The 44,308-nt window shown below is 34.3% G+C and carries 51 protein-coding genes and 1 pseudogene; 15 read left to right on the top strand and 37 right to left on the bottom strand.

The window, feature by feature from the left end; all coding sequences use genetic code 11:
* Positions 1-153 precede the first annotated feature (153 nt).
* From Q8L85_09155 to Q8L85_09115, 9 genes are all read right to left on the bottom strand, one after another.
* The gene (locus Q8L85_09155; protein MDP1724853.1) at positions 154-285 is read right to left on the bottom strand and encodes a hypothetical protein; all 132 of its coding nucleotides are present in this window, start codon (positions 283-285) and stop codon (positions 154-156) included.
* Between the two features lie 69 nt (positions 286-354).
* On the bottom strand, positions 355-888 hold the full coding sequence (locus tag Q8L85_09150) for a class I SAM-dependent methyltransferase (GenBank protein ID MDP1724852.1): 534 nt from the start codon (positions 886-888) through the stop codon (positions 355-357).
* A gap of 103 nt (positions 889-991) precedes the next feature.
* Positions 992-1,615 (bottom strand): methyltransferase domain-containing protein, encoded by a 624-nt coding sequence (locus tag Q8L85_09145; protein MDP1724851.1) that lies wholly within the window; start codon positions 1,613-1,615, stop codon positions 992-994.
* Positions 1,608-2,369, bottom strand: a complete 762-nt coding sequence (locus tag Q8L85_09140; GenBank protein MDP1724850.1) for a glycosyltransferase family protein — start codon at positions 2,367-2,369, stop codon at positions 1,608-1,610. Before Q8L85_09140 ends, Q8L85_09145 begins: the two co-directional genes overlap by 8 nt.
* A complete protein-coding gene (gene pseI, locus Q8L85_09135; GenBank protein MDP1724849.1) occupies positions 2,356-3,480 on the bottom strand; it encodes a pseudaminic acid synthase in 1,125 nt (374 codons plus the stop codon). The genes Q8L85_09140 and pseI overlap by 14 nt, the downstream gene beginning before the upstream one ends.
* Positions 3,444-4,226 (bottom strand): WbqC family protein, encoded by a 783-nt coding sequence (locus Q8L85_09130; protein MDP1724848.1) that lies wholly within the window; start codon positions 4,224-4,226, stop codon positions 3,444-3,446. Before Q8L85_09130 ends, pseI begins: the two co-directional genes overlap by 37 nt.
* The gene (locus Q8L85_09125; protein ID MDP1724847.1) at positions 4,189-5,130 is read right to left on the bottom strand and encodes a glycosyltransferase; all 942 of its coding nucleotides are present in this window, start codon (positions 5,128-5,130) and stop codon (positions 4,189-4,191) included. The genes Q8L85_09130 and Q8L85_09125 overlap by 38 nt, the downstream gene beginning before the upstream one ends.
* Positions 5,131-5,408: 278 nt before the next feature.
* Positions 5,409-6,683: an adenylate/guanylate cyclase domain-containing protein gene (locus Q8L85_09120; protein MDP1724846.1), complete on the bottom strand. Its 1,275-nt coding sequence runs from the start codon at positions 6,681-6,683 to the stop codon at positions 5,409-5,411.
* A gap of 48 nt (positions 6,684-6,731) precedes the next feature.
* Positions 6,732-7,793, bottom strand: coding sequence for a Glu/Leu/Phe/Val dehydrogenase dimerization domain-containing protein (locus tag Q8L85_09115; GenBank protein ID MDP1724845.1), 1,062 nt, complete (start codon positions 7,791-7,793; stop codon positions 6,732-6,734).
* A gap of 164 nt (positions 7,794-7,957) precedes the next feature.
* On the opposite strand from Q8L85_09115, the gene Q8L85_09110 reads away from it, so the two are divergent.
* The gene (locus Q8L85_09110) at positions 7,958-9,322 is read left to right on the top strand and encodes a S41 family peptidase (protein MDP1724844.1); all 1,365 of its coding nucleotides are present in this window, start codon (positions 7,958-7,960) and stop codon (positions 9,320-9,322) included.
* Here the strand turns inward: Q8L85_09110 and Q8L85_09105 are convergent.
* The gene (locus Q8L85_09105; GenBank protein MDP1724843.1) at positions 9,315-10,364 is read right to left on the bottom strand and encodes a hypothetical protein; all 1,050 of its coding nucleotides are present in this window, start codon (positions 10,362-10,364) and stop codon (positions 9,315-9,317) included. The two genes, Q8L85_09110 and Q8L85_09105, sit on opposite strands and share 8 nt — an antisense overlap.
* Before the next feature lie 177 nt (positions 10,365-10,541).
* Here Q8L85_09105 and greA point away from each other — a divergent pair, with 177 nt between their 5' ends.
* The 5 genes and pseudogenes from greA (at position 10,542) to Q8L85_09080 (ending at position 14,082) form a co-directional block, all read left to right on the top strand.
* Complete coding sequence (greA, locus tag Q8L85_09100; GenBank protein MDP1724842.1) at positions 10,542-11,015, top strand: transcription elongation factor GreA; 474 nt, start codon at positions 10,542-10,544, stop codon at positions 11,013-11,015.
* A gap of 6 nt (positions 11,016-11,021) precedes the next feature.
* Entirely contained in the window at positions 11,022-11,702 is a 681-nt protein-coding gene (gene ispD / locus Q8L85_09095; protein ID MDP1724841.1) for a 2-C-methyl-D-erythritol 4-phosphate cytidylyltransferase, read from the top strand.
* A 134-nt stretch (positions 11,703-11,836) separates the two neighbouring features.
* Positions 11,837-12,310 (top strand): annotated as a pseudogene (gene ispF / locus Q8L85_09090) (2-C-methyl-D-erythritol 2,4-cyclodiphosphate synthase).
* Positions 12,303-12,809, top strand: coding sequence for a phosphatidylglycerophosphatase A (locus Q8L85_09085; protein ID MDP1724840.1), 507 nt, complete (start codon positions 12,303-12,305; stop codon positions 12,807-12,809). Before ispF ends, Q8L85_09085 begins: the two are co-directional and overlap by 8 nt.
* Positions 12,810-12,843: 34 nt before the next feature.
* Entirely contained in the window at positions 12,844-14,082 is a 1,239-nt protein-coding gene (locus tag Q8L85_09080) for a hypothetical protein (GenBank protein MDP1724839.1), read from the top strand.
* 6 nt (positions 14,083-14,088) lie between these two features.
* Here the strand turns inward: Q8L85_09080 and Q8L85_09075 are convergent, their stop codons facing one another.
* Positions 14,089-14,460: a hypothetical protein gene (locus Q8L85_09075; GenBank protein MDP1724838.1), complete on the bottom strand. Its 372-nt coding sequence runs from the start codon at positions 14,458-14,460 to the stop codon at positions 14,089-14,091.
* Positions 14,461-14,639: 179 nt separating this feature from the next.
* On the opposite strand from Q8L85_09075, the gene Q8L85_09070 reads away from it, so the two are divergent.
* A complete protein-coding gene (locus Q8L85_09070; GenBank protein MDP1724837.1) occupies positions 14,640-14,942 on the top strand; it encodes a hypothetical protein in 303 nt (100 codons plus the stop codon).
* A gap of 224 nt (positions 14,943-15,166) precedes the next feature.
* Here the strand turns inward: Q8L85_09070 and Q8L85_09065 are convergent, their stop codons facing one another.
* The 17 genes from Q8L85_09065 to Q8L85_08985 all read right to left on the bottom strand — a co-directional run bounded on the left by Q8L85_09065 (position 15,167) and on the right by Q8L85_08985 (position 26,776).
* On the bottom strand, positions 15,167-15,625 hold the full coding sequence (locus tag Q8L85_09065; protein ID MDP1724836.1) for a 3TM-type holin: 459 nt from the start codon (positions 15,623-15,625) through the stop codon (positions 15,167-15,169).
* Entirely contained in the window at positions 15,626-16,045 is a 420-nt protein-coding gene (locus tag Q8L85_09060; GenBank protein ID MDP1724835.1) for a D-Ala-D-Ala carboxypeptidase family metallohydrolase, read from the bottom strand.
* Positions 16,042-16,326, bottom strand: a complete 285-nt coding sequence (locus Q8L85_09055; protein ID MDP1724834.1) for a hypothetical protein — start codon at positions 16,324-16,326, stop codon at positions 16,042-16,044. Before Q8L85_09055 ends, Q8L85_09060 begins: the two co-directional genes overlap by 4 nt.
* Before the next feature lie 24 nt (positions 16,327-16,350).
* Positions 16,351-18,711, bottom strand: a complete 2,361-nt coding sequence (locus Q8L85_09050; protein ID MDP1724833.1) for a phage tail protein — start codon at positions 18,709-18,711, stop codon at positions 16,351-16,353.
* A gap of 323 nt (positions 18,712-19,034) precedes the next feature.
* Positions 19,035-19,955 (bottom strand): DMT family transporter, encoded by a 921-nt coding sequence (locus tag Q8L85_09045; GenBank protein ID MDP1724832.1) that lies wholly within the window; start codon positions 19,953-19,955, stop codon positions 19,035-19,037.
* Between the two features lie 16 nt (positions 19,956-19,971).
* Complete coding sequence (locus Q8L85_09040) at positions 19,972-20,871, bottom strand: DMT family transporter (GenBank protein MDP1724831.1); 900 nt, start codon at positions 20,869-20,871, stop codon at positions 19,972-19,974.
* Positions 20,872-21,528: 657 nt separating this feature from the next.
* Positions 21,529-21,750: a hypothetical protein gene (locus Q8L85_09035; GenBank protein ID MDP1724830.1), complete on the bottom strand. Its 222-nt coding sequence runs from the start codon at positions 21,748-21,750 to the stop codon at positions 21,529-21,531.
* Positions 21,747-22,601, bottom strand: a complete 855-nt coding sequence (locus tag Q8L85_09030; GenBank protein ID MDP1724829.1) for a DUF2163 domain-containing protein — start codon at positions 22,599-22,601, stop codon at positions 21,747-21,749. The genes Q8L85_09035 and Q8L85_09030 overlap by 4 nt, the downstream gene beginning before the upstream one ends.
* Positions 22,598-23,200 carry a DUF2460 domain-containing protein gene (locus Q8L85_09025; GenBank protein ID MDP1724828.1) on the bottom strand — a complete coding sequence of 201 codons (603 nt, stop codon included), beginning with the start codon at positions 23,198-23,200 and terminating at the stop codon, positions 22,598-22,600. The genes Q8L85_09030 and Q8L85_09025 overlap by 4 nt, the downstream gene beginning before the upstream one ends.
* A gap of 5 nt (positions 23,201-23,205) precedes the next feature.
* On the bottom strand, positions 23,206-23,811 hold the full coding sequence (locus Q8L85_09020) for a hypothetical protein (protein MDP1724827.1): 606 nt from the start codon (positions 23,809-23,811) through the stop codon (positions 23,206-23,208).
* Positions 23,798-23,983, bottom strand: coding sequence for a phage tail assembly chaperone (locus Q8L85_09015; protein ID MDP1724826.1), 186 nt, complete (start codon positions 23,981-23,983; stop codon positions 23,798-23,800). Before Q8L85_09015 ends, Q8L85_09020 begins: the two co-directional genes overlap by 14 nt.
* A 14-nt stretch (positions 23,984-23,997) precedes the next feature.
* Positions 23,998-24,348 (bottom strand): GTA-gp10 family protein, encoded by a 351-nt coding sequence (locus tag Q8L85_09010; GenBank protein MDP1724825.1) that lies wholly within the window; start codon positions 24,346-24,348, stop codon positions 23,998-24,000.
* Positions 24,349-24,682: 334 nt separating this feature from the next.
* Positions 24,683-25,087 carry a phage tail protein gene (locus tag Q8L85_09005; GenBank protein ID MDP1724824.1) on the bottom strand — a complete coding sequence of 135 codons (405 nt, stop codon included), beginning with the start codon at positions 25,085-25,087 and terminating at the stop codon, positions 24,683-24,685.
* 94 nt (positions 25,088-25,181) lie between these two features.
* A complete protein-coding gene (locus tag Q8L85_09000; GenBank protein ID MDP1724823.1) occupies positions 25,182-25,643 on the bottom strand; it encodes a hypothetical protein in 462 nt (153 codons plus the stop codon).
* A gap of 14 nt (positions 25,644-25,657) precedes the next feature.
* Positions 25,658-26,071: a DUF3168 domain-containing protein gene (locus Q8L85_08995; protein ID MDP1724822.1), complete on the bottom strand. Its 414-nt coding sequence runs from the start codon at positions 26,069-26,071 to the stop codon at positions 25,658-25,660.
* A complete protein-coding gene (locus tag Q8L85_08990) occupies positions 26,013-26,339 on the bottom strand; it encodes a hypothetical protein (GenBank protein ID MDP1724821.1) in 327 nt (108 codons plus the stop codon). Before Q8L85_08990 ends, Q8L85_08995 begins: the two co-directional genes overlap by 59 nt.
* Positions 26,340-26,458: 119 nt before the next feature.
* Positions 26,459-26,776 carry a phage head closure protein gene (locus Q8L85_08985; GenBank protein ID MDP1724820.1) on the bottom strand — a complete coding sequence of 106 codons (318 nt, stop codon included), beginning with the start codon at positions 26,774-26,776 and terminating at the stop codon, positions 26,459-26,461.
* Between the two features lie 184 nt (positions 26,777-26,960).
* Here Q8L85_08985 and Q8L85_08980 point away from each other — a divergent pair, with 184 nt between their 5' ends.
* Positions 26,961-27,872, top strand: coding sequence for a TerC family protein (locus Q8L85_08980; GenBank protein ID MDP1724819.1), 912 nt, complete (start codon positions 26,961-26,963; stop codon positions 27,870-27,872).
* A gap of 87 nt (positions 27,873-27,959) precedes the next feature.
* Positions 27,960-28,532 (top strand): hypothetical protein, encoded by a 573-nt coding sequence (locus tag Q8L85_08975; GenBank protein MDP1724818.1) that lies wholly within the window; start codon positions 27,960-27,962, stop codon positions 28,530-28,532.
* A 237-nt stretch (positions 28,533-28,769) separates the two neighbouring features.
* Here the strand turns inward: Q8L85_08975 and Q8L85_08970 are convergent, their stop codons facing one another.
* Positions 28,770-29,309, bottom strand: coding sequence for a phage head-tail connector protein (locus Q8L85_08970; GenBank protein MDP1724817.1), 540 nt, complete (start codon positions 29,307-29,309; stop codon positions 28,770-28,772).
* Between the two features lie 232 nt (positions 29,310-29,541).
* On the opposite strand from Q8L85_08970, the gene Q8L85_08965 reads away from it, so the two are divergent.
* A complete protein-coding gene (locus tag Q8L85_08965) occupies positions 29,542-30,477 on the top strand; it encodes a hypothetical protein (protein ID MDP1724816.1) in 936 nt (311 codons plus the stop codon).
* A 374-nt stretch (positions 30,478-30,851) separates the two neighbouring features.
* Here the strand turns inward: Q8L85_08965 and Q8L85_08960 are convergent, their stop codons facing one another.
* The 3 genes from Q8L85_08960 to Q8L85_08950 form a co-directional block, all read right to left on the bottom strand.
* Complete coding sequence (locus tag Q8L85_08960; GenBank protein MDP1724815.1) at positions 30,852-32,036, bottom strand: phage major capsid protein; 1,185 nt, start codon at positions 32,034-32,036, stop codon at positions 30,852-30,854.
* 15 nt (positions 32,037-32,051) lie between these two features.
* The gene (locus Q8L85_08955; protein ID MDP1724814.1) at positions 32,052-32,576 is read right to left on the bottom strand and encodes an HK97 family phage prohead protease; all 525 of its coding nucleotides are present in this window, start codon (positions 32,574-32,576) and stop codon (positions 32,052-32,054) included.
* A 165-nt stretch (positions 32,577-32,741) separates the two neighbouring features.
* Positions 32,742-33,965 carry a phage portal protein gene (locus tag Q8L85_08950; GenBank protein MDP1724813.1) on the bottom strand — a complete coding sequence of 408 codons (1,224 nt, stop codon included), beginning with the start codon at positions 33,963-33,965 and terminating at the stop codon, positions 32,742-32,744.
* Positions 33,966-34,159: 194 nt separating this feature from the next.
* Here Q8L85_08950 and Q8L85_08945 point away from each other — a divergent pair, with 194 nt between their 5' ends.
* The gene (locus tag Q8L85_08945; GenBank protein MDP1724812.1) at positions 34,160-34,990 is read left to right on the top strand and encodes a leucine-rich repeat domain-containing protein; all 831 of its coding nucleotides are present in this window, start codon (positions 34,160-34,162) and stop codon (positions 34,988-34,990) included.
* Positions 34,991-35,125: 135 nt separating this feature from the next.
* On the opposite strand, the gene Q8L85_08940 is transcribed toward Q8L85_08945, so the two are convergent.
* Positions 35,126-35,977: a DUF2608 domain-containing protein gene (locus Q8L85_08940; protein ID MDP1724811.1), complete on the bottom strand. Its 852-nt coding sequence runs from the start codon at positions 35,975-35,977 to the stop codon at positions 35,126-35,128.
* Between the two features lie 402 nt (positions 35,978-36,379).
* Here Q8L85_08940 and Q8L85_08935 point away from each other — a divergent pair, with 402 nt between their 5' ends.
* A complete protein-coding gene (locus tag Q8L85_08935; GenBank protein MDP1724810.1) occupies positions 36,380-37,009 on the top strand; it encodes a hypothetical protein in 630 nt (209 codons plus the stop codon).
* Positions 37,010-37,217: 208 nt separating this feature from the next.
* On the opposite strand, the gene Q8L85_08930 is transcribed toward Q8L85_08935, so the two are convergent.
* Together Q8L85_08930 and Q8L85_08925 are read right to left on the bottom strand one after the other, a co-directional pair.
* Positions 37,218-38,543: a terminase family protein gene (locus tag Q8L85_08930; protein ID MDP1724809.1), complete on the bottom strand. Its 1,326-nt coding sequence runs from the start codon at positions 38,541-38,543 to the stop codon at positions 37,218-37,220.
* Positions 38,494-38,790: a hypothetical protein gene (locus Q8L85_08925; protein ID MDP1724808.1), complete on the bottom strand. Its 297-nt coding sequence runs from the start codon at positions 38,788-38,790 to the stop codon at positions 38,494-38,496. Before Q8L85_08925 ends, Q8L85_08930 begins: the two co-directional genes overlap by 50 nt.
* A gap of 88 nt (positions 38,791-38,878) precedes the next feature.
* Between Q8L85_08925 and crcB the strand changes: the two genes are divergently transcribed.
* The 3 genes from crcB to Q8L85_08910 all read left to right on the top strand — a co-directional run bounded on the left by crcB (position 38,879) and on the right by Q8L85_08910 (position 42,311).
* Positions 38,879-39,280, top strand: a complete 402-nt coding sequence (crcB, locus tag Q8L85_08920; protein MDP1724807.1) for a fluoride efflux transporter CrcB — start codon at positions 38,879-38,881, stop codon at positions 39,278-39,280.
* 45 nt (positions 39,281-39,325) lie between these two features.
* Positions 39,326-39,856: an inorganic diphosphatase gene (gene ppa, locus Q8L85_08915; protein MDP1724806.1), complete on the top strand. Its 531-nt coding sequence runs from the start codon at positions 39,326-39,328 to the stop codon at positions 39,854-39,856.
* Between the two features lie 355 nt (positions 39,857-40,211).
* Positions 40,212-42,311 (top strand): hypothetical protein, encoded by a 2,100-nt coding sequence (locus Q8L85_08910; GenBank protein ID MDP1724805.1) that lies wholly within the window; start codon positions 40,212-40,214, stop codon positions 42,309-42,311.
* 413 nt (positions 42,312-42,724) lie between these two features.
* Here the strand turns inward: Q8L85_08910 and Q8L85_08905 are convergent, their stop codons facing one another.
* Both Q8L85_08905 and Q8L85_08900 read right to left on the bottom strand, forming a co-directional pair.
* Complete coding sequence (locus Q8L85_08905; GenBank protein ID MDP1724804.1) at positions 42,725-43,093, bottom strand: hypothetical protein; 369 nt, start codon at positions 43,091-43,093, stop codon at positions 42,725-42,727.
* A 628-nt stretch (positions 43,094-43,721) separates the two neighbouring features.
* The gene (locus Q8L85_08900) at positions 43,722-44,021 is read right to left on the bottom strand and encodes a hypothetical protein (protein ID MDP1724803.1); all 300 of its coding nucleotides are present in this window, start codon (positions 44,019-44,021) and stop codon (positions 43,722-43,724) included.
* Positions 44,022-44,308: the final 287 nt, after the last annotated feature.

Below are 44,308 nucleotides of genomic sequence, written 5' to 3'. Positions count from 1 at the left end.
AAATTTTTCCTGAATCATTTTTTAAAAAAATTGAAAAAGGTTTATCTTTTTTACCAATTATATTTTCATATGATGCAAATAGGCCTTCGCTTACAATGTCATTGTCAGCCTGACTAGGTTCATAATCAATAATTATTTTGTACATAATATATACTAAGAATTTTCTGCTATAAATATCATGTGCATTTCACCACCAAATTCTTCTTCTCTGTATAAGATATTTTTGAAACCATGTTTTTCTAAAATGAGTTCCATCTCGTAACGATAATACCAAGATATCTGCATTTGTTCGTTTTCTTCAGCGAGCATTTGGTCATTTATTGTTTTTTTATATATGGAATTACAATTGATATATTACTCTTTTTTATTTGTTATATTATGTGATTTAATAATAATCTTTCCGCTATCAGGTGTTAAGACTTCTCTCTCAGTAAATTCTTCCTGATTATTTTCGCACATTGCATCCCAGGGAACAAACAAATCCAATATGATTTTTCCGCCCAATTTTAAATGTTTTTTGAAATTCTTTAAAACATTAAATGCAGTTAATCGTGGATACAATAATTGAAAAGAACCTAGAGGAATTAAAATAAGACTATATTGATTTGGCAAATCCATTATCTCGATATCTGCTTCAAATAATGTTAGTCCTAAATCAAGTTTCGAACCTCTCTCTTTGCAGCTATTTAACATAGAAACAGAATTATCAACACCATGAACAATATATCCCTCTTGAATCAAGGGAATTAATAATCGGCCTGAGCCACACATTGCTTCAAGAGAAAGATCATTTTTATTCATAAATTGTTTATAAAAAAGAACTTCATCAGATGGTGCAAATTTTTTGTCTATATCATAAAATTCTGTACATAATGTATCATACATCATTCGTATTATACCTTTTCTTAAAGTTCATAAAGAGTTGCAATGCTAGATCAATCCACTAACATATAAATATTAATTTGAACATAAGATACAATAGCTAAGAAAATTATTTTTCAAACAACCACCAAACAGAATCGTCGATGCTTGTTGTTGGTTGCCACAAAAATCCTTGTGCAATGGGCTTTAAATTAGGATAAAATTCCATCCATTTTAAACCATAATCACGTTTAAAAAGCATGTCGTCATAACCACGATAATGAATCACTTCGGATTTTTTTGAAAATATTTCAATCGCTAAGATGTATTTTTTTGATACACGATAGATTTCATTACAAGCCTTTTGAAGATCATCAGGATGAACATGGATTAAAACACCACAGGTGAATACTAAATCTTTTGATGCGTCATCAAAAGGTAATGCAAACGCTGAACCATCTAAAACATGGTGTTGATCTAAAACATTATCATCTAAAATGCGTTGACGGGCTTTCGGATTTGGCTCAACAGCATAAAGTTCTGCTTTAGAAACCTCTTTTAATGCTCTGATATTTAAGCCAATATTTGATCCAACTTCTAAAATTGATTTGACCTCAGAAGAAGAAGTTTTTTTTAAAATATCTTGCCAAACATTTTGACGTTTTTGATGATTTTCAGGTGTTACTTCATTGCGTTCAATATAGGCGTTGCCAAAATCACCACGCCATCTTGATAATTGTGCTGTTTCAACCATATGCTGCTCCTAATGGGATAAGTGGTTTTTGTTGAATATGATGGTTAATTTTTAACAATTCAGGCTCTTTGCTCAATAAATCTTTAATTTCAGCAAAAGCGAATTGAGGATTTTGTATATAAAGGCGTTCATATATTTCACGCACAAATTGGAAATCAGCTTCTTCATCAACAGCTAACCTGCAATGATAGAGATCCGGTTTATATTCAATAAAGAGCGATAAAAATATAGCTGGTCTGCGCCAAATATAAGGTGTTACATGTTCGCGTTCATAAGGATCTTTTGCTTCTTGAAATGCTTTGTTAAGCGCGTCAAATGTTAAGATTTCTGCGCCTAAGCCTAATGGATATCCCTTTTCATGCGACGCATAAAGATAAGAAATATCGCTGTTTTTAAACAATTCAAGCCAAGAAGAAACTATTTTATAATCATATAAAGGGCAATCACTTGTAATTCTTATGACAATATCCGCTTGTGTTTCCAATGCAGCTTTGTGATAGCGCGCAAGCACATCATGTTCATCGCCTCTGATAAAGCTGATATTCCCAAAAGATTGAACAGACTTTTCGATATTATCATGTTCTTCGCCAAAAGGAGACGCAACGACAATTTCATCAATACCAGATGTTAGTTGTACACGTTCAAGCAACAGTTCAAGCAAGGTTTTGCCTAATATTTTTTTCATAACTTTGCCAGGCAAACGAGTCGACGTCATGCGTGCTTGAATAATCGCAACAACTTTAGGCGCGTGCATATTTTGTCCCCTGCCCTGAACCTATTGTTTCTTGTTCGAGCGCCTCCCAAGAAAGTGGCGTTCCGCGCTTTAAATCTTCTGAAGCACGCATGCCGATGACCTCAAAATAAAATTTTGGTTGCAAGCCAAAATGAGGTCGAATTACTTTTATATTATGTGGCGTAAGAATCTCACCTTTTTGAATGTCTTTTGAAACATAGACAGAACGTCTTGATATACGATTTGGTAATTCAGAATCAGGGCGAGCCCATTTTTGACCGTTTTGAATCCCTAAAGATTCCCAAGCAAGATGAGTGCTCGAAACAACTTCAGCCATTTCATGTGGTTCAAGCGAAAATGCAGCATCTTCCCCACCATCAGAACGACTTATCGTTATATGTTTTTCTATAAGACGTGCACCAAGACCAATCGACACAATAGGTACAATAGCACCAGGCGTATGATCTGAAACACCAAGTACATAGCCAGGAAATTTGTCTTGCATAATTTTAAGATTACCTAAAGATGCATCTTTAATAGGTGTTGGATAACCGCCAATAGTGTGTAAAATAATAATGTCTTTCGCACCATTTTTTTCAGCTGTTTCAACAGCATCTGTTATTTCTTGAAGGCTTGCATGACCTGTTGAAAAAATAAGAGGTTTACCCGTTGAGGCAACTTTCGCGATAAGCGGCAAATGAATTAACTCGTAAGAAGCTATTTTATAAGCAGGACAATCCAACTCTTCAAGAAAATCAACAGCTGTATCATCAAAAGGTGAACTAAAAATAGTTAGTCCCAATGTAGCTGCTTTATCGAATAAATCTTTATGCCATTCCCATGGTGTATAAGCACTTTGATAAAGTTCATATTGTGTTCTACCAGCCCAGGGACCATCAGCATGAAGAAGAAATTCATTCTCACGAATATCCATACTTAACGTGTCAGCTGTAAAAGTTTGAATTTTGAATGCATGAACACCGGCCTTAGCAGATTCTTCCATTATTTTAATGGCGCGATCATAATTGCCTAAATGATTAGCAGAGAGTTCTGCAACGACATAAGGTGGGAAATTTGGACCAATTTTATGACCCTTTATCGAGACAAATTTATTATTTTTCTCTTTAAACACGTTCTATCCTCATCATTTTTTCTTCCTTTATGCACAATATTCAGTGCATTAGGTCCTTCATTAAACAACAAGTCTAACGAAGAAAGATGTGAAAGAAAAGGGGGATAAAGTTGTTTATAGGATATTGGTTCATATTGTTGAAAAGAAACGACAATATTTTCTTTTTGAAAAGAGGCTAAAAAAGGTGATAAATAATCGATTGCACCCTTAGGTGATATATAATGTGATACATTAAGATATTTACATAAATCTATAATTCTATTTATTTTTTCATTGCTCAAACTGAAATCAGATGCTGATATAATTTTTGTTGTAATGCCCAATTTGTGTTTAAGCCATACAATCAATGAAAGTGTTAATTCGTGCAGATATGCAAATCTATGAGCACACTCAAATAATACCTTAAGTTCTTGAAAGTAAGTTTCAAAATAGGGTGTTCGTCTATAATTCATTTCAATCGCATTTAAGTGCTTATTTAAAAAATGATGATTGGCGAGTTGAACATCAGCAATAAGTTGCTCCCCCTTCCCTTTAGTCACAACAGGAATTGTTAGCAATAATTCGCCTTGGGGCGATTTAAGACGATTGCGTTGTTGCCACGATTGTTTTGAAAATTGAACATTATCCAGAATAACAAATGTGTCTACTTGATCCATAAGGTCAAAATAACCTACCCAAGGCAGATAAGTTGGTTGCATGATAGCAAGTTTAGTTGAGGAATTGTTTATAGATAATATCTGCTGCACGTTTTGCCCCATGACCATCAATTATTTTTTGCCCCAATTTCTGGCGCTCTTGACATTTTTGTTCATCATTTAATAACTTTATTATATGATCTTCCAATGCATCAATATGTATTAAGTTTTCAGTCACATTATTCTCAACAAAAAAACTTATTTCCTCAAGTTGATTTTCAACATTTGGATAAACGAGGATGGGAACGCCAAGCGCTATGGCCTCATACATAACCATTCCACCTGTGACTAAAGCAAGACGAGATTGTCGTAATTTTTGTGCTAAATGATTAGCGTTCAAAGATTGATAAAAGTCAACATGCTTTGTTATTTCTTGAAAATTGGATGGGAAGATAAATTCACTCCCTACAATAAGTGTAACTTTGTAATTTATCTTAAAATTTGTTAATTCATGAAGTGTTGACGCAACCCATTCTGACGCTTTAATACCAGAGCCTGCAACGATCGTAAGATCATAAACTTTTTTGTGTTCTTGCAATGATTTTTCGAAATCAGTCCTTAAAAGCGCATATTGACCGCCACATAAAAATTTTGTTTTTAATGAATAATTTTTATATAGGTTTTTATCAGCTAAAACAGAACCATTCAGAATTAAATCTGCATTAAAAGAACCACCAAAATCATCTATTATAATTAAAGGCTTATCATTGTTTTTTAAACCAATTTCAGAAGAAATGATATCTTGAATAGCCAGATCATAATGAATTTTATGGAGTTCATTTAATGGATAAATATCTATGTTTTGAAAAACTTTTTTTATGCCCTCTCCCTCCCCACAAATGACAAGATTAATATCTGATTTATCTTTTATCGCATCAACTAAAGATTGAACACGTATTGCATGTCCCATACCAATTTCTTTGGTTGCGTCAAATCGTAGTAAGATTTTTTTCATCTTTTTCACTATACTCCAATTTGACCGCTAAATTAATTGCTCAAATTATGAGCCAAAGTCTAGAGGCCCTCGAACCGGAACGGAGTGTACCCCTTTGTACATGAGTACCGATGACTACGACCTGACGACGAATTTGGCCATAATCTGGGCAACTTTTATAAAATTCGCTGCTATGCGATGAGTGATAGAAGCTTTGGCACGGAAGACCGGAGTGTATCCTATATACATGAGGATCTGAGTACCAAAGCGACGCATCAATCATCCATAGCAGTAGAATTTTAAACGGTAAGAATTAGATCTATTGGTTGCTCGAACCCCCTTATCATTTCTTTTTCAAGAATCTTCCTTATCGTTTTATCTTCGTATCCTTGCTGGATGGCTAAATCCAACGTTTTGCGAGTGGTTATAAAACAGGCTTCTTGTTTGCGTGTATGCTTTTCAAGCTTTGCTGCAAGATTGACTGCATCGCCAATGAGTGTAAATTCCATGCGTTGTTGATTGCCAACTGCACCAAAAATAACTGGCCCTACAGCAAGACCAATACCAATATTTGGACATATTTGACCTTTAGATAAACGATCTTTTTTCCAATTTTCAACTTCAATAAGCAAATTATCAACGGCTTTGAGCGCATCGGAAGCATAGGTTTTAGTTATCGTAACAGCGCCAAAACTAGCCATAATACCATCACCTAAAAACTTATCGATATCGCCACCATGTGCATAAATAATTTTAACCATACGTGTTTGATAATCACCCAATAGTGACATAATCTGATTTGGGGGTAATTCTTGCGTTAATTTGGTAAACCCTTTTAAATCAATAAAAAGAACGGCTGATTCACGAATTTCACCCTCACCTACTTTTAACGATATTTTTGAGTCTTTGATTTTTTGTGCAACACCTTCAGCAAAAAACCTTGAAAACGACTGAAATTTTGTTTGTTCATCAACCCGTTTTATTTCAAGTTGCTTTGACCGATGCGCTAATAAAGTTAATATGATCGAAAAAAGACTGAAACCAACAAGTGCGTCTATTTCTTCATTCGTAATATTGCCGGCACTAGATGAAAAAAAGATATTTTTGAAATGTGATACAAGAATAAGTCCAATTAAGGCAATTACAGCAGAAAAAAAAGTTAAACCTACATTGTAGTGCAAAACACGTAACCCAATTGAAATAAGCAAATAAAAATAAAGACCTTGGTTAAAATGAGATAAATAAGATAAATGATCATAATATCCAGATAATATCCAAATAAGCAAAAGTGGCATAACGATATCGATCGCGGCTGATACTGAAATGACTGCAAAAGGTAATCTAAGACTTAAGCAAAGGATTGATTTTAAAGCAATAAAACTTGCATAAAATGTCAGCAATAAAAAAATATAAGGGTGGTCTAGTAAACTTTGCCAATAAGCAACACCAGCAAAACAACCAAGCAAAACAAGCTGAATAATGCCTATAAAGGCTTCGTTTCTTTTTTGAATATTTGACATAAATCCATTTTTAGGAAAAACACCAGCATGGTCAGATGTCATCTTAACGGACATTTGTTTCTCCCTGTTGTTTTTTAGGGGGATTAAACTCCCCCCTTATTTTTAAACGGCTATTTTATTTTTTTTAGGCACTGATTTTTGAAACCTATTTTCAGCTATTCTGTCTGCAGCAACGTTTGTAGGTAATTTTTCAGCATCAGCCTGTTGGAATATCTCTAACAATGTATCATAAATTGTTAAAACATGTGCTTCAGCTTTTGCTTTATTATACCCATGTTGCTCATACGAAACATTAATTAACCCACCAGCATTAAGTACATAATCAGGGGTGTATAAAATGTTACGTTGTGCGAGCGCCAAACCATGCCTATTTTGTGCAAGCTGGTTATTAGCAGCACCAGCAATAACCTTTGCTTTTATATTGTCAATTGTATCATCATTAACAATTGCACCTAATGCACAAGGTGCCAAAACATCGCATTCTTCTGCGAGTATTTCATCCAATGAGCTTATCTTAGCATTAAATTCTTTTTTTGCCTTTTCATTAAGCTCAGTATCAATATCACTGACAATAAGATGAGCGCCTTCCTTATGCAATAACTCACATAATTTGTACCCAACGCTACCTAGTCCTTGAACTGCAATTTTAATACCATCAAGATTATTTACACGCATTTTATGTTTAACAGCAGCTTTGATACCAACAAAAACACCTAAAGCCGTAAACGGCGATGGATTATCACTTCCGCCGGTTCGCGTACCCACAACATGTCTTGTTTTGGTCAGCATTGTTTCCATGTCATCTACATTTGTACCAACATCTTCAGCAATAATATAACGACCTGAAAGTCTTTCGACATTTTCACCTAAAGACTCAAAAAGCTCTTTTGTTTTGTCAAGGCGTGGATTGCCTATAACAACAGATTTACCACCACCATAAGGTAGTCCAGCAAGAGCTGATTTATAAGTCATGCCTCGAGACAAACGCAAAGCATCATCAATAGCTTCTTGTTCTGTCGCGTAAGGCCACATTCTGCAGCCACCTAACGATGGACCACGATTGGTGTTATGTATTGCAATAATTGCGAGTAATTTGTTCGAACGATCAGAACAAAAAACAACTTGTTCATGATCATCAAAATCGCGTGCAGCAAACACCGTCATAATCTTTGACCCTCCAGGAGAATAAATTAACAAACATAAGCCATTCTAAGAACTTTCAGGCAAAATGTCGATTTAAAAATCATTATTTTTGATATTGTTTCAAAAATTATATATTAATGGTAGAATTATCGTTACGCATATAAAAGTAATGAAGGAACGCGTAAATGAGCAAAATAAAAAAATTAATTTTCAAAAATATTTTTGTGTTTTTCTTTGTTTTTTTAATAAATTGCAACAATCGGATTGTTGCTGCTGAACAAGATAAAAATTTAAAATCCTTTTTCCACAAAAATATATTGATTTCACAAAAAACAACTGAAAATGATCAAACACCTTTTAAAGATGATCCAAGTTTAAAACTAATTGCAGACGTTTTACCAACAGCATTATCTATTTTACAAGTTTATTATATTGATCAACCTAATTTTCAAAATATCTGTTTTAATGGTATCAAAAGAATTCTTGAAAAAGATGATTCTTTTACATTTATCGTTGATCAAAATAAAATTACACTTAGCAAAGATGGAAAAATAATTGATACATATTCAATTTTACAACCTCAAGATGATCTGAAATATTGGATTGTGACTTCGCTAAATGTTCTTAACCGGGCATTCGAACATTCACCAAAATTATATACAATCACACCAGAGAAAATCCTCTCTTATTATATGAAGGGTGCTGCAGGATCGTTAGATGAGTTAACACGCTATGTTCCGCCCCATAAATCAATACCTGAACATCAGATATTCATTGGAAATATTAAAGTCGAAGAAAGTGAAGCCACATCTTGGAGTCAGGTTTATAATAATGTTTTGTATCTACGGATTAAACATTTTGAGCCTTGGACATCAAACGAGGTTGTTTCACTTTTAAAAGGCGCAAAAGATAAGCATGAAGGGATCATTTTAGATTTACGTGATAATGTTGGTGGACGCTTAGAGCAAGCTATTGAAATTGCAGACGCCTTTTTAGATAAAGGATTACTTGCCACAAGTAAAGGAAGACATCAAGATAGCTATCAAAAATTTGAAGCAAATGGCCAACGAGCTGTTTTTAACAATCCTTTAATATTACTTGTAAATCAAAAATCTGCGTCAGCTGCAGAAGTTCTAACCGCTGCCTTAAAAGAAAATGATCGCGCCTTAATTTTAGGACGTAAAACATATGGTAAAGGCAGTATTCAACGCGTTCAGGGATTACCCAATGATGGTTCCCTCGTATTTACCTGGGCAAGTCTTTATACACCTTTAGGCCACAGACTTAATAAAGTAGGTATTGACCCCTTTTTATCTATTGAAAAATTAAACCCCGCGCAACTTATTTGGTTGAAAAATTTAATTAAAACGGGCATTGCGCCGCAAAAGCTCACAAACACTTCTTATATGACGGGTAAATCTATAAATCCAGCAACACTTGAAAAAGATGAACTTGATCTAGCGCTTAGTATTCTCTCTAATAAAGAGTTTTATAAAAGCGCCCTTGCACTTCAAAGCCAAACAAATTTAACGCAAAACGCAATTAGTTAAATAATAATGCTTTAATTTCTTTTTTATCAAGAATGGTATCATCAAAATCCGTATTTTCTGATTCTAAAATCAACAATTGAAGATTTTCATATTCTACTGCTTTATCACATGCCTTATTTTCTAAAGTTACTAACTTTTGCTCATCATCAACGCACATTGAATTTTTTAACGCATGAATTTCTCGATCCAAAGCAGCTAATTCAATGGCTAGCTCAAGCTGTTGGTTTTTCAATTCAGATAAAAGTTGTTCCTGTCCGTTAATATCAGACGAATCTAATAAAGGATCATTGCCTAATTGCCATGTTAATTGCTCTAATTTTTTAATTTCTAATACAGATAAACTATTTTCTTTCTTAGGTGGAAAAAAAGAAAATATATCATACTGATAACAATCTAAGGATGAAGAAGCATCTTCCATTTTTATAGGCGTAAATTGACAATTTAATACTGTTTTTAAATTTTCATAATCATTAAATTTACTTTTAGTAAAAACGCCGTTAAGAGTACCTGTTTCTTTGTTGTAAAGATTCATTATGTTATCTTGATTGTCATTTGTAACAACATCATGCATAAGCGTGTTCAAGACACATGAATAATCTATACCGATGTGATCTTGTATATTATGTGTAATTGTTTTAAGAATTTCATCTTCATACCCATTTTTTTTGCAATTATCTTTTATATAGATAAAAATAGGGGCATATCCTTTGGTATAATCATCACGAAGAGATGGTGGGTATATTGAATACAAACCGATCAATGACGCGTCTTTTTTTAAATAAATATAATAATCACCCCAAAAAATATCTTTTTCGTTTATCGATTCGTATGTATTGAAAAACTTTATTAATTTTAAATATATTTCTGTATAAGATTCGAAATCTATTTCAGGCGGTAATAATTTATAAACTTCTTCGTTTTCATTGAGTTGGTCTAATGACCTTGCTTGCACAAATACCAATCTATCTGTCTCAAGTATTATTGCATCTATACTTGTGTAGTTGCACATTAATGCAATGGCTAAGGAAACTATTTTTCTCATTTTTAAACTCCTTGTATTTAAAAATGTGTAGCCCATTATTTCTAATCAATCAATCGTGAAATTGATATTTTTTTTTAACGGCAATAGAATTTTCCCATTGAAAGTGATATGTTCAATACCTATTTACACAATTGCCTTATAGAATTTAAGGAATTACGAATTTAAGAAGGAAGCATGATGGAAAAGATTCCAATGACAGTACTAGGTTTTGCAATGCTACAGGATGAATTAAAGCGTTTAAAAACAATTGAACGTCCTTCTGTCATTGAGGCACTTATTGAAGCACGTTCCCATGGTGATCTTTCTGAAAATGCTGAATATGATGCGGCAAAAGAACGACAAGGCTTTGTAGAGGGACGTATTGCTGATATTGAAGACAAATTAAGACGCGCCGACGTCATCGATACAGAATTACTTTCAGGCGACATCGTTACTTTTGGAGCGACCGTTAAACTTGCTGACGAAGAAACAGACGAACACACAACTTATAAAATTGTTGGTGTTGATGAAGCTGATATTAAGTCGGGCAAAATCTCATATACATCACCCGTTGCTAAAGGTCTTATTGGTAAAAAAATTGGTGAAAATGTAATTGTAACGACACCTCGAGGTGTTCGTTCTTTTGAAATTTTAAGCATTAAATTTGGTTAAATTTCAATGTCTGCCAAAATTAGCGTCATTATTGTTGCTGCAGGGCGTGGATCACGTTATTCAACGGTTTTGCCAAAGCAATATGAGCTAATTAATGGAAAAACAATTTTAAGGCACACCATCGATATCTTTTTAAATCATCCTTTAACCAAAGATATTATGTGTGTCATTCACCCAGATGATGTTGATTTATATAATCAAGCTGTAACAGGTTTAAACATCCCTTGTGTTTTTGGCGGCGAAACACGTCAAGATTCAGTGATGAATGGTCTTAAATCATTAAAAGATACGGATCTCGTTTTTATTCATGATGCTGCACGCCCGAACTTAACAAGCGATAAGATAGATGCTCTCATTAATAGCTTCAAAGATAATGAAACATTTGGGGCTATTTTAGCCCTCCCCGTTACTGATACAGTTAAATATGTTGAAAATGGCTTTATTGTTAAGACGTTAGATCGTCAAAATGTTTTCAGAGCTCAAACACCACAAGTGTTTCGATTCAATGTAATTTATGATTGCCATATAAAAGCCCCTCACCAAAATTTTACAGATGACGCAGCGCTTTTAGAACATTTTAATCACAAGGTTAAAATTGTCTTAGGCGATCCGTCTAATATAAAAATTACAGAGCCGAACGATACTAAACTTATGTCAGCATCTTCAATGTCACTGTCCAGATTATGAGGCAAAGTCTAGAAAGTTTGAGAACCGGCGCGGAATGTACTTAAGGTACATGAGCACCGGAAGCGCAGAACTGACAACGAATTTGACCATAATGTGGTCAGGTTATTTTAAGGATAAGGTAAATGCGTGTATGTACAGGAATAGGTTTCGACGTCCATCAATTTTGCGAAGGAAATTCTCTTTGGTTATGTGGTATTTCAATCCCACATTCCCACGGTCTTAAGGGTCATTCAGATGCAGATGTCGCCTTACACGCATTGACAGATGCGTTATTAGGCACTATTTGTGCCGGCGATATTGGGATGCATTTTCCGCCAACAGATGAAAAATGGAGAGGTGTTGACTCATCATTGTTTTTAAAACATGCACATGACCTTGTCCTAAAGCAAAATGGTAAAATTACGCATTGTGATTTAACAATCATTTGTGAAAGACCTAAAATTGGCCCATATCGAGATGCGATGCGCAGGCGTATTGCAGATATTTTATCTATTCCACTTAATTATGTCAGCGTTAAAGCTACTACAACAGAAGGTTTAGGATTCACGGGTAGAAAAGAAGGTATTGCCGTACAAGCTATTGTTACTGTACAATCACCCTATGAGTAATGAAATAATACAAAATAATCCAAATCCCTCTTCTCCTCCCCATGGCGTTGCCTGGTGGATTGCGACTGTAGGCGGTATTGGCCGTTCACCTGTTGCCCCTGGCACTTGTGGCTCTCTTGTTGCCTTGCCTATGGCTTGGGTTATCGCATCTTTGTTTGGTGAAAAATGGCTTTTATTAGCCATTGTCATTATGTTTTTTGTGGGATGGGTGTGTTCGTCTATTGTTTCAAAGCAAATGGCTGATCATGACCCTCAAGAAATTATTATTGATGAAGTTGTTGGTCAGTGGATAGCGCTTCTTTTTGTCCCCTTTAATTGGCATTGGTATATCATTGCTTTTGTGTTTTTTCGACTTTTCGACATCATTAAACCTTGGCCTATCAATGAAGCTGAAAAACGCTTCCAAAATGGCTTTGGTGTTATGATTGATGATGTGATAGCGGGTATTTTCGCCCTTGCGGCAACTCATGCTATCTATTTGATTGTTTCATTCTTTTAATAAATCTTTTGCCACTTAAAAAGGCTTAAAATTAATGAAAAAAATCTTCCTAACGATTTTAACATTATATTCAACATCAATTCATAGCTATGAATATGATAATAAATATACTCTTTCTGAAGCTTTTGAAGGCGCTAAGAAAGAATATTTAACAGAAGTTGAATTTTTTTCACATTCTGTTGGCCCTGTTATTAACCGCCCCATAAGTGATTTTAAAGGAAAAGAACTTGTTATAGGCGCTGGTTGGGCCAAAGAATATTTGAGCACCAAAGATAGTCTTCCTGATAATATTTTAGCACTTATGCAAGAACGATATACAATTGACGTAACGAAAGAGATGTATCCCGATTTACAAGGATCAATCACCCAAGAAAAAGATACTGCATCACTGCCAAGTTCTTATTTTAATATGCTTTTTTTTGAACATATCCCCTGTGGCGTTTTTTTTAGCCCAGGTACATATAAAAATATTTATCGATTACTAAAAGATGACGCTATTGCAAAAGTTGAAACAGGCGTCGCTTGTAGAGAATACATACATGAAATCATAAAACTGACACCTTTTAAAAATAGTTTTAAAGAAATTATTGATGAAAAAATGCTTTCAAATTTAGATGAAAATAGTAATTATTTTGCGATAAATGGTTTTACGATTAAAAAAGAAAAAATCTCAAATGAAGCTACCTTCCCTACTCAAGAAGAAATTAACACAAGTGTTTATAAATTATTCCCAGAAATTATAAAAAAACAATACAATAGAAATATTAAACAAATAGAAATTGATCGAAAAAAATTTGTAAATGCAGCACAAAACAAAGGTAAAGAAATCACGCCGCTTAAAAAATTTCAAGGTCAAACGCTTGTTGCAACAAAATTAGGACGCAATTATCCTTATTTTGAAGAAGATCTTAAAAAATATTCAGATAAACCCAATGAAAAAGTTAATTTTTCAGATTTGTATATTTTGGGGGAAGATAATTCTGAAAAGATAGATTATTTAGGCTCCATCGCTAACAATAAAAGCATCAAAAATATGCCTAAAAATCGCTTCAAACAAATCATTGTTTCAGAGCTAAGTCCTTGTGTTATGTTAACCCAACAAGAAACCTATGCTAACGCCCATAGAATACTTAAAAATGGTGGCAAGTTGATTTCTAAAATGCCCCAAGGGATTTGCATTGATCAAATTCAAAAAACAATTAGCCAAAGTCCTTTTAAAAACACATTCAAAACGATTAATGATACTCACGGTTTTGAAATCACAAAAAATTAATAAAACCTATCTAGAGCGACGTTTAGGATGCTTGTGCGCTGGTGCAGGCGTTGGCTCTGGCAATGCACCACCAAATTCTTGTTTTGGCCAACACTGACGTCCAAATTTGCTATAATAACAATCTTCTTTTTTTGGATGGCAAATTCTAACCCCTTTTTGCATGAAGCAATGATGTGCATATTGATGTGCTGGATTTTTATGACGTCTATTTTCTTCTAATTGTTGTCTTTGTATATAGACACTATAAGGTATAGTTTGACCAGTTGTAGAATCATATATTGAAAGTACTTTTTGAATCTGTGGTCTAATATCTTGTTCCCATGCAAAGATAGGCAAAGAAATTGCTATAAACGTAAATATCATAATATATTTTTTCATACTCACCTCCACACAACATTTCTAATTTAACTATAACAAAAAATAATTAAGATTTCGTTAAAGTTAATAAAGTCCCTCACTATTAACTATTTAAATATACACAATGAAATGTTTTCTAAAGTTATAACAAATGTGTTATTAGTAATTTACTAGTAAAAAACAACTAAAAGGAGATCGTCATGAAATATTTTATTGCGACAACATTTATTTTTCTTTTAAATTATACTGCATTTGCTGTAACAACAGAAGAAATAGCGAATCATCAAAGAGCACTAGACGACATTAAGAAAAAAATGAGTAAAATACACAATGACATTATGGAAATATTATGGAACCGTGTAAACTCCACTCAACCCACCCCTCCTAAAGTCAAACAGAGTCTTAAGGACCTGGAGTCTCAGCAGGGTGAACTTCTAAAACTTTATCAACAAGAAAAAGACTGGAAATCGGAACATAAGCTAGACAACCCTAGGAATCCATAGAGCCAACACCATCAAAAATATCTATTTGATAAGGCGAGGGATGAGGCACACGACAAAATGATTAAAGATACTGTTCGAGGATTGTCGGGTATGTATTAAGCTATGCTACGTTCACATCGCTTAACAAGCACAGATATGCACCATAAAGCTCAAAGAAAGTTTTCTGGTGCATGTAACCAAATATCCGTGGTTCACGCAAAGCGCACTTAGGAAAATTGAAAACTCTAATACAATCCATCACCCTTCCAATCACGATTTTTTATTTTCTTAACCCCATTTTCAAGCGATCTTCCAATCACATAACCACCCACACCAAAGGTCAAAAGCTCAAAAAAAGCCTCAGGCAGAGGCAATATTATCTTTTGCGTTAAAAACATGTTCAAATAAGGAATGATGATATAAGCGTTTATAACAATTCCCATAATGGATAACATTAAAATCGGACGCCACGATTTTTGAAGCCAATTGTCGCTTTTAACTTCAGCCAACACAATTTTGCTGATTTCATTAAGTTCATGTAATTTATTTTCTTCAGCCAGCAGCTTCAATCTTCCTTTAATACTGCCCGCCTGGTCTTTGTTATCAACGACTTTTTCAACGATATCAAATACAAACCCTAATATTTTTTGGGGCAATGCCGTCTTAATTGTTTTGGCTAAAAACGGCAAAAATGGAAATCCCATTTAATTCTCCCTATAAAAGATGACTGGCTTAATAAGCAGATAATCTGACCTCCTATCTAAATGTAAAAAATTTTTATACACACCGATACTCCACCCTTTTGATTTTGCAAGATAAAACAAACGTTTTTTTTCAACAGGATTAGGTGTTGCAATATCAATGGCACAAGTACCATTTGCAGGTAAATCCAGATCATCGTAAATATGAAATGATCTTAAAGCGCCCCCTACTTTTTTATTATAATGCGTGCTTCTACAGCAGGATAAAACACGCATTGATTGAGCAAAAGCTTCACGTAATTCAATAAGATAATCGGCAAAACCACGCGCCAATCTTATGCCGCCCGATCCTTTGCATTTCAATTCTTGCGCAGAAAAAAGAATATCGCCTTTACTATTTCTAAGTGGTTCAAAATCAATCATGCGTGACCTTTCTCAGATTCAATATGTTTAACAACACGTTCAACCAGATTTTTAAGGTGATCAAAACGTTCATCCAACCTGTGAATCATGCTTGGCATAGATCTATTTTCTTTAATCCAATCTTCCAATGCATTAACGCGTGTCGATAAAGAAGACGCCCACCAAACGATTGTAAATGACTGAATTAACACAGTTAGTGCAATCGTTAACATGATGCCGTATTGATTTAAAAATTCATTTTTACGGCTTTGATGTGGATGTTGCGAAAAAACATTATTCATAAAATGTATATCTCCATTTTTAATTTATTGATCTTGATTTTCTTCAATGATTTCAGGTGGAAAAACCATTTTGGCTCTTTCTAAAGTTGCGCCGATACCTTCTAAACAGCTCTCATAAGCACTTATATGGTGTAAAACGGCCTTTATTTCTAAAAGATAATTGGCGCCCATATCAATGCTCACAATCATCAATTGATAAACACGTTCATGGTGCAAAATTTCTACTAAATCACCGGGTTCTAAAAAAATATAAGAAGGTGGTAATGAAAAGATACATTCAATCGCGTGCATCCATGACAATGCCAATGTTTTCTCGGCAATTTGCTGCGCTTTGGCATCCGTTAAAAGAAAAGGCAATGACAAATGATATGTTTTGTGGGCATCTTTGTGGCCGCCTTTATGAACCTCCTGGCATGAATTTTCATAAAAACGTTCATAAGATGCATAATGACAAATGACAAATTCAGGTAATTGATCAGCAGGTTGTTTTAGCAAAATCAGATCTTCATTGTTTGGACCATATGCATCAACTTCATGCGCCCCTAAGTCTTTAGGGTCAATTTTAATGATCTTTTGCTTATCCGGATGAAAAAAAGAAATTTTATGTGCTTGAGATCGTAGATTAAAAAAATACGCGGACATTAAGGGCTGTAAGGCATGATAAATTGATTGAGGCTCTGAAATAACATAACCAAGAACTTGTTCTTGATTTAGATCACAATCATGAAATGTATCATCAATGCCGCCGCGCCTTAAGACATCAGCAACGACCTCATTTAACCGACAAGATGATGAATCAAAACGATCCAATAATGTTTTGTGAAGCCCCTTCCCTTTAGACCACAAACAATTTAAATCTTCATCGAAGCTTAAACCAAATGCTTGTATATTAAGAGTTGAAAAAGGAATCTTTTTTTCAACTTTAAATGTAATAAGATCAATTAAAAATCCTGTTTTATCGTTGAAACTCCATATGAATCCATTTAGAATTGGATGATTTAAAAAAGAACTATGTGCATTGCCAATTGAATTTTTAAAACGAATTTTAGCTTCAATTTCAAATGTTTTTGGATTAAGCCTTAAGAGCCCTTCTGAAGAATTAATGATAAGTCGTTGTGTTTTATGATCATATGCAATATGAGTCGCATAACCATGATGCTTAATTTTAGTGCTCATTGCATCAAGTCCATATTGAAATTTGGTTAAATAAAAATTTTTTTGATCAAGTGGATCATGCGAAACAAGCCAAATATTACCGTCAGTATCTTTTGTAAAATTGCCAGGACGCTGATGAAGACCAGAATTCAGGCAACCAGGTACAAAATAATCATGACGCTCTAAACTTTTTTTATCATAAACGCGAATATTCCCTTTAAGAAAATCTGCAGTATAAAGATTATTTTTGTCAATAAAGCCGATTGATTCATCAGCAATGATACGTTCATTAAAATTATGCATTGTAATGCTTAAATCAAACGTATTAATACAAACAATAAAGCTAGACAATTGGTTTTGTACAAACGCATACAACATATTTGATGTTTGGTCTAAACACATTTGTCCAAATAAGGATGATGCAACTAAATCAGTACGTGGTAATTCATCCGTTAAATCTTTTGAACAAACAACATGTTCATTAAAACGATGAACTTTTTGAATCAGATTACCATCACGTAGATAAAGATAGGGACTCGTTTTTGAAATGCATATATTATCAAAATCTTCCGATATAAGATCTAACGTTTTCGTTTTTGTGATTTCTTGGGCTTTAGAGATAATTTCGACTTGAAAATGTGGTATTTTATTTTTGAAATCATGTAATGGAAAATTTTCCAACACAAGATAGGCAAGATTTTTAAAAGCTGGAACATTGTTAACGCCTTCTATTGATTGAATAAGGGGGTCAGGTATTTGATTTTCCGATCCGTCATAAAGACGGATAGGCGGAGGATAAAGTTTAATGGGCCCTGCATTATGGACACTTCGGTCATAAATCAACACATCATTCGCCCAGATCCGCAGCACACCTTCAATGGGACCTGCACAAAGTCCAAGTGCTAAATTTGTCGAATAGCTATACGATGTTTCGACAATTTTTGTGCCGTGATCGAGCCGTTTTTTTTCACTTATTGCTGATTCTTTAATACCGTTCGACCAAATGATGTTGCAGCCTATGATAGCTTGACCATAAACAATTGGAATTGATCTTCCATAGGTTGAGCTTTGGATTGATAAATCTTGTAATCTTTTCCCTTCAATGTGATGTGATTTGTTTTTATTAAATAATCTTGAAATTAAATGTCCACCAAGCCAGCCAACATTAGATCCAAGCCCTAAAGCTGAACCAAGTGCCGCACCAGCTGTGGCAAAAGTAAAACCTGCCATAGAAGATCTTTCTGTGATGATACGAGCTCGGAATTAGAATTGTTAAAATCAACAGGTTCGTCGTTGCGAGCGGCAAAGCCGCGTGGCAATCCAGTACTAAAGTCAACATTTATAGCTTTTGAAGGACTATTTTCTGGATTGCTTCTTCTCCCCATTTAAGTTGGGGATCATCGCAACGACGGAAACTTTAGGTTTCCTGAAGAATGAATTATTGAGTTCGCATTAATAATGAATAAGAAAAAGAATTATAAAGATGCTTACGGATGAAGCATCTTTATTTGACGGTATGTACTTCTTTGTACATGAGTATCGGAAGCACAGGCCTAACGACGAATTTGACCATAAGATGCGTGGTTAAGCATTTTCTTCTTTTGAATTTCCAAATAAACCATATATAAGCCACTACAGACAACAAGGCTGCACCCTATTAAAAGCGTATTAGAAGGAAGATCTCCAAAGATCAAATAGCCCAAAGCACCATACCAAATAATACCAACATAATTAAAAGGTGCTAAAAGGCCAGCTGGTGCCCATTTATAAGAATGCGTAAAAAATGTTTGTGCAAAATAAGCAATGACACCTAACATTAAAAAAAGTAATACATGTGAAAAACTAGGTGTTACCCAATTATATAACAACCAACCTCCTGAAATAAGTGCACAAATACAATTAAAATAAAGCACTGTTGTGATTGGGTTTTCAGTTTTACCCATATCGCGTAAGAAAATAGAAACCAGAGACGTTAAAATTGTACCTAGAAAACCATAAACCATCCCCATATTCAAATTATCAAGATCTGGGTTAAAAGCAAAAAATATACCTGAAAAACCAACAAGAATAGCTATTGCTTGTTTCATAGAAATGCGTTCGCCTAAAATTGGCCATGCAAACAGCGCAACGAAGAAAGGACTTGTATATTGAATTGTTGACGCATCTGCCAAAGGCAATTCCATATATGAAAGCGTTAACAATGTGAGCGCTGAAAATCCTATTAATGAACGTAAAAAATGTATCTTAGGACGATTTGTTTTAAAAATCTGTTTGTTTTTTTTCCAAGCAGCAGAGCCCAAAATAATAAAAATAGTAACAATTGAACGAAAGAAGATAAGTTCGTTTACCGGATAAACACCGTTAAAATACCGGGCGGCGGTCCCTAATAAAGCAAAACAGAGAACACAACCCGAATAAAGCAATATACCGTATAAAGGATTATCACTTGCAGTATCTATTTTTTTTAATCTCATTTTATATTCCCTATTTTTAAATATTTTGTGTAATTTTCTTAGGCTTGTTTTTTTCTTGGTATAATATGTACAAACCACTTCCAATGATAAGCGATCCACCTAAAACAATAGATGATGTAGGCACTTCACCACAGAAAAAATAACCCAAAACAGCTGCCCATAATAGCCCAAAATAACTATAAGGCGATAATATTACTGCCTGCGCATATCTATAACCAATACTATTGGATAATTCAGAAAAAAAAGTTATAACGCCCATTAATAAAAAAATTAAAATATGTTCCAAGCTCGGTGTCACCCAATTGGTTATTAACCATATGCCTGACAAAATCATACAAGCCAAACTATAAATAAAAACACTTGTATAAACATTATCTGTTTTTCCAATAGTCCGCATAAATATAGAGGTAAAACAACGCAAAAAAGCTGTTGCTAATCCAAAAATAAGTCCATATTGCAAACCATTTATTTCAGGATTAATTGTTGCCATAATCCCTATAAAACCTACAATAATGGCAATAATCTTTGCGAAAGTTATTTTTTCTCCCAACAAAGGCCAAGCAAAAAAAGCAATGAAAAATGGCGTTGTTTGAATAATGGTCGTTGCTTGCGCCATTGGTAAAGAAGTATAGCATTTAACCGAGCAAATAACAGCGATAAATCCTATAATAGACCTTACTAACAAAACCTTAGGACGTTTAGGCACAATTAAAGAAAAATCTTTTTTTATCCAAAAGAAACCAAGCATCATAAGCACTACAACAAGGCCTCTGAAAAACAAAATTTCATTTGCAGGATAAATATCGCCTATAAACCGTGTTAATGCGCCGATCATTGTCGAAAGAAAAATGCTAATAGAATAAAACAAAATACCTATGTAAGGACGATCGCCCTCAATGCCAACCCTTAAATTCATTTTTTAAACTCACAAACAATTAACTTGTAAAATATTAAGTCAATATACCTTACTTTTTATAAAAACGCAATAAAAATATAAAAATTGACTAGTAATTATTTGTTTTTAATTTTAAAAAATAAAAAAACGCCAATAGTTACCCATTGACGTTTCTAAATAACAAGCACACCTTAAACCATCCCAGAAATCCCTAAATTATGCGGAAAGTCAAGAGTCCCTCGAACCGGAACGGCGTGTACTTCTTTGTACACGAATACCGGAAGCACAGAACTGACGGCGAATTTATCCATATGGCATCATCCAAATCCTTAAATTATGCGGTAAATTCTAGAGTCCCTCGAACCGGAGCGGCGTGTACTTCTTTGTACATGAGTACCGGAAGCACAGAACTGACGGCGAATTTATCCATATGGCATCATCCAAATCCTTAAATTATGCGGTAAATTCTAGAGTCCCTCGAACCGGAACGGCGTGTACTTATTTGTACATGAGTACCGGAAGCACAGAACTGACGACGAATTTATCTATATGGCATCATCCAAATCCTTAATTATGCGGTAAAGTCTAGAAAGTTCGAGAACCGGAACGGAGTGTACCTCTTTGTACATGAGTACCGGAAGCGCAGAACTGACGACGAATTTACCCATAATTTATGGATTAATCGTGATATTTGTTATGACCTCTCCTAAATTGTTCTATATCATCATCATAGTAATCATCATTAAATTGATTGTTATCACTCTCATGTATTGCTTTGACAAGTTTTTTTAAACGTCTGTCTTCGATTTTGCCAGCACGTTTCGATCTACGAATGAATTCATCAAGCTCTGCAAAAGACCCTTGATTTTCTTCATTTGAAATATCCCTGCCTTTTCTCATTTTCTTCTCCCGTAGGCTGTTCCAGGAATGAATGGCTCGCCTCGAAAATTAATCACGTTATTAAATTTATCGCGACATATTTTCAGGCTTTTATTACATCCTGGTGTTAATTTGTATTTATCCGATATAACTATTTTGCCGGGAAGAGGTAAAAAAAAGGTTAATTCTTGCTCTTTTTTTAAATATTTTTTGATCGTAATTGTAAGCCCTTGAAAAGGGCCACTTATCCAAGTTAGATTTCCCCCGTCAAAATAGCCATCTTCTTCTGTTCTTGTATTGTCTTGTAGTATATATGTATGTGTTGATGGCTCATTTCGCAAGCCTGTGACACATCCAAAAACACTATAATCTTGAAGTTTTGAACCACATTGAAAATCACCCAAAGTTGCTCTGCAATAAGGTGTGTAGACAGAACCAATTGTTTGGTTTAGTAAACTAGACATTGATTTAAGTTCAATAAGAAAATGTTTCTCTAATAATTGAATTTTACCGAAATAACCTGATTGAAGAATAATTTTACCCTGTTCTAACTGCTTATAATTAATCGAAAAATACGTATAATAAGCATTATCAAAAGCACCAGATAATATATCTTCTTCCTTGATCAAATCACTTTCAATAAGATCAATTTCTAAATTGTCCCCCAACCCCAATTGACCTAATTGACTATGAATAGCACTCGCATTAAAACCGGGTTGCGCTTTATATAATACACCATCAATATAAAGATCTTCATCATGATCAGTGAGTCCCAAAATCTGATCATCTTTACGTTCAATTTTTAAACAATTGGTCAATGTTAAAACTTCAGATTTTAGATGCTTTTTTAGCTCTAATGATATGTTTTTCATAATAAAATTTCCACAAGAGGTATATCCGCGATCGAAGCAATATTGTAATTATCCAGACGCTGCGGTAAATAATCGCAATCAAAACGAACGGGCACATCAAAATCAAAACTGACCGTAATTATGCTGTCTTTAAGTGGCGCCTCTTTAAAAGTGATGATACCTTTTTCAGTTAAACGCCAATGATTCAACTGCAACACATTATTGACGTAAAGTTCAATTGAGCCTTTGATAGGACAAACAATATGACGATCATAAAAATATGTATTATTAATATGATAGCGTTTTATAAGTTGAAATTTCTTTGTCTTTCCATCACCATTCCCGATAAATCCTTGATTCACTTGATAATCTAATGGGTCTTGATAGCGAAAACCAAGCCCCCGTCCCATTGCAATCAGATGGAGCGCACGAATGTCTTCCAAATCTTTCTGATGTCGAATGCCAATCGCAATATTATAACGTGCTCGTGGACGGATACGTTTAATATTACGCTGTTCATGACCGGAAGTTGTTTCAATAATATCGGTTAAAAAAGCAGCGCCACCAACCGAACCATAACTAATTTCTTTTGGAAATTGATAATCAATAAAATTTTTCATGTGATTCAATCATATTGTTTTGATAAGGAATTTTGCATAGAGGCCAATATTTGACTTTGGCTACGTTTAAACGAATCAGCATTGGGCGTTTGCACTTGAATTGTTACATTAATGGGCGCTCTTTCAACCTTACCACTCTTAACAGAGGCATTATTCTGAATATGTCCTGCATGATCTGGTCTAAAAATCTCTGGCCCTCGTTCACCGACCAAATAAGGTTGCTTTGAATTCACTTTTCCGCCGCTTTGGCGACCGAAAATGCCGCCAAAAATACTATTTTTCAGCATAGAGGTTAATGGATTCAAAAAATCCTTATTTAAAATAGAGCGACTCATTTTTGTAGCTGTTTTATCACCCCAATATCCCAGTGGATTCGATAATTTTTGTTGCCGTTGCGCTAAAGGAAACAGACTTCTACTTAAATCGCTTTTAAGCGCCCCTGCACCTTGATCGAAAATTTTACTTCCAATACTTGGTTTAAAATTACGTTGAAAGCTAGCGCCTATTTTTTGGCTTTTTTTAAGCGTATAAGATTGTGTTTCAGCCAAAGATTTTTTCAATGGTTTTGTATCAGCATCGATTGAGATAAGCAATTGATCAAGTTTTGTCATTTTTATCCGGATATAATTGTTGCAAATGATTGAAATCGTCGCGGGTGAAAGAAGATGAAGGCATTTGTGTTTCTAAATACAATCGCAATTCAGGCAAATTCATAAGCCAAAATTGATCAGGTGTTAGATTTAATGTGTGAAAAGCAAATAGAAACAAATCCTCCCAAGGCAATGTATCTTTTGGCTCTATTTGCTTGGGAGGATCGACTTTTTTGTCCGGGTTGTTGCCCCGTCAAGCGTCAGCGATAATAAATCAATACAATGACTTGTATATGTTGAGAGTCCTGATCCAAGGATAAGATTCCCTAACGAGGCAATCGTATAGGCTTGTCGACCTTTCTCGCTCAAAGAAAACCAAAGTAAAGCAGTAATATCATGAATGCCGTAATTGCCTTCTGAAAAGTCTTTGGCAATTTTAAGAATGCCTTTATTGGTTTCTTGCTCAAGTTTTACAAGCTGATCAAAAGTGAGCTTTAAAATGTAACTTTGATCTTTTAATTTTACGGATATTTCACCACGATAAGAATTATGCGTCATTGTTTTTATTCCTTATTTATATTTTTACAAGTAACAAATCACTTTTTTACCAAAACGCTCCAAAAGAAGGATTTTTTTACCTCTACCCTTGTGGGAGAGGTCGCGACCAAAGGGAGCGGGTGAGGGGTATTTTACAATTTTGGAGAGATGAATATTTGTTTGGCAGTGCTTAGATTACGGTATGATGGTGTTGCTCTTTGTAAACGCTTTATACACCCCTCACCCGTCGCTACGCGCCGACCTCTCCCACAAGGGGAGAGGTGAAACCGAGTAGATGATCCTTATATACATGAGTGATGCGTGACGATGTATCCTTCCAATGTCTATCGACTATTTACCCAGCAAAATTAATTGGACCACTACTTTCAAGGGTAACTGCATAAGTTTCCTCACCGTTATGGTCTCCTGCCCGCTCATAATGCGTCACAAAAAAATGGGCTTCAAATTTTTCACCATTGGGGAAAAACAACGAATACAGTCCCAATTCACGATTAAACGCTTTATTTTTTAAAAATTGCTCACTCTCCGCATTTGTAAATAAACCAGAGGCTGCAATACTCATCGATTGTAACCCTGCCTTAGGGAGCAATGTACGTGCACCACCTGATTCTTTGTGCGTAATATCGACAAGTTCATTATTCAGCGACATTGTGGTGACCCGCATCCCACCTAATGTTTGTGGATTATCTTGAAGACCACCGCATTTAAGTAAAAAATCGAGACCTGAAAAAGCACTCATAGAAACTCCTTTTATGATTATTTTGGATGTAAAAAAAGCCTGACAAAGTCAGGCTCATGAACCCAGTTCTCCTGGACACGTTGAAGCAAATTTTTTAATTAATATACCGACACATTAATTGTCCTCTTTTTTTAAAAATACGAACAATTATTTTATCGTAAGTTCTTTGACGTCTTTGAATACATTTAAGAGTGATCGGACTGGGCGATTCATTTAAATTATATTCAAAATACTCATCATATATATTAAGTTCATGTGGTTTTTTATCAAAATAGATTAACGATAATTCATAATCATCTTTTTTGATCGATGATTTGATTTTTTTATGCTGTTCAGCAAATCTTGTTCTTTTATTTCTAATACTTGGTAAGTTTTTTAATGGGAACAACACATTATTAATATCCCCATTTTCAAAACGAGTAGAAAATAAAAAAATTGGCGCATAAACCTCATTCTCTCTAATTCCTTCATTCTGAATAAGAATTCTCTTCCTATCCGCATGTGATGTTAATGTAAAAAACGAACTTACAACCAATCCCCATACAATAAAACGCATCTAAATTCCTTTCGTTATCCTGGTTTTTGTGCAGCTAAAGCATGCAATCTAATAATGCCATGACAGGTCATTTGATCAAGTTCTACAAAACTTTGAACCAATTCAGGCATTAAATATATTAACAAATTTGCTTCAAGATAAAGTGGATTTAATTTTAATGCATCAATTATTTTTACAATAATATCTTTCATCTCCATACGGCTTTTATCCCGTGTAAAAATATGAATAATAAAAGAAATATCATGACCCAAACTCGTTTTACTATTCCATGCTTTAATCGTGTCTTGACCTAAAACAACATATGGAAAAATAGGATTAGGCGGGGTTACGTCATAAACGCGTTTATTAATTTTTTCTATTAAATCTTCATCATTTTGTAATCTTTCGACAATTACTTTTTGAAGTACCCATGATATGTGTGATGCCATTTGCATATACCCTTTCAAAATGATTCATAATGTTTTCCCTTAAAAGATCTAGATTAATATATTGATCTTTAGGCGTTTTATGATTTCCATAAACTTCCTCTAAATGTTCTCCAACAACCAAATTTTGTGTATTTTCATGTTCAATCATTTTGATATTTTGTGTTTCTGCAAAAAGTATTGATTCTTCTTTCGTTGCTTTTAAAAGCGTTTGGTCTATAAATTTTAATAATTTTGTAAAAATTGAATTATCTCCTTTGACAAGTTCCACTAACTATCCAGATTATGTGGCAAAGTCTAGAAAAGGCGAGAACCGAAGCGGAGTGTACTTAAGGTACATGAGCACCGGAAGCGCAGACTTGACGACGAATTTGTCCATAAGATGGGTAGTTACGCCCATTCCTCGATGCAATATAGTAGTAGAAACCTATCTTGTTCCTTTTCATTAATAATCGTTTGTATTTTAAACAAGCGTCCTTTATAGAAAAAACGCATATGTGGCTTCACACAAATTTCATATCTAATTTTTATTTTATGACTTACGTGTATTTGAGCACCCATTGCAACGATAAGTTCTTTGCTCCGGAGAGGCATAATATCAGCCATTATTTCTTTAATATTCTCAAAATTGTTTATATAACCACCACCATCAATGGGTGTAGATATTCCTTGCTGAAGAAGCATTTTGTGTTTTAAACTTCCAATCATAGGACTCTCTCTTTAAAAAAGTAATCACCACCCTCCTACGTCCCGCGGCTTGTCCGCGGGATCCAGAATGCAGAAGAGTAGTGATAATATTTATCGGGTCTTTTCCAAGGTTTTGTGGACCCCGCGGACGAGCCGCGGGGCGTAGCAGATGTTGGGGAGCTCTCTTTAAAAAAGGTTAATAAGAATGACGTTATTTTGGATATTATTTATCATTGGATTAATGTTTTTTTTATTACTTGATTTAGGTGTATTCCATAAAGAAAACAAAGCCGTTAGTCTTAAATCTGCATTTTATTGGACATTTTTTTGGTTTGTTGCAGCAACCTGTTTTGCCACCGGCATATATTTTTTTGTAAGTCCTCAAAAATGCCTTGAATTCGCAACTGGTTACTTACTTGAACAAAGCCTAAGTATCGATAATATTTTCGTATTTGTATTGCTTTTTAAACGTTTTCACATCCCTGCAAAATACCAATACCGTGTTCTTTATTGGGGTGTTTTTGGCGCTCTTATCATGCGCGCACTCATGATTCTTCTAGGGATCGAGCTTCTGAATCAATTTGCATGGATGATCTACGTCTTTGGTGCATTTTTGATTTATACAGGTATTAAAATGTTATTTGCCATGCCGAGCGAAGATGATATTGGCGAACATGCTGTTTTAAAATGGATGCGGAATCATTTTAATATCACCAAAGAATTGCATGAAGAAAAATTCTTTATGCGCATTGACAGCAAACTTTACCTGACGCCTCTCTTTATCGTGCTTCTACTCATTGAAATTACTGATTTAATTTTTGCTTTCGATTCCATCCCGGCGATTCTCGGCATTACCCGAGACCCCTTTATTGTGTATACATCAAACTGTTTCGCTATTTTAGGCTTAAGATCACTTTATTTCGTTTTAGCGAAGATGGTTGATCGCTTTAAATTGCTGCATTATGGTTTAGGGATTGTCTTAGCTTTTGTTGGCTGTAAAATGATCGCAAGTCATTTTTTCGATTTACCCATTTGGTTCACCTTAGGCTTTATTGTTGTCGTGTTGACAGCATCAGTTTTGTTGTCATTAATGACGACCAAACCTGTTAAGGATTAGATATAAAAATTAATTGATACTGGATTATGTTTTTTAAACCATATATTGTTTTTAAAAAATATACATAGCTATCAAGTGAGGTAAAAAATGAAAAAATTAGCCCTAATAACATTTATAATATTTAATATTTATACTTTTAAAACAAATGCTGTTATCGAATTCACTCAAGAACAAATTCAAAAAGAACAAGATCCATTTAAATGCCCATCTTTAATAGATCTTTTTGATAGATACCATAAAAAATCAATATCCAGTATTTTTAAAAAGCAAAACAAAGAGATTGCTCATAACGAAGATTTATCTCTTGAAGAAAAAATGGACGTTTTGAATGTTTTTTTTGCATCAGTAGAAATATCTGACGAAGACAAAGACTATCTTACAAAAGAAATGCTTGCTGGTGATTTTAGCCTATTAAAAAACCTTACCATATTAGATAATTTTGAAAGGAAAAAATCACAAATAGAATTTGAAGCAAATAAAGACTTCTTTTCGCAACCGTTACAATTACAAAGTAAGGAGGCCATTACATGTCAGCTCGTTGAAGCCGATATAAACGAAGAAGGAAGAGATTTTTATTATTACTATCGTCGTAACTACGTAATATTGCCTAATATTTTATATAAATACAGAACGAAAAAATCACTTTTAATAGGGGAATAGCTCCGAAAAACCAAGTGAACACGAGTTATTGTTGGATTTCATAAAATTCTGCGAAGAAAAATTGTCGTCATTAGGATTTCATGATATTCAAAACAAATGATTTTGGACGATAAAGAATTAACCACTCATCTTGATCGAGTCACCTGACGCGCAAACCTCGAGTGACTCGATCGAAGTTTTATTTGTTTTTCAATGGGTTAAAAGACTTTTTTGTGAAATATCAACAATCTCTAAATTTTACAAGCTATGCCTTTTATACATAAAAGGCTCAACCAAAGTCTTAATTGATTCAGGGATAATGGCCGCCTGGTCACCACGATGTTCATAAAAATGTGCTGCAAGCATTAAAATAGCATGTTTCAAAGGTTCTGGCACTGCACTTTCATCATCTCCATATCCCACAACAAAATTGATTTTAACTTTACCAAATAACGGATTTACGACTTTCAAAATGGGATTATCCTGGGCATTTTCAATCTGAATTTTTTGAAGATTCATCGAGACTTTATCGCCTTTTGAATTATACAAAAAAATAGTGTTGATTTTTTGAACAGGCGCTAAAGGCAAACGAATGGAATCCCCTGGATTATGTAATTCCAATGACCAACTTTGCGTAATGAGCACTCGATTACACATAAGCTCAATTTGCGCACGCGCCGTTTTTAGCAAATGCGTTAGATAAGGTTCTTCAGCCTCATCAACAACGCGTAAATGAGCTTTTAAAAACGCCAATGTCACGGGTTCATTAAGCGACAATGTTTTAATTCTTAAATTCATATTAATCCTTTGTAATTTAACATTAATAAAAATATATTCAACTATATCCAAATAAATGAATATTTTTTCAAGTCAGTGAAATTTACTTAGTTGAAAACTATCAACAAACACAACATTTCCAAGCTATATTCACTGTTATTCAAGATAAAGTAACTCTACTTATTTATTGTTTTTTCTATCTTAATCTGTTAAAAATACAAAAATCATAATTCATTTATTTCAAGGATACAGAATGAAAAAAACAATGTTAATCGCTTTTGCAATGTTCAATTTTTTTGATTTTCAAGCAAATGCAATGTTAATATTTGAACCAGGAGGTAAAATAAGGTTTAAGTTTACTCAAGAAGAGATTGACAAAAGGGAAAAATCACCAACTTACGTTTTTAGCAAACAAAACAAAAACATTATCAATAGTGAAAATTTATCACTTGAGGAAAAAATAGAAATTTTGAATAATTTTTTTGCATCAATAGAAATATCCGAAGAAGACAAAGACTATCTTACAAAAGAAATACTCGCTGGTGATTTTAGTTTTGGCAGCAATATTAAACTAATAAATTCTTTTTATCACGAAAAAGATAAAAAAGAATTTTTAGAAAATTATGATAATCTTGCACAACAATGTAGTGAAATGCTTTATGCATCAGCAGGAATATCAATAGAGGAAGAATGTAGGCGCCCATTTGATCGTCCCATTATGATGCAACCACGCCGCCCTGTTTGGCCAATACGTATCTCAACTGAAAATATTGGAGTAACCCCAGAAGATATACAGAATGCTATGAACATCAAACCTAAAGACAATAATATAGAATTAGAATTTCGATCAAAATTCTTAAAATTGGATCGTATTGATTTTGCTACTTCACCTGCTGATCCTATTATAAATAATGATGAATCAGAAGAAGTTAAACTTGAATATACTGATATGGTTAATAGAGATAAGTTATTTGAAGAAAAAATGAAAATTTTAAATGAATTTTTTTTATCAAAAGACTTATCAGAGGAAGACAAAAACTATCTTACAAAATTAATGCCTGATAGTTATTTTAATTTGAATAGTAATCTCAGAACAACAAATGATTTTGATATAAAAAAAAGATCTTCCTCCATTTTGAACAATTCATCGTTGAGTATACCCCCTTTTTATCAACTAGATATAGATTGAAGGTACATGAGCACCGATCGCTGCGTTCCAACAACGAATTTGTTCGCAATATAAATCCTGTCGAAATGCGCTAATGTGAGACAAGTAATAGAAGGTTCGGCACGGAAGAGCAGAGTGTATTCTTCGTACATGAGCATCTGAGTACCGAAACGACGCATCATCGTTCACTCCTTTTCAGAGTAAACTGTCCAGATTATGTGGCAAAGTTTATGGAAATGAGTTTTCCAGAAGCTTGACGATTAAGGTCCAGTGGACCTTAATGTCTTAGCTAAAGAAAATCTCATGAGAACCATAGCTGCATGTACTTAAAGTACATGAGCACCGGAATGCGCAGCCTTGACGACAAATTTGACCATAGGCTGGACAGTTTAAAGTTAAGCGGATGTTTGGATTAGTTTGATTGCTTTAAAATTCGTCACATCACCCCCTACCCGTTTTGTCGTATAAAACTTCACATAGGGTTTTGCTGTGAATGGATCACGCAAAATACGCACATTGAAGCGATCAACGATTGTATAAGCCTCTTTAAAATTTCCAAAGGCTATTGGCAATGCGTCATTTGCGATGTTAGGCATTGCATCACTCATATGAATGGGATGGCCCAATAATGTTGATGGCTCTCCTTGAATCATAGAGGGTTGCCATAAATAATGCCCTTCATTATCTTTCATTTTACGAATTCTTGCCAATGTCGAACGCGATAAAAGCCAGCTTGCACCTTGCAAATAGCCTGATTCTAAACCGTATAAGGCTTCATATAAAATATCAGCTGCATGATCATCATTAAATCCCCCATCGACACCTGTTTTAAAGCGTTTGATTTGACCCCAATCTGCACCATCCTCATAAGACAAAATCCCACGTGGGCAACCATTTCCGTCTCCGCGAATAAAGCTTTGCTCTTCAACTTTACCCATTTTTTCGACAATTTTTTGAATCAACCACTCTTCCACATTAATATTGGCATCATCGAGCAATTTTTGCGTTATACGTGGCTCTGCATATTGTTCATGAACGGGAATTCGAATTTTCGCGAGTTTCGCCGTATCGGTTTCATCACGTTGCGCTGTTTCGGCAACCCAACCTGCCCCAAATTCATCCTTGTCAGCGAGTAAATCCAAACTGTCTGTCGAAATCGTTACACAATTCGCTAATTTACGCATGGCGGATTGATGCGATAATGTTTTGATAATACGACCAAATGTTTCGCGTGGGACCAAATACCCACCATCGGGTTCAGACCCAACGGACAATGCTTTTGTTTCTAAACCTGCATCAATGCCTTTTTTAAGATAATTCATAAAAGCCGCTTCATGAGGCGTTTGATTTTTTGCATCAAATCCCATACGCATTGGCCGTTGCATCGCCGTTTTAATCTCTCCCATTTTACCTTCAAGGCTATCAATTGCATCATTAAGCTTATTGATTTTTTGCTCGGTTATTGGATCGGAGGCTGATTTTCGTTCAATTTGTTTCAAACGTTCATTATTGGCATCAAAATAGCGTTCAATAGTTGATTTATAATCGTTAAAAGAATGTTGTAACTCTGTATATGACATGGTAACTCCTAATTATTAGAAAAATTTGAAAAGTGAGTGTGTCGCATCCTGAATAGATGCATTAAGCTGCTGTATTTCATTGTTTTTAAGCGAGAGAATCTGCGCTTCTGGATTGGCTGCAAAAGTAACAAAAGACACTTCATGCAGATCAATTTTTGTTAAATGCCGACATTTTTTCTGTGTATCAAAATGGCTTTCTTGGACTGAATAGCCAATTGAAAGCCCATCAATGGCACCGTTTTTAAGCAGAGCATAAATCTCGGCCCCCCGCCTTACGTCTTTCAGCAATTTGCCTTCGACATAAAGCCCGTTTGGGTCTTCGACCATCTTCGTCCAAACACCAATGGGTTCGGACGCATTATGGTTCCAAAGCATTTTGGGCCATTTATTTTCCCTTTGCCATTTCAGCAAATTGTCTTTAAAGGCATTTTTTTGGACTTTATCTTTCTGATAATCGATCACCCCGAAGATACTTGCGTAGCCTGTGATAAGGCCCTCCTCAGAGATATTTTTTGTTTCAAATGGTAATGTTAGCTTCATTCTTCCTCCTTATAATTAGCAATTTTCTGCTGCACTTTCTCTTAAAACTGTTCAGATTATGTGGCAAAGTCTAGGCAGATCGAGAACCATAGCTGCATGTACTTTAAGGTACATGAGCACCGATCGCTGCGATCTAACGACGAATTTGACCATAGGTTGGACAGTTTATACGTTGTTTAGTGGAGGATATCCTAAAGCCTGACGCTTTTCATTGGTCGTCAGAAAATCAGCCTGTCGAATCTTATCCCATACCATTTGACGACGCGGCGCTAAAGCAGGCACTTGATCCAAATCATAGGTAAGCTCGATATCTTTTGAAAAACGCGGCACGAGCCAATTATTTAACGCATCATTCATATGATCCAACAATGGAATTATCGTTTGCTCCCATAAGGCGATACGCGCTTCAACCAAATTTGAATAGGTTGCATCACCTGGAATACCGATTAAAACCGGTGGCATGCCAAAAGCTTGGGCAATATCACGTGCTGCCGTATTTTTGGCCGCAATAAAATCCATGTCTCGTGGTCTAAGACCCATTTCGCGCCACTCAAAATCGCCTTCAAGCACCAGTACTTTGCCAGCATTTTTAGCACCCACATAATTGGACTCAACTTGATTTTTAAGACTTTCCCGTTGTCCTTCGGTCATTACTGAACCTGATTTTGGTCGATAGATAAGCGCACCCATAGGCCTTGCCCCATTTTGAAGCAATGCCTGATTATGCGCACCTGCCGCATTATGTTGATCGATCGAGAAAGCTGCTGCTTCAATCGGCGACATCCCATACCAATCATCTAAGGGATGATACAATTTCAGATGTAAAATAGTGGATTGACCACTGATAGGATCAGCCGCATATTTAATGACTTGATCTTCTATCGTATAAACATAACCTTGAGGCAGACTATGATTCCCTGGGATAACTTTCATTCGATCCGGTCGCAATACATATAGTTCTTTAGGTATACCTGCATCATCCGTAATGACTTCTAGATACGCATTGCCAGAGATCAACCAAGACGAAACAAGGCTTTCAATAAAAGCTGCACCGCCTTGCAACGGATTGGGTCGTTTTAAAAGACTCAACAATGGATGATCTAAAAAAGCTTCTTCCACTTTTTTTTGTATATTCTTTCGATGCAATCCTAAAGGGACCAAAGCAATCGAGCGTGCAATTTCATTCACGCAACGATGCACAATGACATTTTGACGAAACCCTTCATCAGCGAAAGCGGCATAATTACGTGGTGTCCAACGTGCCTCCCCCAAAGGTGAGAGCGCCACCAACGCGTCATTATAATAAGCTTTCGTATGGGTGTTTTGGGTATGGGTATTTTCATTAGGCATGAATAATCGATGCCAAAAGCTAGTAAACATATTTTTCATGATTTTTCTTTGATTATGGTTGGATTGTGTGTATAGTCAGCGAAATAAATTTTATATTCTTCGTCGATTATAAATATATTTTAGTTTAATTTTATAATAACTGTAAATATTTTTTATCCAAAAATAATTTAATATTTAATTAATTATTATTGAATAAAATAATAGTAGAAATATAAAAAATAGTGGAGATAATCATGAAAATCAGATATTCACTTTTTCTTTTAGCCGCTTTGATGGGCGCCTACCCTACTTCAGAAGCCACAGCTGCTATAGTTGATCCATCCATTGAGCTTACAATCGAACAAAAAACAATGATTGTTGAAAATGCAAGAGAAGAACTTTCTAAGTACAAAATATTTCTTAACAAAGATAGTATCAAAGAAATCCTAAAACATAACCAATTTCCTTTATATGAGGAACCTTATGACGGCTTTATACCATTGCACGAATGGGAGCAAATGCTATTTTCATATGCTCTAACTTTTACATGGATTCAAGAACTTGGCTTTGCCCCCGGACATCTAATATTTATACCTGATTCAATAGGAAACCTAACAAACTTAACACATTTAGGTCTCCCGAATAGTAATTTTACATCTTTACCTAATTCAATAGGAAATCTAACCAATCTAAGAACGCTCCTTCTCTTAAATAACAAGCTTATATCTTTGCCTGAAACAATCGGAAATTTAACTCAGTTAGTATACCTCAACCTCTCTGGAAACGAGCTTAAATCTTTACCTGAATCAATTGAAAATTTAACCAAATTAAGAACCCTAGACCTCGCCGGAAACAAACTTAAATCTTTACCTGAATCAATTGAAAATTTAATAGGATTAGGATTTCTAAACCTTACTGGAAACGATCTTAGAACTTTACCTGCTTCTATAAAAAATATTCCTAATTTAACAACATTATTACTTAGAGATAATCCGCATCTTCTTCAAAAAAGTGATAATCCTTTGGAGTTAGGCAAAGAAGAATTACGCGCACACTTCGGTTATAATGTGCAATTTAATGATTAACTTATCGTTTGATATTTGATAACATTCTGAGCCTTGGATTTCAATTCAAGGCTTTTATCTTTTATCGATTATAAATATATTTTATTATATATTTATAAAACTTGTAAACGTTTCTTATCCAAAAATATTTTAATTTTATTCTAAATCTATATCAAAACTGAATGTATTTGGAAAGTTTGTTCGACATACTTTATAATCCATCTCAATTTCTTCAATATTAATATTATCTCTAACATAAGTATAATGAAGTGCATATACATTAGGAGCAGTTACATTACTATAGACTTCAGTCACTTTTGTAAATGTATTATCAATAAAAACAACATGTTCTAACAATGGTTTTTGACTTTCTGCAAGAATACAATTAAGACTAGAAAACATCTTGTTTATTTCATAAATTTTTGATGTTTTTCGAGAGGATGTATGTCCTATATAGGCATGTCCTTTTTTTAATTTACTTTTAAAAAATGGCAATTTTATATAATTCAAATCCTTATCTATAAAATTATTAGAAAGATTTATACCGCTCGCTCGAAGCATCTTAACACGTTGATCTAATCTATCTTCTGGAAAAGTCGAATTGGTACAGGTCATTACATATGCACCTTGTTGTTGCAGATCTTGAATGACACCTGGCAAACAAGGTTCTATTAGATCATAAAAAATAATACCTTTTTTTCGATAAAAAGCATGCGCTTCTAAAAAATGTTCTTCATGAATACCAATTTGTGCTGCAATTTCTTCTACCTGGTCATGTTGCTCAGAACCTCTAGAAAAATCTTGATTCATAAATTCTGGAAATTCTCTAACTAATGTATTATCAATATCAAGAACAAAAAGTGTTTTTTGAAGATCTATATTGTTTTTCTGAATAAATCCTATCAATTGCTCATAAGAATTTAATTGTTCTATTGTTTTTACAGAAAAACTTTCTTTTGATATAAAAAACAACAAGATAAAAACAACAAATTTAATATATTTAAGCATAGCACACCTATTTATTAAAACAATAGATACACTCATATCACGTTTTTTTATTAATTTCTATTTTTTTTATAAATACCATAAAGATTGCAAATCACTTCTATTTACACCAGAATACCTATTTAAAATGTCAGCAACTTATAATAAATTTATTACTAATTTTTTATTTTTATTAATTTATATAAATATAATTACTTTAAATTTTATAATTTTTACAATAATATTTTTTAATAATACCAATTTTATTAAATATTTTCACTGTCATAATATTTGTATCTAAGATTACACAACATTTTATTCATCAATTTAGACAAAAAATTTTTTTTAATTTTTATTGCAAAAATACAAAATTTGAAGTATAAATTTAAATAGATTTAATTATTAAACAGAAAAAAGGAAATACAAATGAAAAAATTTACACTATCTTTACTTTTAGCTATTGGATTAGCGTCAACTTCAACTGCAGCGCCTGAAAGGCTCGCAATAAATGAAGCTGCTATTCAAAACCATGTTAATTTTCAAATTATGGACAATGAACTACGCATTCAAAATTACACTACACAAATTGACTTGTTAATGGAGACTTATAACCGACATCTTAAAAATTCACCTGTCGATTACGAAGGAATGGAACGACGTCGTTTAGCAGCATTTGATGAGTTGCGCCATCCTATTGATCACGGTGATGTTGATATGGATGATCTGCTAGATGAACCTGACCTTCACGGCCGTATGGAACCTGAACTCAGAATTCCTTCAGCGCGCTGCAATGAAATATTTGCAGAAATTAATGCTAGAAGACAAGATCTCGCAAACACAGTAAGAGCTCTTGAAGAAGCAAGAAATATCAGAAATCAGCTTTTTAATTACAATAATAGTTACATCGAACTTGTAAATGTTGCTCAAGATATTGAGGATCACCCTTTAGACAATCTCCACAATGCTGATGAAAGAGAATTGATTGTAGAATATTTAACCAGAAGGATTAACTATTTAAATGCGTACATACGTACACATAATTTATTTCAGATATAATTAAGATCTACTGAAAGGTTGATATTAATTATTTGATAAATAATGATGACAAACCCTTAAAATTTAGATTTTAGAATCTGAATCAAAAGGGTTTGCTACAATCCAACCAATTTACGCTACAAAAAACACTTAATTACAAGAGCAACGAGCAAAATGTATCCTTAATACATGAGCGAGGCGAGACGACGTATCAATCCAAGTCCATCGATTATAAAGACCAAATTTGAAAGTCTGCATTGATTTCATTTAAAAACAACTCACTCATCCCCCACACCAAAGCGTCCACCCGATCGGGCGAGCCAGATTTCTTTTCACCTGTGAAACGACACATTTGATCTTCCAATTTTGGAAAAGGCCCCACATGGAAAATTTTTTGGTCCACATAAAGACTTGCAATAGGTTCAGCGCGGGTCACTTTTCCACGCGTAGCCCGCACCATTTTCAATGGTAAATTCGGCGCATGAAGATGTAAAAGCGTTTTGATCAAATCGCCCCCCTGATTCACCTCCGCAATGATATGATCCGCCTCATAACGTTTATACGCTTTAATAATGATTTTAATCCATTGATCAGCAGGCATGCGGCCTGATAAATCTTCTAAAACATAAGCTTTACCCTCTTTTTTACCAATCACCACAATACCTGTTTCATCAGAATTTTCATGCGATGTGACCGCAGGATCAACAGCAATAATAATACGCTCCATATCCTTCGGTGTCGTTTGCATTTGAATAGAATCGATCAAACCACGCGACCATAAAGCGCCTGGCACTTCCTCTAAAATTTCAGCATAAATTTCCTGCGCGCCCAAAGACGTGCCATCATATTTTTTGATGATTTTCTCCATAAACGCTTTAGGTAAATTCGCCTTATTATCAAAAGTCGTACCTTTGGTTAAATAAGTTGTCGGATCATTCATTAAATTTTTAATAATCTTAAGCGGTTTTGGTGTTGTGGTTACCACAGCTCTTGGATTTTGACCCAAACGCAAGCCAAACAACGCCATATCCCATGTTTCAGGATAACGCCACGCAGCCAATTCATCAGCCCATAAGGCATCATGTTGCGGCCCCCTTAAACGATCGGGCTCATCAGCGCTATAAGCAAAAGCCTGCGCACCATTGGGCCAAACAAGCCTCCGTTTTGATGATTGCCATTCAGGACGCATCCAAGGGGGCGATAGTTTCAAAATACCAGACTCACCTTCAATCATCACGTCCCGTACATCAGAAGCTGTCGCACCAATCAATGCAATACGTTGAGCCATGCCTTTTTCTGCAAGCCCCCTCACCCATTCAGATCCAGTGCGTGTTTTACCAAATCCTCGGCCCGCCAAGATAAGCCAAGTGCGCCAATCTGTTGCAGGTGGCAATTGTTCAGGACGCGCCCAAAAAGACCAATCATAAAAAAGATGAGCAATATCCTTAGGACTCAAAGCATAAAAGATATCTTTGATCTTTTTAAGTGAGAATTTCTGTGTGGATTTAGCGCGAAAGTCGCTCCACCAAGAGGCGACGCAATGATTCTGGATCATAGTCATTCATTTGCTCATCGTTTGTTGTTGAGTTTACATTAAGAGACGACGCCGTAATACACACAAGCGCTAAAGAGGCCCGCAACCGTTGTTCGAGCGTTGGAAAGATAGTCATTTGTTCATCGCTACCTGCCTGAGGCGCTGAACATTGCGGCTTATCTTGCGCAACCTCCAACAACAAATTAATGGCACATTCTTTTGCTGCATGTAATAAATCTTCATGGTTAGTCCTATGTTTTAATTGCATATATTTACCTTTTTGTAGTTAATATTTGAAATTTGAGTAAATTCATGTATAATGGAACAAGGAGTGAATGACCTATTTAGGAGAAAGCGTGATTTACATATGGATCGCTTTAGGCAGCGCGCTCGGTGGCATGGCACGCTACTGGTGTTCAGAATTTGTAGCTGCAAATGTTGGCGAAACATTTCCATGGGGAACACTGATTGTTAATATTATAGGATCTTTTATAATAGGTCTTTTTGTTGCAATCACAGGACCAGATGGACGATTTATCATTAATCAAGAAATAAGATTATTTATAACAATCGGTGTTTGTGGTGGATTCACAACATTTTCATCCTTTAGTATACAAACACTTAATCTAGTTCTTGAAGGAGATTTTTTGCGAGCAGGCGCTAATATTATTTTATCAGTTTCATTATGCCTCATATTTGTGTGGTTAGGCTATATATTGGCCACAAGCATTAATCAATTAAACCCAATAAAACAGTAAATAATATTACAACATTTAAAACAATATATAAGATAAGGTAACATAATGGATATTAACAAAATTCCCGTGGGCAAAAACCCACCCTATGATTTCAATGTCATTATTGAAATTCCTCAAGGCGGCTACCCCGTCAAATATGAATTAGACAAAGAATCTGGCGCTTTATTCGTTGACCGTTTTTTACACACATCAATGGTTTATCCAAGCAATTATGGATTCATTCCACATACATTATCTTCCGATGGCGATCCTTGTGATGTTATGGTCATTGGGCAAACACCTGTTATTTCAGGCGCTATTATTCGCTCACGTCCGATTGGCGCTTTAATTATGGAAGATGAGTCTGGCATGGACGAAAAAATTCTTGCGGTACCTGTTGATGTCTTACATCCCTTTTATTCCAAAATACAATCTTACAAAGACCTTCCGGAAATTTTATGTGAACAAATTGCCCATTTTTTTCAACATTACAAAGATCTTGAAAAAGGTAAATGGGTCAAGATTATGAAATGGGTGGGCCCCGAAGAAGCTGCAGCACTTATAATTCAAGGCATGGAAGCTGCACGTAAGGGTTAAATAATCTGAATTCGATAATTAGCAAATTAGTTGAAAACACCCGTCACTGCGAGTTTCTAATCATCTATATAGGTTGATTTAAAAATAATAACCAAATTGCCAGCCACCATTGTTTCCCTGGACACGCTGAAGCGAAGCTTCATGCGGAGATCCAGGGTCCAGACCAAAATACATGCTCGAAAGAGCATGACTCTATTTTTTAAAAGCTGCATCATATCTAAATCATGACCCCTTTTTTATAAAACTTCTATAGATCTTATCCAACAAATTAATAAAAATATTTTTTATTGAATCATTACTTAAAACATGTTAAAAGCTTATCAATTAATTTAATTAAAAAAAACAGGATAATATTATGTTAAAGCTGAAAAACACGTTTGCATTTATTTTATTGCTTGGCATATCAAACAGCTTTCTATCCGCCAATATGCAAAGCCTAGAAGAATTGTCTTTTTCGCCTATAAAAAACAATATTATTGAAACAATAAAAGATGATTTCAATAACGCCTTTAATACGTTAGAACAGCTATCTTATAAACATCAATTATCCATCATTTTAGAATTACCCCAAGATGATCACCTTCGGCTTATGGAAGCTTGGAACCAGCAAAATCCGGATCGTTCCAATCCATACGAACAAGCCTTTCAACATAAAACATTTATCATAAAAGATGCATCAAAAATCAGTTTATTAAAAGAATACAAAATTCCTAACATAAAATATGACATTGATTATGACTCAAATGTCCTGAAACAACTTATTGATTATAGCGCATCCTTTTTAAAATCACTCGATCTCGAAGATATATCTGTCACGAATGACGATCTTTTCGAGATCTCAAAACTAACAAACCTTGATCATTTAAATCTATCTAATTCTAATCTCAATGAAGAAAATGTTGAAATCATATCAACACTCACAAATCTTAAATCATTAAATATCAGCGATAATAAACTTGGCGCAACTGGCGCAAAACACCTCTCAAAATTATCCAATCTTAAGATATTACATATTGCAGGTAATATGCTTGCTGACATTGGTGCTGAACATTTTTCTACATTAACCAAGCTCGTGGAATTAAACGTCAATAATAATAATATAGGCGCAATTGGTGCAGAGCATATTTCAAAATTAAGCACCCTTAAAACACTCAAAATTTCAGGTAATGTCCTTGGTGCAGAAGGTACAAATCATATCAAAAAATTACAAAACTTGACAAATTTAGACATATCACGCAACAGAATAGGCACATTAGGCGCTGAATATGTTTCTGCGTTAACCAAGCTTGAAGCACTAGACATTTCTCGCAACATGATTGGCACAGAAGGTGCTGCACATCTCAAAAAATTAACCGACCTTAGGTCATTAAATATTAGTCTTAATGATATAGACGATTTAGGCGTAGCTGCAATTGCAAACTTAAAAAACCTGCATACGTTAAACGTTTCTCACAATGAAATTGGCCCTGAAGATGCAGTATTTTTCAAAGAACTAATTAATCTTAAATCATTAAATATAGACAACACTAGGATTGGACTAAAGGGTGCAAAACATATCGGTGAAATGACTCAGCTTACAGATTTAAGTATCAACTTCATTCTTCCTTTAAATCAACAAAAAGATGGATTTTTATTGCCCATCTTTATCAATCAATTAACCAGTCTTAAGTCACTCAAAATAGCCGGCAATAATATTGGAAATAAGGGCGCAGCAATCATTACAGGTTGTTTCTCTTACGAAACCGAAACAAAAGAAATAAAAATAACAAACAAATTATCTAATCTTGAAACATTAGATATTAAAAGTAATAATATAAAAGAAAAAGGTGCAACATATATATCAACATTAAGAAAACTTAACACATTAAATATATGCAGCAATAAACTTGGCGCAATTGGAGCAGAACATATTTCATATTTGAACAATCTAAAGTTGTTAAATATTGGTTATAATAAAATTGAAAAAGAAGGCACAAAACATCTTCAAAAATTAACAAAACTCATAAATTTATACATAGGCGGTAATAATATTGAGTCAAAAGGTATGAAATATATCTCCACCCTAAATAAACTTATTATACTAAACATTGCATCAAATAACATTGATATAGAAGGTGCTAAACTCTTAAAAAAATTAACAAACTTAAAGAGTTTAAGTATTTCATACAATGCATTGTTAGGAAATAATGACATAGAATACATATCAACATTAACTAAACTTAAAGAATTAGAAATTTTTAATTGCAATATAAAAGAAGAAGGTGTCAATTACATTTCTACTATGTCTAACCTTAAAACTTTAGAAATCCATAGCAATAAAACAAGAAACATTATCATTGAAAATATCTTAAAATTACCTAAGCTTCGAAGTTTAGATGTTTTATATAAGAATGATATTGATCAAAATACGATTGCAGCTGCTAGACAACAATATCCTTTTATTAGAATACATTAAATATATACGTCACTAAAAATACGTTTAATTTATAAAACCCTTTCTAACTTAACACGCAGAAAGGGTTTTTCTTAACTTAGCTATACCCAAATGATTTGGAAATGCCGATTTTTGAGTCTGAAATTTGAGGTGATTTTTGATGCCAAAAATAACGACATGTAATTGTTTTACCTTAGGAATTTTGGTTCAAAAATCAGCCAAAGATCATCGACTAAAAACGGTAGTTTCAGATTATTTGGGTATATATACTAAAATTGGATCATATCTAAATAATGACTCAGTTTTTATAAAACTTCTATAGTTTTTATCCATACTATTTCTAAAAAAATACTTTTTTTAACCCAAACAAACTTTAATAAAAAGATCCCTCATTTTTTGTAAATTTAAAATGAGGGACTAATTGACTATAGGTATTAAAGACCAAAAGCACCCTTAACAGCGCCAACAGCGCCTGTAGCAAGAGGATGTTTCGATTCTTTCATACCTTCTATGCCACCCTTTGCAGCGCCAATAAAACTTATAAGAGAAACAACATCTTCATCTTTAGCATTTTTTCGCTTTTTGATCTCATCCATAATTGTTTTTATGTCACCTGCATTATTTATGTCATTGCTAAAATGAACTATAACTTTAGCAGCATCAACTGTTGTTGCTTCGCTTAGCTTACCATCTTTCCATTCATAAGTTTCCATTTTACCATCATGGTAAACTTGAACTTTTCCTGCGAAGGCTGCAGAGGTAGAAATAAGTAAAGACACAGTAATTGATACGAAATACTTCATTTGTTTGTTCCTCTCGGTTTTCTTATTTTATAGTTATTAATAATACCACTTACATATTCGCATAAAAGTTATAACACTGTAAATAGTTACCCAGATAACCAAAATTCTGAATAAACAAAATGTTAGTTATATCACATAGTGATAATTATTCAACAAGCAAACAAGATCTAACATTGTGGAAAAAATAATCCAACACGAATACCAAAACACCAAACAATTATGTGATTATTAAAGCTATAGTTGATAGACTTGTGAAGTAGGCAAGGAACAACGAGCGAAGTGTATCCCTATATACATGAGACGTTACGATGTATCTTTCAAATGTCTATAGACTATCAATCTACGGGACAATTTTTATTTTCATGCTTAAAACTTCCCCGCACACCATTGTTTTCCTGGACTCGTTGAAGCAAAGCTTCATACGTAAATCCAGGATCCAAATCAAAATGCATGCTCGAAGAGCATGGCAAAATTATTTAAATAACGTCATGATCTACGATCATGATTGTTAATTGGACCCTGAATCCGTGCTCGAAGCTTCGCTTCTCGCTTGTTCAGGGAAACGGCTGGATAGTTAGAAAATTTTAGCCAAAGTTATTTTTTGTCCCGTAGATTGATAGACTATACACTACAAAACAGGTGAAAAATAACGCCGTTCATCGGGTCTATATATTTTTTTACCAGATTTATCAATGCAAGAACGATCATTCATCAACGCATTTTCACATTTTGGCACTATTATCGAAGATTGATCTTTTAAAACAGATGGTTTTTTTTTATTTTGCACACAAGTCTTGTCTTTTAAAATAACATTTTCACATTTCGGTATATCTAAAGAAGGTAAATTCCGAAAATACGACACAGGCCTATCTGCAAAAAGATTAACAGACATCAAACTAAACAAAAATACAAACAATAGTTTTATCATTTTTTTCACCGATCAATATTCCTACACTTTAATTATAATCTATTTTTGTTTGCATATTAATTTTAAAATACAATTTTATCGCATTTTCAAACCTACCATGTTAAACAATCTGTAACTACCCACCCCCTCCTACTCCCCACGGCTTGACCCATAGGTATCTACACAAATAAGAGGAATTAATGTTTAATATGTGATCTTTAATTTCTTAGGTAATATAAATGGACTTAGAATCTCGACTTGTACGTCGTTATCATCAATTAGTGAAATCACACATGAGTATCAATAAC

It is taken from the genome of Alphaproteobacteria bacterium, from assembly GCA_030680745.1.
GTDB lineage: Bacteria > Pseudomonadota > Alphaproteobacteria > JAUXUR01 > JAUXUR01 > JAUXUR01.
This window is presented reverse-complemented; position numbering and strand designations above follow the sequence as displayed.

What these genes read in the sequence shown, in the direction of transcription:
- Q8L85_09120 (MDP1724846.1), bottom strand. Translation starts at nt 6,683, where the DNA reads ATGTCCGTTAAGATGACATCTGACCATGCTGGTGTTTTTCCTAAAAAT.
- Q8L85_08955 (MDP1724814.1), bottom strand. Translation starts at nt 32,576, where the DNA reads ATGAAGCTAACATTACCATTTGAAACAAAAAATATCTCTGAGGAGGGC.
- Q8L85_09080 (MDP1724839.1), top strand. Translation starts at nt 12,844, where the DNA reads ATGAAAAAAATCTTCCTAACGATTTTAACATTATATTCAACATCAATT.
- Q8L85_08945 (MDP1724812.1), top strand. Translation starts at nt 34,160, where the DNA reads ATGAAAATCAGATATTCACTTTTTCTTTTAGCCGCTTTGATGGGCGCC.
- Q8L85_08985 (MDP1724820.1), bottom strand. Translation starts at nt 26,776, where the DNA reads ATGATTGGAAGTTTAAAACACAAAATGCTTCTTCAGCAAGGAATATCT.
- Q8L85_09150 (MDP1724852.1), bottom strand. Translation starts at nt 888, where the DNA reads ATGATGTATGATACATTATGTACAGAATTTTATGATATAGACAAAAAA.
- Q8L85_09085 (MDP1724840.1), top strand. Translation starts at nt 12,303, where the DNA reads ATGAGTAATGAAATAATACAAAATAATCCAAATCCCTCTTCTCCTCCC.
- Q8L85_09005 (MDP1724824.1), bottom strand. Translation starts at nt 25,087, where the DNA reads ATGAGTGCTTTTTCAGGTCTCGATTTTTTACTTAAATGCGGTGGTCTT.
- Q8L85_09115 (MDP1724845.1), bottom strand. Translation starts at nt 7,793, where the DNA reads ATGACGGTGTTTGCTGCACGCGATTTTGATGATCATGAACAAGTTGTT.
- Q8L85_09105 (MDP1724843.1), bottom strand. Translation starts at nt 10,364, where the DNA reads ATGAGAAAAATAGTTTCCTTAGCCATTGCATTAATGTGCAACTACACA.
- Q8L85_09145 (MDP1724851.1), bottom strand. Translation starts at nt 1,615, where the DNA reads ATGGTTGAAACAGCACAATTATCAAGATGGCGTGGTGATTTTGGCAAC.
- Q8L85_09040 (MDP1724831.1), bottom strand. Translation starts at nt 20,871, where the DNA reads ATGAATTTAAGGGTTGGCATTGAGGGCGATCGTCCTTACATAGGTATT.
- Q8L85_08925 (MDP1724808.1), bottom strand. Translation starts at nt 38,790, where the DNA reads ATGCAATTAAAACATAGGACTAACCATGAAGATTTATTACATGCAGCA.
- greA (MDP1724842.1), top strand. Translation starts at nt 10,542, where the DNA reads ATGGAAAAGATTCCAATGACAGTACTAGGTTTTGCAATGCTACAGGAT.
- Q8L85_09065 (MDP1724836.1), bottom strand. Translation starts at nt 15,625, where the DNA reads ATGGGATTTCCATTTTTGCCGTTTTTAGCCAAAACAATTAAGACGGCA.
- Q8L85_09045 (MDP1724832.1), bottom strand. Translation starts at nt 19,955, where the DNA reads ATGAGATTAAAAAAAATAGATACTGCAAGTGATAATCCTTTATACGGT.
- Q8L85_08965 (MDP1724816.1), top strand. Translation starts at nt 29,542, where the DNA reads ATGAAAAAAACAATGTTAATCGCTTTTGCAATGTTCAATTTTTTTGAT.
- Q8L85_08930 (MDP1724809.1), bottom strand. Translation starts at nt 38,543, where the DNA reads ATGATCCAGAATCATTGCGTCGCCTCTTGGTGGAGCGACTTTCGCGCT.
- Q8L85_09010 (MDP1724825.1), bottom strand. Translation starts at nt 24,348, where the DNA reads ATGACGCATAATTCTTATCGTGGTGAAATATCCGTAAAATTAAAAGAT.
- Q8L85_08960 (MDP1724815.1), bottom strand. Translation starts at nt 32,036, where the DNA reads ATGTCATATACAGAGTTACAACATTCTTTTAACGATTATAAATCAACT.
- Q8L85_08980 (MDP1724819.1), top strand. Translation starts at nt 26,961, where the DNA reads ATGACGTTATTTTGGATATTATTTATCATTGGATTAATGTTTTTTTTA.
- Q8L85_09055 (MDP1724834.1), bottom strand. Translation starts at nt 16,326, where the DNA reads ATGAATAATGTTTTTTCGCAACATCCACATCAAAGCCGTAAAAATGAA.
- Q8L85_08900 (MDP1724803.1), bottom strand. Translation starts at nt 44,021, where the DNA reads ATGATAAAACTATTGTTTGTATTTTTGTTTAGTTTGATGTCTGTTAAT.
- Q8L85_09070 (MDP1724837.1), top strand. Translation starts at nt 14,640, where the DNA reads ATGAAATATTTTATTGCGACAACATTTATTTTTCTTTTAAATTATACT.
- Q8L85_08905 (MDP1724804.1), bottom strand. Translation starts at nt 43,093, where the DNA reads ATGAAGTATTTCGTATCAATTACTGTGTCTTTACTTATTTCTACCTCT.
- Q8L85_09110 (MDP1724844.1), top strand. Translation starts at nt 7,958, where the DNA reads ATGAGCAAAATAAAAAAATTAATTTTCAAAAATATTTTTGTGTTTTTC.
- Q8L85_09020 (MDP1724827.1), bottom strand. Translation starts at nt 23,811, where the DNA reads ATGACAAAACTTGATCAATTGCTTATCTCAATCGATGCTGATACAAAA.
- ispD (MDP1724841.1), top strand. Translation starts at nt 11,022, where the DNA reads ATGTCTGCCAAAATTAGCGTCATTATTGTTGCTGCAGGGCGTGGATCA.
- Q8L85_08910 (MDP1724805.1), top strand. Translation starts at nt 40,212, where the DNA reads ATGTTAAAGCTGAAAAACACGTTTGCATTTATTTTATTGCTTGGCATA.
- Q8L85_08975 (MDP1724818.1), top strand. Translation starts at nt 27,960, where the DNA reads ATGAAAAAATTAGCCCTAATAACATTTATAATATTTAATATTTATACT.
- Q8L85_08970 (MDP1724817.1), bottom strand. Translation starts at nt 29,309, where the DNA reads ATGAATTTAAGAATTAAAACATTGTCGCTTAATGAACCCGTGACATTG.
- Q8L85_09125 (MDP1724847.1), bottom strand. Translation starts at nt 5,130, where the DNA reads ATGAAAAAAATCTTACTACGATTTGACGCAACCAAAGAAATTGGTATG.
- Q8L85_08935 (MDP1724810.1), top strand. Translation starts at nt 36,380, where the DNA reads ATGAAAAAATTTACACTATCTTTACTTTTAGCTATTGGATTAGCGTCA.
- Q8L85_09025 (MDP1724828.1), bottom strand. Translation starts at nt 23,200, where the DNA reads ATGAAAAATTTTATTGATTATCAATTTCCAAAAGAAATTAGTTATGGT.
- Q8L85_09075 (MDP1724838.1), bottom strand. Translation starts at nt 14,460, where the DNA reads ATGAAAAAATATATTATGATATTTACGTTTATAGCAATTTCTTTGCCT.
- ppa (MDP1724806.1), top strand. Translation starts at nt 39,326, where the DNA reads ATGGATATTAACAAAATTCCCGTGGGCAAAAACCCACCCTATGATTTC.
- Q8L85_08995 (MDP1724822.1), bottom strand. Translation starts at nt 26,071, where the DNA reads ATGGCATCACACATATCATGGGTACTTCAAAAAGTAATTGTCGAAAGA.
- Q8L85_08940 (MDP1724811.1), bottom strand. Translation starts at nt 35,977, where the DNA reads ATGCTTAAATATATTAAATTTGTTGTTTTTATCTTGTTGTTTTTTATA.
- Q8L85_09000 (MDP1724823.1), bottom strand. Translation starts at nt 25,643, where the DNA reads ATGCGTTTTATTGTATGGGGATTGGTTGTAAGTTCGTTTTTTACATTA.
- Q8L85_08950 (MDP1724813.1), bottom strand. Translation starts at nt 33,965, where the DNA reads ATGAAAAATATGTTTACTAGCTTTTGGCATCGATTATTCATGCCTAAT.
- Q8L85_09155 (MDP1724853.1), bottom strand. Translation starts at nt 285, where the DNA reads ATGCAGATATCTTGGTATTATCGTTACGAGATGGAACTCATTTTAGAA.
- Q8L85_09030 (MDP1724829.1), bottom strand. Translation starts at nt 22,601, where the DNA reads ATGAAAAACATATCATTAGAGCTAAAAAAGCATCTAAAATCTGAAGTT.
- Q8L85_09140 (MDP1724850.1), bottom strand. Translation starts at nt 2,369, where the DNA reads ATGCACGCGCCTAAAGTTGTTGCGATTATTCAAGCACGCATGACGTCG.
- Q8L85_09035 (MDP1724830.1), bottom strand. Translation starts at nt 21,750, where the DNA reads ATGAGAAAAGGCAGGGATATTTCAAATGAAGAAAATCAAGGGTCTTTT.
- Q8L85_09050 (MDP1724833.1), bottom strand. Translation starts at nt 18,711, where the DNA reads ATGGCAGGTTTTACTTTTGCCACAGCTGGTGCGGCACTTGGTTCAGCT.
- Q8L85_09060 (MDP1724835.1), bottom strand. Translation starts at nt 16,045, where the DNA reads ATGATTGATTTTGAACCACTTAGAAATAGTAAAGGCGATATTCTTTTT.